The sequence below is a fragment of the Hymenobacter sp. genome (assembly GCF_036387835.1).
Taxonomy (GTDB): domain Bacteria; phylum Bacteroidota; class Bacteroidia; order Cytophagales; family Hymenobacteraceae; genus Hymenobacter.
The window spans coordinates 1-56,736 of the sequence record NZ_DASVSY010000074.1 but is presented as its reverse complement, the minus strand read 5'-3'; the positions used below and the strand labels follow the sequence as shown (position 1 = coordinate 56,736).

At 54.6% G+C, this 56,736-nt stretch carries 56 protein-coding genes (1 of these 56 only partly in view); 25 read left to right on the top strand and 31 right to left on the bottom strand.

Annotation, left to right across the window (positions count from 1 at the left end):
- Together VF639_RS14505 and VF639_RS14500 are read right to left on the bottom strand one after the other, a co-directional pair.
- A protein-coding gene (locus VF639_RS14505) for a hypothetical protein (RefSeq protein WP_331146637.1) crosses the window boundary here: on the bottom strand, positions 1-176 show its beginning. 289 nt of this gene lie to the left of the window's left edge; only the first 176 of its 465 coding nucleotides appear in the window; its start codon is at positions 174-176; its stop codon lies off the left edge, out of view.
- 70 nt (positions 177-246) lie between these two features.
- Positions 247-1,857, bottom strand: coding sequence for a hypothetical protein (locus VF639_RS14500; protein ID WP_331146636.1), 1,611 nt, complete (start codon positions 1,855-1,857; stop codon positions 247-249).
- A 201-nt stretch (positions 1,858-2,058) separates the two neighbouring features.
- On the opposite strand from VF639_RS14500, the gene VF639_RS14495 reads away from it, so the two are divergent.
- A complete protein-coding gene (locus tag VF639_RS14495; protein WP_331146635.1) occupies positions 2,059-3,657 on the top strand; it encodes a hypothetical protein in 1,599 nt (532 codons plus the stop codon).
- An 83-nt stretch (positions 3,658-3,740) separates the two neighbouring features.
- Here the strand turns inward: VF639_RS14495 and VF639_RS14490 are convergent, their stop codons facing one another.
- A complete protein-coding gene (locus tag VF639_RS14490; protein ID WP_331146634.1) occupies positions 3,741-4,865 on the bottom strand; it encodes a DNA topoisomerase IB in 1,125 nt (374 codons plus the stop codon).
- A gap of 325 nt (positions 4,866-5,190) precedes the next feature.
- Between VF639_RS14490 and VF639_RS14485 the strand changes: the two genes are divergently transcribed.
- On the top strand, positions 5,191-6,003 hold the full coding sequence (locus VF639_RS14485; RefSeq protein ID WP_331146633.1) for a M48 family metalloprotease: 813 nt from the start codon (positions 5,191-5,193) through the stop codon (positions 6,001-6,003).
- Between the two features lie 181 nt (positions 6,004-6,184).
- On the top strand, positions 6,185-7,369 hold the full coding sequence (locus tag VF639_RS14480) for an App1 family protein (protein ID WP_331146632.1): 1,185 nt from the start codon (positions 6,185-6,187) through the stop codon (positions 7,367-7,369).
- Positions 7,370-7,491: 122 nt separating this feature from the next.
- Here VF639_RS14480 and VF639_RS14475 read toward each other — a convergent pair whose 3' ends face one another.
- From VF639_RS14475 to VF639_RS14435, 9 genes are all read right to left on the bottom strand, one after another.
- On the bottom strand, positions 7,492-7,944 hold the full coding sequence (locus VF639_RS14475; protein WP_331146631.1) for a YybH family protein: 453 nt from the start codon (positions 7,942-7,944) through the stop codon (positions 7,492-7,494).
- A 45-nt stretch (positions 7,945-7,989) separates the two neighbouring features.
- The gene (mtgA, locus tag VF639_RS14470) at positions 7,990-8,736 is read right to left on the bottom strand and encodes a monofunctional biosynthetic peptidoglycan transglycosylase (protein WP_331146630.1); all 747 of its coding nucleotides are present in this window, start codon (positions 8,734-8,736) and stop codon (positions 7,990-7,992) included.
- Between the two features lie 175 nt (positions 8,737-8,911).
- Complete coding sequence (locus tag VF639_RS14465) at positions 8,912-10,618, bottom strand: alpha-L-fucosidase (protein WP_331146629.1); 1,707 nt, start codon at positions 10,616-10,618, stop codon at positions 8,912-8,914.
- Positions 10,619-10,908: 290 nt separating this feature from the next.
- Complete coding sequence (locus VF639_RS14460) at positions 10,909-11,916, bottom strand: zinc-binding alcohol dehydrogenase family protein (RefSeq protein ID WP_331146628.1); 1,008 nt, start codon at positions 11,914-11,916, stop codon at positions 10,909-10,911.
- A gap of 199 nt (positions 11,917-12,115) precedes the next feature.
- A complete protein-coding gene (locus VF639_RS14455) occupies positions 12,116-12,973 on the bottom strand; it encodes an amidohydrolase family protein (RefSeq protein WP_331146627.1) in 858 nt (285 codons plus the stop codon).
- Positions 12,974-13,165: 192 nt separating this feature from the next.
- Complete coding sequence (gene fucP, locus VF639_RS14450) at positions 13,166-14,416, bottom strand: L-fucose:H+ symporter permease (RefSeq protein ID WP_331146626.1); 1,251 nt, start codon at positions 14,414-14,416, stop codon at positions 13,166-13,168.
- Between the two features lie 169 nt (positions 14,417-14,585).
- A complete protein-coding gene (locus tag VF639_RS14445) occupies positions 14,586-16,082 on the bottom strand; it encodes an alpha-L-fucosidase (protein ID WP_331146625.1) in 1,497 nt (498 codons plus the stop codon).
- Between the two features lie 37 nt (positions 16,083-16,119).
- Positions 16,120-16,485, bottom strand: a complete 366-nt coding sequence (locus VF639_RS14440; RefSeq protein WP_331146624.1) for an L-rhamnose mutarotase — start codon at positions 16,483-16,485, stop codon at positions 16,120-16,122.
- A 121-nt stretch (positions 16,486-16,606) separates the two neighbouring features.
- Complete coding sequence (locus VF639_RS14435) at positions 16,607-17,539, bottom strand: aldo/keto reductase (protein ID WP_331146623.1); 933 nt, start codon at positions 17,537-17,539, stop codon at positions 16,607-16,609.
- 443 nt (positions 17,540-17,982) lie between these two features.
- Here VF639_RS14435 and VF639_RS14430 point away from each other — a divergent pair, with 443 nt between their 5' ends.
- The 3 genes from VF639_RS14430 to VF639_RS14420 all read left to right on the top strand — a co-directional run bounded on the left by VF639_RS14430 (position 17,983) and on the right by VF639_RS14420 (position 21,353).
- Entirely contained in the window at positions 17,983-19,011 is a 1,029-nt protein-coding gene (locus VF639_RS14430; protein ID WP_331146622.1) for a LacI family DNA-binding transcriptional regulator, read from the top strand.
- Positions 19,012-19,279: 268 nt separating this feature from the next.
- Entirely contained in the window at positions 19,280-19,912 is a 633-nt protein-coding gene (locus tag VF639_RS14425; RefSeq protein ID WP_331146621.1) for an LON peptidase substrate-binding domain-containing protein, read from the top strand.
- A gap of 202 nt (positions 19,913-20,114) precedes the next feature.
- Complete coding sequence (locus VF639_RS14420; protein ID WP_331146620.1) at positions 20,115-21,353, top strand: metallophosphoesterase; 1,239 nt, start codon at positions 20,115-20,117, stop codon at positions 21,351-21,353.
- 82 nt (positions 21,354-21,435) lie between these two features.
- Here VF639_RS14420 and VF639_RS14415 read toward each other — a convergent pair whose 3' ends face one another.
- Positions 21,436-22,350 carry a diacylglycerol/lipid kinase family protein gene (locus VF639_RS14415; RefSeq protein ID WP_331146619.1) on the bottom strand — a complete coding sequence of 305 codons (915 nt, stop codon included), beginning with the start codon at positions 22,348-22,350 and terminating at the stop codon, positions 21,436-21,438.
- 61 nt (positions 22,351-22,411) lie between these two features.
- Complete coding sequence (locus VF639_RS14410; protein ID WP_331146618.1) at positions 22,412-23,221, bottom strand: M48 family metallopeptidase; 810 nt, start codon at positions 23,219-23,221, stop codon at positions 22,412-22,414.
- A gap of 281 nt (positions 23,222-23,502) precedes the next feature.
- Here VF639_RS14410 and VF639_RS14405 point away from each other — a divergent pair, with 281 nt between their 5' ends.
- Positions 23,503-23,697, top strand: coding sequence for a hypothetical protein (locus VF639_RS14405; protein WP_331146617.1), 195 nt, complete (start codon positions 23,503-23,505; stop codon positions 23,695-23,697).
- A gap of 81 nt (positions 23,698-23,778) precedes the next feature.
- On the opposite strand, the gene VF639_RS14400 is transcribed toward VF639_RS14405, so the two are convergent.
- Positions 23,779-24,402, bottom strand: a complete 624-nt coding sequence (locus tag VF639_RS14400; protein ID WP_331146616.1) for a murein L,D-transpeptidase catalytic domain family protein — start codon at positions 24,400-24,402, stop codon at positions 23,779-23,781.
- A gap of 328 nt (positions 24,403-24,730) precedes the next feature.
- Between VF639_RS14400 and VF639_RS14395 the strand changes: the two genes are divergently transcribed.
- Positions 24,731-25,117: a hypothetical protein gene (locus VF639_RS14395; RefSeq protein ID WP_331146615.1), complete on the top strand. Its 387-nt coding sequence runs from the start codon at positions 24,731-24,733 to the stop codon at positions 25,115-25,117.
- A 205-nt stretch (positions 25,118-25,322) separates the two neighbouring features.
- On the opposite strand, the gene VF639_RS14390 is transcribed toward VF639_RS14395, so the two are convergent.
- From VF639_RS14390 to VF639_RS14380, 3 genes are all read right to left on the bottom strand, one after another.
- Positions 25,323-25,523 (bottom strand): hypothetical protein, encoded by a 201-nt coding sequence (locus VF639_RS14390; protein ID WP_331146614.1) that lies wholly within the window; start codon positions 25,521-25,523, stop codon positions 25,323-25,325.
- 451 nt (positions 25,524-25,974) lie between these two features.
- Positions 25,975-26,445 carry a DUF4199 family protein gene (locus VF639_RS14385; protein WP_331146613.1) on the bottom strand — a complete coding sequence of 157 codons (471 nt, stop codon included), beginning with the start codon at positions 26,443-26,445 and terminating at the stop codon, positions 25,975-25,977.
- A gap of 291 nt (positions 26,446-26,736) precedes the next feature.
- On the bottom strand, positions 26,737-27,216 hold the full coding sequence (locus tag VF639_RS14380) for a DUF4199 domain-containing protein (protein WP_331146612.1): 480 nt from the start codon (positions 27,214-27,216) through the stop codon (positions 26,737-26,739).
- Between the two features lie 351 nt (positions 27,217-27,567).
- Between VF639_RS14380 and VF639_RS14375 the strand changes: the two genes are divergently transcribed.
- The gene (locus VF639_RS14375; RefSeq protein ID WP_331146611.1) at positions 27,568-29,190 is read left to right on the top strand and encodes an ABC-F family ATP-binding cassette domain-containing protein; all 1,623 of its coding nucleotides are present in this window, start codon (positions 27,568-27,570) and stop codon (positions 29,188-29,190) included.
- Positions 29,191-29,207: 17 nt separating this feature from the next.
- Positions 29,208-30,026, top strand: a complete 819-nt coding sequence (locus tag VF639_RS14370) for a hypothetical protein (protein WP_331146610.1) — start codon at positions 29,208-29,210, stop codon at positions 30,024-30,026.
- Between the two features lie 100 nt (positions 30,027-30,126).
- Here the strand turns inward: VF639_RS14370 and VF639_RS14365 are convergent, their stop codons facing one another.
- On the bottom strand, positions 30,127-30,297 hold the full coding sequence (locus tag VF639_RS14365; RefSeq protein ID WP_022823051.1) for a lmo0937 family membrane protein: 171 nt from the start codon (positions 30,295-30,297) through the stop codon (positions 30,127-30,129).
- A 346-nt stretch (positions 30,298-30,643) separates the two neighbouring features.
- Between VF639_RS14365 and VF639_RS14360 the strand changes: the two genes are divergently transcribed.
- Both VF639_RS14360 and msrA read left to right on the top strand, forming a co-directional pair.
- A complete protein-coding gene (locus VF639_RS14360; RefSeq protein ID WP_331146609.1) occupies positions 30,644-31,534 on the top strand; it encodes a 3-hydroxyacyl-CoA dehydrogenase family protein in 891 nt (296 codons plus the stop codon).
- A gap of 309 nt (positions 31,535-31,843) precedes the next feature.
- On the top strand, positions 31,844-32,383 hold the full coding sequence (msrA, locus tag VF639_RS14355; protein WP_331146608.1) for a peptide-methionine (S)-S-oxide reductase MsrA: 540 nt from the start codon (positions 31,844-31,846) through the stop codon (positions 32,381-32,383).
- Positions 32,384-32,439: 56 nt separating this feature from the next.
- Here the strand turns inward: msrA and VF639_RS14350 are convergent, their stop codons facing one another.
- From VF639_RS14350 to VF639_RS14340, 3 genes are all read right to left on the bottom strand, one after another.
- Positions 32,440-32,808, bottom strand: a complete 369-nt coding sequence (locus VF639_RS14350; RefSeq protein WP_331146607.1) for a hypothetical protein — start codon at positions 32,806-32,808, stop codon at positions 32,440-32,442.
- Between the two features lie 77 nt (positions 32,809-32,885).
- Positions 32,886-33,680, bottom strand: coding sequence for a hypothetical protein (locus tag VF639_RS14345; protein ID WP_331146606.1), 795 nt, complete (start codon positions 33,678-33,680; stop codon positions 32,886-32,888).
- A 104-nt stretch (positions 33,681-33,784) separates the two neighbouring features.
- A complete protein-coding gene (locus tag VF639_RS14340; protein ID WP_331146605.1) occupies positions 33,785-34,609 on the bottom strand; it encodes a 2,3,4,5-tetrahydropyridine-2,6-dicarboxylate N-succinyltransferase in 825 nt (274 codons plus the stop codon).
- 137 nt (positions 34,610-34,746) lie between these two features.
- Here VF639_RS14340 and VF639_RS14335 point away from each other — a divergent pair, with 137 nt between their 5' ends.
- The 4 genes from VF639_RS14335 (at position 34,747) to mnmE (ending at position 39,596) form a co-directional block, all read left to right on the top strand.
- Positions 34,747-35,946, top strand: coding sequence for a glycosyltransferase (locus VF639_RS14335; RefSeq protein WP_331146604.1), 1,200 nt, complete (start codon positions 34,747-34,749; stop codon positions 35,944-35,946).
- Positions 35,947-36,044: 98 nt separating this feature from the next.
- Entirely contained in the window at positions 36,045-37,055 is a 1,011-nt protein-coding gene (locus VF639_RS14330; RefSeq protein ID WP_331146603.1) for a 3-oxoacyl-ACP synthase III family protein, read from the top strand.
- A gap of 137 nt (positions 37,056-37,192) precedes the next feature.
- Positions 37,193-37,858: a metal-dependent transcriptional regulator gene (locus VF639_RS14325; RefSeq protein WP_331146602.1), complete on the top strand. Its 666-nt coding sequence runs from the start codon at positions 37,193-37,195 to the stop codon at positions 37,856-37,858.
- 349 nt (positions 37,859-38,207) lie between these two features.
- Entirely contained in the window at positions 38,208-39,596 is a 1,389-nt protein-coding gene (gene mnmE / locus VF639_RS14320) for a tRNA uridine-5-carboxymethylaminomethyl(34) synthesis GTPase MnmE (RefSeq protein ID WP_331146601.1), read from the top strand.
- Between the two features lie 123 nt (positions 39,597-39,719).
- On the opposite strand, the gene VF639_RS14315 is transcribed toward mnmE, so the two are convergent.
- On the bottom strand, positions 39,720-40,619 hold the full coding sequence (locus VF639_RS14315; RefSeq protein WP_331146600.1) for an aldo/keto reductase: 900 nt from the start codon (positions 40,617-40,619) through the stop codon (positions 39,720-39,722).
- Between the two features lie 506 nt (positions 40,620-41,125).
- Between VF639_RS14315 and VF639_RS14310 the strand changes: the two genes are divergently transcribed.
- Positions 41,126-42,412, top strand: a complete 1,287-nt coding sequence (locus tag VF639_RS14310; protein WP_331146599.1) for a citrate synthase — start codon at positions 41,126-41,128, stop codon at positions 42,410-42,412.
- A gap of 76 nt (positions 42,413-42,488) precedes the next feature.
- Here the strand turns inward: VF639_RS14310 and VF639_RS14305 are convergent, their stop codons facing one another.
- From VF639_RS14305 to lepA, 7 genes are all read right to left on the bottom strand, one after another.
- Positions 42,489-42,851 (bottom strand): hypothetical protein, encoded by a 363-nt coding sequence (locus VF639_RS14305; protein WP_331146598.1) that lies wholly within the window; start codon positions 42,849-42,851, stop codon positions 42,489-42,491.
- 349 nt (positions 42,852-43,200) lie between these two features.
- Positions 43,201-43,560, bottom strand: coding sequence for a hypothetical protein (locus tag VF639_RS14300; RefSeq protein ID WP_331146597.1), 360 nt, complete (start codon positions 43,558-43,560; stop codon positions 43,201-43,203).
- A gap of 298 nt (positions 43,561-43,858) precedes the next feature.
- Positions 43,859-45,802: an OmpA family protein gene (locus VF639_RS14295; RefSeq protein ID WP_331146596.1), complete on the bottom strand. Its 1,944-nt coding sequence runs from the start codon at positions 45,800-45,802 to the stop codon at positions 43,859-43,861.
- An 11-nt stretch (positions 45,803-45,813) separates the two neighbouring features.
- Positions 45,814-46,395, bottom strand: a complete 582-nt coding sequence (locus VF639_RS14290) for a 7-carboxy-7-deazaguanine synthase QueE (protein WP_331146655.1) — start codon at positions 46,393-46,395, stop codon at positions 45,814-45,816.
- Positions 46,396-46,611: 216 nt separating this feature from the next.
- On the bottom strand, positions 46,612-47,523 hold the full coding sequence (locus VF639_RS14285; RefSeq protein WP_331146595.1) for a bifunctional 5,10-methylenetetrahydrofolate dehydrogenase/5,10-methenyltetrahydrofolate cyclohydrolase: 912 nt from the start codon (positions 47,521-47,523) through the stop codon (positions 46,612-46,614).
- A 12-nt stretch (positions 47,524-47,535) separates the two neighbouring features.
- On the bottom strand, positions 47,536-47,724 hold the full coding sequence (locus tag VF639_RS14280; protein ID WP_331146594.1) for a hypothetical protein: 189 nt from the start codon (positions 47,722-47,724) through the stop codon (positions 47,536-47,538).
- Between the two features lie 111 nt (positions 47,725-47,835).
- Positions 47,836-49,623 carry a translation elongation factor 4 gene (gene lepA, locus VF639_RS14275; protein WP_331146593.1) on the bottom strand — a complete coding sequence of 596 codons (1,788 nt, stop codon included), beginning with the start codon at positions 49,621-49,623 and terminating at the stop codon, positions 47,836-47,838.
- Between the two features lie 384 nt (positions 49,624-50,007).
- Between lepA and VF639_RS14270 the strand changes: the two genes are divergently transcribed.
- The 7 genes from VF639_RS14270 (at position 50,008) to VF639_RS14240 (ending at position 55,445) form a co-directional block, all read left to right on the top strand.
- Positions 50,008-50,415, top strand: coding sequence for a GlcG/HbpS family heme-binding protein (locus VF639_RS14270; RefSeq protein WP_331146654.1), 408 nt, complete (start codon positions 50,008-50,010; stop codon positions 50,413-50,415).
- Between the two features lie 382 nt (positions 50,416-50,797).
- Positions 50,798-51,649 carry a hypothetical protein gene (locus VF639_RS14265; protein ID WP_331146592.1) on the top strand — a complete coding sequence of 284 codons (852 nt, stop codon included), beginning with the start codon at positions 50,798-50,800 and terminating at the stop codon, positions 51,647-51,649.
- Between the two features lie 112 nt (positions 51,650-51,761).
- Entirely contained in the window at positions 51,762-52,115 is a 354-nt protein-coding gene (locus VF639_RS14260; protein WP_331146591.1) for a hypothetical protein, read from the top strand.
- Positions 52,116-52,296: 181 nt separating this feature from the next.
- Positions 52,297-53,154 (top strand): carboxypeptidase-like regulatory domain-containing protein, encoded by an 858-nt coding sequence (locus tag VF639_RS14255; RefSeq protein WP_331146590.1) that lies wholly within the window; start codon positions 52,297-52,299, stop codon positions 53,152-53,154.
- 365 nt (positions 53,155-53,519) lie between these two features.
- On the top strand, positions 53,520-54,233 hold the full coding sequence (locus tag VF639_RS14250) for a ScyD/ScyE family protein (RefSeq protein ID WP_331146589.1): 714 nt from the start codon (positions 53,520-53,522) through the stop codon (positions 54,231-54,233).
- Positions 54,234-54,637: 404 nt separating this feature from the next.
- On the top strand, positions 54,638-54,817 hold the full coding sequence (locus VF639_RS14245) for a PDDEXK family nuclease (protein WP_331146588.1): 180 nt from the start codon (positions 54,638-54,640) through the stop codon (positions 54,815-54,817).
- A 22-nt stretch (positions 54,818-54,839) separates the two neighbouring features.
- Positions 54,840-55,445, top strand: coding sequence for a Uma2 family endonuclease (locus VF639_RS14240; RefSeq protein WP_331146587.1), 606 nt, complete (start codon positions 54,840-54,842; stop codon positions 55,443-55,445).
- Between the two features lie 55 nt (positions 55,446-55,500).
- Here the strand turns inward: VF639_RS14240 and VF639_RS14235 are convergent, their stop codons facing one another.
- A complete protein-coding gene (locus VF639_RS14235; protein WP_331146586.1) occupies positions 55,501-55,962 on the bottom strand; it encodes a DUF6188 family protein in 462 nt (153 codons plus the stop codon).
- Positions 55,963-56,079: 117 nt separating this feature from the next.
- Between VF639_RS14235 and VF639_RS14230 the strand changes: the two genes are divergently transcribed.
- A partial coding sequence (locus VF639_RS14230) for a cobalamin B12-binding domain-containing protein (protein WP_331146585.1) occupies positions 56,080-56,736 on the top strand: 657 nt, incomplete at its 3' end.

The window sequence follows — 56,736 nt, the reverse complement described above, 5'->3', positions numbered from 1 at the left end:
CGGCGCCCGTCGAGCAGCCAAAACGGACACTTGAAATTTAGGCCGGCCCTTAAGATGAAATGGTATCCTTCCCGCGTTTCGGCCGGTGTAGCAGGCCGTAACCAGCGGGCCACCAACATCTGAAGGTCGTCGCGGTAGGTAATAGTAATGTATTCAGGGGTAGAAAATTTCTGCATAGGTCAAAAGAGGAATGCAAAGATAAGAGAATCAGTCAATTTGTATTGCTACTTAGCTATCGGTACGTTCTTAGTAGAGCCGGTGTCGGAGCAACCAACCCGCCGCGTCGAACTCGGTGGCAGCAGGCAAGTATCGTTCCACCTTCACGGCCCCAGGAACTAACAGGTTGTTTCCGTCGCCACTATCAAATACGGTGATGCGCGTGCGGGTGGGTGCTTGCTTAACGGGGGCCAGCACGGCATCCTGACCGGCGCCATCGTAGATGCCAAGCGTGACACCGGTAGATGGCAGTGCTTTCAACTCGAAAACATCAGAACCGCCCAAACCATACAGTTTGAGCGTACTGGTTTCGCCCACCCGAAATATTCGACGGCCTATCAGGCTATCGGGGCGGGCCGAGCCAATCTGGTATACGCTTACCTGCACCTGTTGCGGACCCGGCACCTCTACCACAAACCGCTCGGGGGCGTCGGTACCGGGTATTTCTACATTGCGGGCCAGCAATTCGTAGAACTTATCGGCCACCAAAGGCAACTGGTTGCGACGGCTCCGCAGCTTCTCGTCGAACTCCTGGCCGGCTAGTGCGTACACCTCTTTGGGCCACACAGCCAAGGCCTCCTTGATAACCGGATCGGAGAGCTGCTGCCGCATAGAATCGGCGATTTGCTGGAAGTCCTGCCGGGTCAAGTACACCAGCAACGACTTGTCCATGGGCTCGGCGGCCCGGTTGAGGCCGGCCACGTTGCTCAGGCCAATATCATTCTCGAAGGTTTGGTAGTTGGACTTCACCCACCCGATGATATGGGTTAGGAGGCCGTCGTTGAATTTGAAAAAAGCGTGGTCCCGGTCGCGCGGAATAGGCCGGTATTGCACCCCGCCCCCGGCAGTCGGGAAGCTGGCCCACCGCCATTGGTCTTCGCGCCGGCTCCAGTCGCCGAGCCACATATCGAAGAGCCGGGCCCGTAGGTAATGCCGCGCTTCTACCCGGTACTGCGGGTTGGCAAGCAGGTTGTTGAACACATGGCGCGAGCTTACCACCCGGCTGGAGTTGCCGAAGCTGGCCACCGGACGTTGGTCGCCTTCAGGGCGCTCCTCGAAGAGGTAAAGCGCATTGGCAAACTCTTTTTGGAAGGCCCCTAGCCCCGGGTCGTTGGCCACGTACACCAGGCGCGGATTAGTATGGTACACGCCCACTGCTTCCGCCAGCCGGGGTACAATGTAGGCGCCGTAGGGGTTGATTACGCTGGTCTGATCTTTCATCAGCCGAGCAACAAGACCGTTTTGCAGGCTTTCGGGCAAGGCCTTGGTGGCATCTTTATCAACGGAGCGCAGCACATACTGGCGACCGTCGCGCGCAATCAGGCGCAGGTTTTTGGTTTGAAACGAGCCGCCCTCCTGCACTGGTACCAGCCCGCCCGGCACTGCCGTCCGCAAATTGAATACCGGCGCTTCCACAGGCAGCGCCCACAGCTCCCGGTAGTGTTTGCCCCAAAAAAACTGGTGTAGCTTGGAACGCAGGTATTGCGTGCCAGCCGCCACGCGCACCGTTGAATCGGGGCGGATGTGGGCGGGAATGGGCGGCCCCGAAGGCGCCGCGGGTGCCGAGCAAGCTTGGCACAAAGCGACGGCGCACAAACCAGCAGTTAATTGGACCCGGCGCGAAATAACTAGACGTAACACGGAGTGGGATAGTAGATGCCTATGAGGCCGGCTGCTCCCTTATACTGTAAACCCGACACCAGAGGTTGAACCGCAAGTCATTTAGATTGAAAACAGGCTTGTCGGGTAGTTCAGTTAAATAAAAAGTGGTTGAAACACAACCATAGCTAACAACTCATCTTTATTGCCGTTCAAGGAATCCAGCCGCGCTTTTCGCCCCGCATGATACCTCGCTACCCGTTTGTTTTCTTGTTGCTGCTTTCCGCCGGCTGCGCCCGCCAGAAGTTTTTCCAACCCGATGCCCGGCCCGACACCGCTCCGCTTGCCGCTACCGCCGATAGCGCCCGCGTAACGGCCGGCCGCCATTACCAGCGCGGACCCATCGGGCGGGTGCTGCTAGGTCCGCATCACCGCCAGGTCTGGACGCAACCCGTGACGCTACCCGTTCTGAAAGTAGCTTCCACTGTACCGGGCGGCTTGCGGCCCGGCAAAATAGGCGGCGGCTTTCAAACTACTAGCATGACCGTGCTGACCTCTACTGGCCAGGGCTATGCGCTACGAACTATCGATAAAAACCCGTACCGAACTTTGCCCAAAGTGCTGCGGCACAGCTTTGTCTTGAATCTGGTGCGCGATGCTACGTCGGCGGGGCATCCGTACGGGGCCTTTGTGGTACCCCCGCTGGCCGAGGCTGCGGGCATACCGCATACCAACCCACGGGCTTTCTATGTGCGGGCCGATGAAACCAACTTGGGGCCCGCGTCGGCGCTGTATCAGGGGCGGGTGGTGCTGCTGGAAGAAAAGCTGGAAGGCGAAACGAACATTGCCGGGCGCCTGCCGGGGGCTACTGCCTTGGAAGAAACCGACTACATGCTGGCCAAACGCTACCAAACCGGGCAGCACACCATCGACGAAGCCACTTTCCTGCGGGCCCGCCTGCTCGACTTGTGGCTTGGCGATTGGGACCGACACGAAGGCCAGTGGACCTGGGCTGCGTATGTCCAAGCCCAAGGCGGTACCCGCTGGACCCCTGTCCCGCAGGACCGCGACCAAGTATTTTTTCGCTTCGACGATGGGTTTATTCCCTGGCTGGCCAGTAAAGTCGTGCGCAAGTTCCGCACGTTTGGCCCGCACTACGAAAGCATAGAAGGTTACACGCGCAACGCCCGCTACCTCGACGAGCAAGTGCTGACCCGGCAAACCCGCCCCGCTTACCTCGCCGCGGCCCGCGACCTGCAAAAGCGCCTCACCGACGCCGTTATCGAATCAGCCGTTCGGCAAGGCTTGCCCCGCGAGGTTTACCAGCGCGAAGGAGCCAGCATGGTGGCGGCCCTGCGCGCCCGCCGCGATGCGCTACCCGAAGTAGCCAACGAATTCTATCAGCAACGGGCGCGCCACGTGCTGGTAGCTGGCACCGACGAAGACGAACGGTTTGTAGTGGACCGCCTCAACGACACAGCCACGGTGGTTTCGGTGTATCGGCACTTCAAGGCGAGCAACAAGCCTCCGCGCCCCGATTCGCTGCTTTACCGGCGCCACTTCAATCCTACCGAAACGCACAGCATCAACCTTCATGGCCTGCAAGGCAAAGACGTGTTCGAGCTACGCGGTAAGGTGCGGCGCAGCCCGTTCGTGAACATCTACGGCGGCCCGCAGGAAGACCTGGTTATCGACAAATCGCGCGTAGCTGGTATGCGTCGCAAAACTCGCTTCTACGACACGGCCCGCAATAATACTTTCGAACCCGCCCCCGAGCTAAAAGACAAGACCACCCACGGCGTCACCTCCCACGCCTTCGACCGGGACGGTTCGGGAAGGTGAAATTGTGAAGGGTGAAGTTGTGAGTTTGATGTTCTATTCGCACTATATGCGCGGCCAGAACATCAAACTCACAACTTCACCCTTCACAATTTCACCACTTCCAGCTCCGCCAGCATGTCGAGCACCATGTGTTCGGTAGGGGTTAGGAGGTCGTTTTCGTTGGGGTCGGCGTCGTGGCGGCGGAGGTAGTCGATGAGCTTGTCGGTGTTGAAGAGTTCGACTACTTGGGGGTGGATGTAGTATTTCGAGCAGACAGTGGGCGTGTTGCCAAGCTCATGGGCTACATCTTGCAGGGCACGTTTCAAGCTTTTGGGCTTCGGAAATTCGGGCTCTTCGTTGAGGACGGTTTCCAGACATTCCACCATTTTGACGGTGCCGCCCCAGGTGCGGAAGTCTTTGGCCGATAGCGCCAGGCCGGTTACCTGCTGCAGGTACTCGTTTACGTCGCCAGATTCCAGCTCGGCGCGGTGGCCGTCGGGGGTGTAGTACTGGAACAGGTGCTGGCCGGGTATTTCCTTGCACTTCTGCACCAGTCGGGCCAGCTTCCGGTCGTGGATGGTGAGGTCGTGGGCCACGCCTTTTTTCCCTACGAAGGCAAAGCGAGTATCGGCGCCGCTTACTTGCACGTGTTTGTCGCGGAGGGTGGTGAGGCCGTAGGTTTTGTTTTCCTTGGCGTATTCCTTGTTGCCAATGCGGATGTAGGAGCGGTCCATGAGCGTGAGCACCAAGGCTACCACTTTGGTTTTGTCGAGCTCGGGGCGAGCCAGATCTTTTTGCATCTGCCGGCGCAGGTCAGCTAGCTTTTCGCCGAAAGCGCGCAAGCGGCTGAACTTGGTGAGGCTGCGGGCTTGGTCCCAAGCGGGATGGTAGCGGTACTGCTTACGACCCTTGGCGTCGCGGCCGGTTACTTGCAGGTGGCTGTCGGGGGAATCGGAAATCCACACGTTGGTCCAGGCCGGCGGAATCACGAAGCTTTTAATACGCTCCAGGATTTTGCCGTCGGTGATTAGCTCGCCGTTGGCCTTGTGGTAGGTGAACGTACCGTCGGGGCCGGCCTGCCGGGTGAGGGCGGGCTTGGTGTCGGTGCGGTAGCGTAAGCCGGCCAGTTCGGCTTGCCGGGCGGGGTCCTTGTAAAGCTCGTGCGAATCTTCGAGAGGCGCCAGGCGCTTCTTCTTGGTTTTGGGCCGCGGTAGGGTGACAGTAGACATAAAGCAAAGTAAAACGGAGGCGGAGCGCCAAGGTGGCGGGTGGACATTCGTGTACGGCATATCATCCAGAAAGGTATTTCCACTGGTCAGCCAATTTCTGTTTGCCATCGTATGCCGCCAGCGCTGCCCCTTGCGGTGGGTGCAAGTGAGGGCTCAGGATTCAGCTACCAACTATTTTTTCTCTCTGATTCTCCGGCCGCTAGCTGCCACAAACCCACCGCAACAACCCGAAAATGCTACTGCCCGTACGGATTACAATTTCTGGCATCGTTTTTTCTTTCCAGCCGAAAATCAGCACTTTTTTCTCCTACCAATTCGCTTTTTAATGCGCCTCTTTTCTCTTAAACCACTGCTCCTACTCTCTTTAGCTGCTACTCTTGGTGGCACTGCCGCCTGCACCGACGAAAACGGGAATCCCATCTTGTTTTCTATTGAAGACGATAAAGCTCTTGGCGAGCAAGTAGCCGCCCAAACCGATTCCACGTACCGCGCCAAAGGCCAACTGCTGGAACGCTCAAACTCGGCCAACAAACGTGCCTACGAACTGCTCGATGGGGTGGTAAACAAGGTTTTGAACTCGGGGGAGCTACAATACCGCAACGATTTTCCTTGGGATGTAAAGATCATCAAGGACGACGCTACTCAAAACGCCTTTGCCACCCCCGGCGGCCACATTTACGTGTATTCGGGGTTGATCAAGTTTCTGGAAGACGAAAGCCAGCTGGCCGGGGTGCTTGGGCACGAAATTGCCCACGCCGACCGGCGGCACACGTCGCGGCAGCTCCAGCAACAGTACGGCATAGAAACACTACTTGGCCTCGTACTCGGTGAAAACCCTGGCCAACTAGTGCAAATTGCAGCCGGCTTAGGCCAATTGAGCTTCAGCCGCGACTTTGAACGGGAGGCAGATCAATACTCGGTTATCTACCTCAACAAGACCACTTACGCTTGCGATGGCGCTGCTGGTTTCTTTATTAAGTCGGAGGCGCAGGGGGGCGCCAACACACCAGAGTTTCTAAGCACACACCCCAACCCCGGCTCGCGCGTTCAGGACATTCAGGCCAAAGCCGCCGAGCTGAAGTGCCAGGGCCGCAGCGTTTCAAACAGCAACTTCGAGGAACTGAAGCGCATCATTTAAGCGCAAGTTAAGCGCAAGGCTGCTCTGGTGCTGAAGCGCAAGCCAAAGCGTACTTTCCAGCTAGCAGGTTCTATTTTCTTACACAGAAGGCCAGCCGCAGAAGTAGCTGGCCTTCAGTTTTTGTTGTTGGGGCAAATTAAACTCAAGCATCAAATTCAGCTTTACCCGCGTACTTGCGGGTATGTCTCTACTCAACAAGATTGGCAGCCTGGCCGACCGCGCCGACGACCTCATCACCCGTACCCGCGCCCGGTTGGGGCTGCTGCACCCGCTCCAGATAGTACCTTACCGCAGCTATGGCACGCCCACCCGCCTCTACGTAAAGGGCCGCCTGCTCACCGACAAAGGCATTGGCGAGCCCGGCGAGGGCGATTCGCGCTGGCATAATCTGCTCAATATGTACCGCCGTTTCGAGAGCAACGAAATCAGTGGCGCGCAGCTGCTGGTGCACTCCTCCGACGGCACCGAGCACCCGGTAGTAACCGATGAGGAGGGCTACTTCACGCTGAACCTAACGCCCCAAAGTCTGCCCGAGCCCATCGACTTTATGTGGTATCCGGTGGAGGTGCTGCTGCAGCAGGCGCCTGCTCCCTTCCCCACGCCAGAGGGCCTGCGAGCATCGGCGCCCGTACTCATCCCGCCCGCCGACGCCGAGTATGGCATCATCTCCGACCTCGATGATACCGTTATCCAAACGGCTTCCACTGATTTGCTGCGCATGGCCCGTACGGTGCTCGTGCGCAATGCCCACTCCCGCCTGCCCTTCAAAGGCGTGGCTGAGTTTTATAGGGCCTTACAGCTAGGCCGCAACGGCAAGCGCAACAACCCGTTCTTTTACGTCAGCAGCTCGCCCTGGAACCTCTACGATTTGCTGGAGGACTTTCTGGCCTTAAACGAAATACCACCCGGCCCACTTCTGTTGCGCGATTTTGCCATTGGCGGCAAGAAAGATGGCGACGCCACGGCGCACCACGGCCACAAGCTCAAGGAAATCGACAACCTGCTCCTCACCTACCCCAAGCTACAGTTCGTGCTCATTGGCGACTCGGGGCAGGAAGACGCCAACATCTACCGTGAAGTAGTGCGCCGTCACCCCGGCCGCATCCTCGCCATCTACATCCGCGACATTCTCAAGCGCCCCGACCGCGCCGCCATGGTGGAGCGTGTCAGCGAAGAGCTGCGCAACGACAAAGTGGAAATGTTACTGGTGCAAGACACCGTGCAAGCCGCCGAACACGCCGCCAAAGTTGGTCTCATCTTCCAGGAAGCTATTCCAGCCGTGCAACAAGAAAAGACCAAAGACGAAACGCCCGGCACTTCTGACGAGCTGGACGGTGAGGGTACCGGCAAGCCCGTGATGCAATAGGTGAATTTGCGAAATTGTGAAGTAGTGAGTTTGACGTTCTGGCTGCGCCGCTTGCACCTACTAGGCAGAAACACGCCACTAGAACGTCAGATTCACCACTTCACAAATTTACAAATTCACCTCTAGCTGGAATGGTCGGCGACGATGACCCACTGGCCGTTGAGGTGGCGCAGGACGAGTAGGTAGTGCCCTTGCAGGTCGCCGAGGCCGGGGCGGGTTAGGTGCCAGCGGCCTACTACGTGGGCGGCATCGGGGCCGTCGGGGGTGACGCGGAGATTGTCGAAGCCAAGCTGGCCCATGGCGGCGGCATTGGGGTAGTTGCGGCGGTAGTTGTCGAGGGTAGGCTGCCAGCCGTAGGTCAGGCCTTTTTTACCAATAAACACCAGCGAATCTGAGCGCCAGTAGCCTTGCATGAAGCCGGCCACGTCGCCGCGGTTCCAGGCGGCGGTTTGGGTGGCGAGCAGCTGGGTGATGGCGCGGCGCGTTTCGGCAGGGGTCTCGGTGATTTTGGCGGCCGGAGAAGAAGTACAGGCGGCCAGTGCAGCCAGGCTGAGTGTGGTGAGGAAGGGCTTCATACGCCCAAGATAACAGAATAGCAAGCCTACGCTTTCGGCGAACAGCTATTCTTCAACCAACTCCTGCACGTAAGCCGTCCCGCCAAGGCGGCGCATATTGCGCAATACCCGCTGCTGCTTGGCGCGGGCCTGCGGGCCGGGGTTGCTGGCCCGGAAACGCAGGGGATTGGGCAGTACGCCCGCCAGCAGCGCGGCTTCGCTGGCCGTGATTTTGTCGGCTGACTTACGAAAGTAGCGTTGCGAGGCGGCTTCCACGCCAAAGGTGCAGTCGCCCATTTCGGCCACACTCAAGTACATTTCCATGATGCGCCGCTTGTCCCACAGCAGCTCGATGAGGACGGTGAAATAGGCTTCGGCCGCTTTGCGGATATAGCTGCGGCCCTGCCACAGAAACACGTTTTTGGCGACTTGCTGCGAGATGGTGCTGCCGCCGCGCAGACGCTTGCCGCCGCTGAAGTTGTACTTGGCTGCATTCCAAAGAGCATTGCCATCGAAGCCGTGGTGCAGCAAAAAGCGCTGGTCTTCGGCCGCAATGAGGGCCAATGGCACCTGCGGCGACACTTCATCAAGGCTCTTGAAGTAGTACCGAATGCGCCGGTCGTCTTCCTGAATGCCATAGTAGCCTTTGCCAACGGGTGCATACGCCCGACGGTCGAGCATAAGCCAAGTGGCGGGCGGCGAAACCCACCGGTACATTAGCACCCACGCCACCGACGTCAGAAACAAGGCCACCACCACTTGCAGCAGCACTTGCCGGGTCTGCCGCCACACTTTCTTGTAATCCGTTGCCAAACCCTGGTACGCTTAATAGCCGCCCGCAGCCACAGCGGCCACAGCAGCGGCAAAAGTAGCGGAATCCATCCTCTGCACGGCAAATTTCCGCCGGCAATCGACATCAAAAGTAAACCGCTACCGTCGTGGCATCACGACGGTAGCGGTTTACGCTATAAACTCAATTAGCGCCCGCCTACTCGGCCCCGTAGAGCTGCCACTCCAGCAGAGAAGGTTCGTTGGTTTTGTTGGCCACCACCAATCGAAACTCTTGGGCCGTAACCGCACTGAATTTAGCAATGTGGCCGGCACCACCAGTTTTTACGTCGGCGGCGGTTTTCCACTCGCTGCCTTGCTTGTATTGCAACTGAATCTGCTGCTGCTTTCGCTCCCAGGGCTGCCAGGGCTCGTCTACGATCAGGCAGGAAATGCTGGTAGGTTTGCCTAAATTTACGCCTACAGTGGCATTGTGCTCTCCCTTGGCGGCAGTCCAGCGGGTTTGCCGGTCGCCATCAAGCAAGCTGCTGGCACCCTCCTTCGCCGACAGCTGCGACGAAGCGGTGGCCTGCTTGCCGGTTATCGGCGGGGGCGCTATGGCGGGCTCGCCCTCAAACTCGACCACCACTACCGTATTAATTGGGTCGGGGGCCTGAGTTGGCAGCTTCACGACGGAAAGCTGCTTTTGGGGTTGGACAAGCAAGTTCTTAGCGGGCGACGCCAGCAAGTAAGCCCGGCTGATTTTGTTGCTCATCGGCACGCGCAACTCGCCGTTAGCCGGGTAGTCGAAAACGTGCAGAAACAGCTGCTGCCCCTTGCGCGTGCACCGCCCCCACGACAGATAGGAAAACGGACTTGGGGTGGTGCCGTAGATAGAAGCCTGGTTGACTTTCACCCACTTGCCAATAGCTGCCAGCCGCTCCACGCTGGCCGCTGGAATCTCGCCTTGCGCCGTGGGTCCCACGTTCAGCAGGAAGTTGCCGCCCTTACTTACCGCATCGGCCAGGCTGCGGATTAGTGTCTCCGAGCTTTTCCAGTCGGTGTCGTACGACTTGTAGCCCCAGGTGTCGTTCATGGTCATGCAGGTTTCCCAGTTGCGGCCGGGGAAGCCAGTAGGGGGCACAAATTGCTCGGGCGTGTCGGTGTCGCCGGGCTGGTTGCCGCCGAGGCGGTTGTTGGTTATCAGCTTGGGGTGCGCGTCTAGCAGAGGCTTGAACTTAGCGGCCCGGGCCGGTGTCATTTCCTGCGGCGTATCCCACCACAGAATGTCTACGTCGCCGTAATTGGAGAGAATTTCGCGCACTTGTGGCACGGCAATCTGGTCGAGGTAGGTGTCGAAGTCGCCGTCTTGGGCTTTGTCCCAGTGCCCTTTCGAGGCCTGGCCGCCGGGGTGGTTCCAGTCTTGTGCCTGCGAGTAATAGAACCCGAGTTTTATTCCTTGTTTGTGGCAGGCCTCGGCTAGTGGTTTGATGAGGTCCTTGCCGTAGGGCGTAGCATCTACCACGTCCCAGGTGGTTACTTTCGAGTCGAAGAGAGCAAAGCCGTCGTGGTGCTTGGACGTGATGACAATGTACTTCATGCCCGCCTCCTTGGCCATGCGCACCCAGGCCTCGGGGTCGTATTTCACGGGGTTAAATTCCTTGGCGTAAGCGCGGTACCGGGCCACCGGAATCTTGCCGTTGTTCATAATCCACTCCCCAATGTCGGGAATGCGCTTGCCGTCGTAGGTGCCAGCGGGCACGGCGTACAGCCCCCAGTGAATGAACATTCCAAACTTAGCATCCTTCCACCACGCCATCTTCGCAGCATCCACCGGCGGTTTAGCAGGTGAGGTTTGCGCACTGGTTGGTGAACCAGCCAGCAGTCCGGATAAGCTTAACAACGCGAAAGGCAGGATTTTTTTCATGGCTGGAGCGGAAGGAAAATGTTTGGTGAATAAATGCTAAAGTTGGTTTCCAAGGTTGTTACAGAGACAGAGGCTGTAGCGCGAAACCTGCGCCTCGCGCTACAGCCTCTGTCTCTGCACACTACTTAAACATCAGGTATCGAAATGCTTTACTTCGGCGTCAGCCACGAAACAGGCGAAATGCTTCCTCTCGTCAGCATGACAGCTAGTACCACAACCTCAGCACGCAATATGCTTCAATCCCTGGCTTGATGCGCCACATACCTCGACACAACATTCTCGTGCAACTACTACAGTTCCACCATGGCTTTAATGACGCCCGTAGCAGGGTCGAGCCAGCTGGCGAATTCTGCCTGCACTTGGTTGAAGGGTACTCGGTGGGTGATGTAGGTGGTCGGCTGCACCAAGCCCGCTTTCATAGAGGCAATAACGTGCTCGAAATCTTCGCGAGTGGCATTGCGGCTGCTCATGAGCGTGGCTTCACGCTTGTGAAACTCGGGGTGCGAGAAGCTAATGTCACCCTTCTGCAAACCCACCAGCACGTACCGGCCGCCGTGGGCCAAGTAGCTGAAGGCGTTGTTGATGGCCTTCAGACTGCCGGTAGCATCAATTACCACCGTGGGCATGTCGCCGTGGGTGATGGCGCGGAGCTGCTCGGCAACGTCGGGCGCCAGGGCATTGATGGTGTGAGTTACCTGCAACTTGTCTTTACAGAAGGCGAGTCGCTGCTCGTTGATGTCGAGGGCAATGACGTGGGCGCCGGCAATCCGGGCAAACTCCATGATGCCGAGGCCAATGGGCCCTGCTCCTACCACCAACACAAACTCGCCGGGCCGTACGCCGGCGCGGCGCACCCCGTGGGCGCCAATGGCTAGCGGTTCTATCAGGGCCAGCTCATCGTAGCTTAAGCCCTGGCCGTGCACCAATGAGTACGCCGGCACCGATAGGTATTCGCCCATACCGCCATCAGAATGCACGCCGCACACATTGATGTGGGTGCAGCAGTTAGGCAAGCCCAAGCGGCAGGCAATACAGATGCCGCAGTTGAAATACGGAATAAATGTGACGGCCTCGCCTGCTTCAAACCCCGGCACATCCGTTACCAGCTCACCCGCCAACTCGTGTCCAAGCACCCGCGGATACGCAAAAAAAGGCTGCGTGCCTTCATAGGCGTGCAAATCGGTGCCGCAGATACCGACGCGCCGGATGCGCAGCAGCGCCTGCCCTTCCGGCACGGCGGGCAAGGGCCGGTCTTCGTAGCCGAACTGGCCGGGTTCTATACAAACTAAGGTGTTCATAGTGCTTGGTGCTTAGTTGGTCGTGCTTAGGGCGTTTTAGGTAGGACGTCATGCAGAGCCGGAGGCGAAGTATCTCGCGTGCTGACGTTGTGGTAGTAACTGGCGTGCTTGATCTGGCGTCCGCTTGCCGAAGCGTCTCTACGCCGTTCAACAGCTACAACCTCAGCACGCAAGATGCTTCGTGGCCTCAGCATGAGAGCTACTTCAACAACGGCGGCACAGTGGCTGCTTCGAGCCGATAGAATTTAAGGGCATTTTCACCCCAGAACAATGCCTTTTCCCGCGCGGAAAAGGCCGCCAGATAATTCTGCACCAAGCTCACCACGGCATCATAGCCCCCGGCTACTTCGCACACCGGCCAGTCAGAGCCAAACAGCACCCGCTCCGGCCCGAAGGCTTCGAAAACAATATCCAGGTACGGCCGGAAATCGTGGGGCTGCCACTGCTTCCAGCGCGCCTCCGTCACCATACCCGATACCTTGCAGCATACGTTTTCGTGCGCTGCCAAGGCCCGCAGTTCTTGCTCCCAGTCGTCTAGCTGCTGCGCCTTGATATTGGGTTTGGCAATGTGGTCGAGCACGAAGGGCTGGTTGGGAAAGGCAGCCACCAATTCCCGTGAGTAAGCTAGCTGATCAGGGAAAATAAGCAGGTCGTACGTGAAGTTGTGCAACTCAAGTGCGGCTATGCCCCGGCGAAAGTTGGGCGTCAGCATCAGGGCGCGGTTCGGCTCACCCTGCAATACATGCCGAAACCCTTTCAGCTTGTCGAATTGGCTGTAGTAAGCCAGCCGCTCCCCGATATTGTCGGCTTGCAAATCAACCCAGCCCACTACGCCCTTGATGAAGCTGTGCTGTGCGGCATTGGCCAGTTGAAACTCGTTTTCCGCCTCCGATTGGTCGGACTGCACCACCACGCACCCATCGATGCCATTTCTGCTGAGCAGGGGCTTTAAATCAGTCGGGTTAAAACTGCGCTGGATAACGGCCATCTGGTTGTTGATCCAAGCGTCGCGGACGGGGTCGTACTGCCAGAAATGCTGGTGGGCGTCAATTTTCATAGGCTTTACTGCATTGGGAGAAGTTGCAATGTGGGACCTCACCCCCTAGCCCCCTCTCCTCGGGGAGAGGGGGAACTAGAGCTAGTTTCTAAAAAACTAGCTACTGGACATTTCTAGATCTAGAGCCTAGGGAAGACTAGCAGCTAGTTCCCCCTCTCCCCGAGGAGAGGGGACTAGGGGGTGAGGTTCTATTTAGTGTGCGGTCGTAAGCTGAAGCTTCTTGACGCGGATGTTTTTCAGGGCAAAGTAAAAGACCACCAGGAAGCACAGCGCGGGCACGATGTAAGCCACTTGGATCGAGCTGGCGTCGGAAACGCGGCCCATGATAACGGGGAAAATGGCGCCGCCCACGATGGACATAATCACCAGCGAAGAACCTACTTTGGTTTTGGCGCCTAGGCCCCGAATGCTAAGCGAGAAGATAGTTGGGAACATAATCGACATAAAGAACTCCACTCCAATCAGGGCATAGATCGAGAAGGAGCCTTTCAGCAGCACGGCCAGCAGCACCAGAAAGAAATTGACAATACTGTAGATAGCCAGCAGCCGCGACGCGGGAATGAAGCGCATCAGGAAGGTGCCTATGAAGCGGCCTATCATGAAGCCGAGCAAGGCCCCGGCCAGGTATTGTGAAGCTGACTTCTCGCCGATGCCCGCTACTTGGCTTGCAAACCGGATGAAAAAGCTGCTGACGCAAACCTGAGCCCCCACGTAGAAAAACTGCGCCAGCACGCCCAGCAACAAGTTTTTTTCCTGCAAAATAGACCGCGACTCACCTTCCACACTTTCTTCTTCCACTATGTCGGGCAGGCGGGTGAAGTACAGCAGCACGGCCACCAGCAACACGAGCCCGCCAATGAGCAGAAACGGCACCTGCACCGAAGCGGCCTCGTTGTTGAGATACGCATCAAGCTGCGCGCCCGACATACCCGCTTCCTCCGTTGCCGTCAGCGTCTTGCCCGACAAAATGAACATACCGCCCAGAAACGGCGCCAACGTAGCCGCCAACCCATTGAAAGACTGCGCGAAGTTGAGCCGCTGCGTGGCCCCGTCCGGGTCGCCGAGCACGGTGATGTACGGGTTGGCCGCCGTTTCCAGGAAGGTCAGGCCACAGGCAATGATAAAAAGCGCCGTCAGGAAAAAGGCGTAGGAACGAGCTGCCGCAGCCGGGTAAAACAGAAAGGCGCCCACCGCAAACAGCAGCAGCCCCAGCAGAATACCACCCTTATAACCAAACCGCTTCATGAACTGTCCCGCCGGCAGGGCCAGCAGAAAATACGCTATGTACGACGCCGAATCGATGAAAGCCGACTGCGCATCCGTCAGTTGGCACGCCTTTTTAAGGTGCGGAATCAGGATGGGGTTCAGGTTGAGCGCGAAGCCCCACAAAAAAAACAGCGACGTAATCAGGAAAACGGCAAACGTACTTTTTCGAGCAGTCATGGGGCGGGGTTTAGTGCTTGGTGCCTAGTACTTATTGCCTGGTGGAGAGTAGCGCGGAAATCCGTTCCGCGACGAGCACAGCGAGTTCCTGCGCGTTGGCGTAGTACCTGATACTCGCTCCGCTCGTCGCGGAACGGATTTCCGCGCTACTCTTCACATATGCCACGCATTATTTAAAGGTAATTTTATAACCTACCGCATTTTGCACGGCGTAGCTTTTGGCAGGCTGAATTACTAGGCCGGTTACTTGCTGCGCCCACTGCACTTTTTCCTTACTGCCCAGCAGCGTTACGCTGGCCACCGTGCCGTTGCCTGCTTTGGTTGCCAAGGCTTTGATGGTGGTGGCGCTCTTCGGAATGTCGAGGCCGAAGGCGTACACGGTTTTGCCTTTCTGCGTGAAGCGAATGTCTTGGGAGGTATAACCTTTGTGGGCGTATTCGTTGAAGCGCACGTTCTCGTCGAGGCCTTCAGTGGGGCCCTCGGCGGCTACCGTCCAGGGGCGGGTGCCGTAGATACCTTCCCCGTTCACGGCCAGCCACTTACCCATGCCCAGCAGCACGGCCGTTTGCTCGGGCGTAATGGTGCCGTCGGCCTTGGGTCCGATGTTGAGCAGCAGGTTGCCGTTCTTGCTCACAATATCCACCAGCTCGTCGATCAGCTCGTTAGGCGTTTTGTTTTCCTCGCCCTCAATGTAGCCCCAACTCTTTTTACCTACCGACGTATCGGTTTGCCAAGGAAATTTCTTGGTGGCCTTGCTGCTGCTCCGCTCGATGTCGTAGACGGCCGTGCCTTCCGGGAAGGCGTTGTTCTTGTAGTTTATCACCACGCCTTTGTTCCACTCCTGCCCTTTGTTGTAGTAGTAGGAAGCAAACTTTTGCTTGTAGGGCTCCATCTCCGGCTGCTCTATCCACCAGTCGAACCACACCAGTTGGGGCTTGTAGTTGTCGACCAGCTCGGTAGTACGTGCCTGCCAATCCTGCATGAATTCGGTGGTCATGGTGGGCGCTTTATCGCCCTTCTTGAACGGGTCGTAGAAGTGGGCGGGGCCGTACAAATCGGCGTACTTCGGGTCTTTCACATCCGAATCCACTTCCTGCGCAAAGCCATAGAACCACCAATGTTCAATGCGGTGCGAGGAGAGGCCGAAGATCAGCCCCTGCTTGCGCGTGGCGGCGGCCAGCTCCCCAATCACGTCGCGCTTGGGGCCCATGTCCACCGAATTCCACTTGGTGAGTTTGGTTTTGTACATGGCAAAGCCGTCGTGGTGCTCGGCCACTGGCACAATGTACTTGGCACCCGACTTCTTGAACACGTCCAGCCACTGGTCGGCGTTGAACTTGTCGGCCGTGAACATGGGAATGAAATCCTTGTAGCCGAATTTGGTTTGCGGCCCGTACTTAGCCATGTGGTATTTGTAGGTCGGGCTGTCTTTGTGGTACATCTCGCGCGGGTACCACTCGCTGAAGTTAGCCGGCACCGCGTACAGTCCCCAGTGAATGAAAATACCGAATTTGGCGTCACGAAACCACTCCGGCGTCTGGTAGTTTTTCAAGGACTCCCAAGTAGCCTCAAATTTCTTAGGCGCAGTGGTCGACTGTGCCTGAGCTGATGAGACCAGCCCCGTAAGCAGCGCGGCGGCTAGTAAGCAGGTGAAATTTCTGTTCATTGGGGTGTGGGATTTGTAGGTGGAAAGGAAAGCAAACTCACTCTCCTAGCTTGTAAATTCTTTCCATGAGCTGCCACTTTTCATCGGCCGTGGCCTCAGCAGAAGTTTGCTGGAACCGGGCTACATAGGCTTCCCACTCCGCCTGCCGGGGTTTGGTAGCCAAGACTTGCATAGCCTGATCGTGGTCGAAGTCGGGTACGGTATCCATAATCATGAAAAGCTGCTCGCCAAGCAGGTATATCTCCATGTCGAGAATACCCACCTCGCGCATGCCCTGCGTGATTTCCGGCCAAGCTGCTCCGGCCGCGTGCACTTTCTTGTACTCGCTGATCAAGTGCGCATCATTCTGGAGGCGCAGGGTCTTGCAATAGCGCTTGAAATCAGTGGTCTGCGGCTCTTCCATAAGTGATTGTCGGTTTTTACTTGTTGATAGCCAGTGAAGCTGTTGAAATTCACTTTAAAACGTCACACTCAACCTAAAGCATTTCAGCAATCAGCAGCCAACAAGCACCAATCCTCTAAACTCAGGAATTTTCCCAGGTTTCGCTTTGCACAGGTTCCAGAATCTGCCGCACCTGCTGCAGCATGTCCTGGTCGAGGGGTTCTTCCGCCCAACTGATGTTTTGCAGAATAGTGTTGGGGCGGGCAGTACTTACCAGCGTAGTAGCAATCTGCGGATTGCTTACTGAAAACTGGATGGCCAGCTTTTCAATGGGGTATCCTTTCTTCTTGCAGAAAGCAGCCGCCACTTCGGCATGGTATTTCAGTTGCTCGGAAGCCGGATGCCAGTCCGGGGCGCCTCGCTCGGAAAGCATGCCCATGGCCAAGGGCGAGGCATTGATTACGCCTACTCCGTGCTGCTCGAAGTAAGGCACGTAGTCGAGTAAGGTCTGGTCGTTGAGGCAGTAGTGGCAGAAAGACAAGACAGTTTCTACCGTGCCGGCTGGTACCCGCTCAATCACTTGCCGGAGTTTTTCGAGCGGGAGTCCCGTGATACCCACGTGGCCCACCACGCCCAAGGCTTTCAGGGAGTGCAGCGCCGGCAGCGTTTCCCCGATAACCTGATCTAAGTCGCTGAACTCGATGTCGTGCACATTAATCAGGTCGATGTAGTCGACGTGCAGGCGGGCCAAACTTTCCTCTACGCTCCTGATGGCGCGGATGGCGCTGTAGTCCCAGCTTTTAACCCCGTCTTGCCCATAGCGGCCGACTTTCGTGGATAAGTAGTATTTGTCGCGGGGCAGTTGCTGCAAAGCTTTCCCTAGCACGTTCTCGGCCTTGAGAAACCCATAGTAAGGCGACACATCAATGAAATTCATGCCTTTCTCAACCGCCGTGCAGACAGTGTTTATGCCCTGCGTTTCGTTGATGTCGTGGAAAACGCCTCCTAACGAAGACGCACCCAAGCTCAAGCAGGAAACTTCCATTCCGGTGTTGCCTAATTTTCGGTAATGCATGGCGGCCTCGGGGAATTAATTGAGAAGTGGAAATCCGAATTTTTCAGCCGCTAAAGCTGCAGCCTATTCAGGCAAAATTAGGAGCCTGAGGCACCTGCACAATCGATTGTTTATAAATACTTCCGCAAGGCTTTGCGCAAACCTTTGCGGAGCTTACATTACTGTCCTTACCTTGATTTTTTCAAATTTATCTTGTTATAAATTCTGTTTTCAGGGCTTATTCCTTGGATTAGGAAATGCGTTGCCAGGTAGAAAAACAGAGTCGGAAACCTACTACTTGTGCATCTTTTGAAGGCACAAAAAGGTCTTTTCCAAAGCAGTATCAGTAACTGACTGTCCGCTAGCGGGTGCCTACTTCGCTCCCGCAACTAGTAAGGCAAATAGCGGGCTACTACGATGAATGCCAAATCTCGCTAAGTTTGATTCCCTAAAATAACTCCTGCATGAGCAAACGACACGTTTCATTGAAAACCATAGCCCAGGCTCTGAACGTGTCGATATCCACGGTTTCCCGGGCCTTGCGCAACCACCCCGATATTGGGGCCGAAGTCACGCGAAAAGTGCAGGAGCTGGCCCGTGAGCTGCAATACACGCCTAATCCGCTGGCCATTGGCTTACTGAAAGACAAGACCAACACCATCGGCGTAATTGTGCCCGACTTGGTTACCTACTTCTTCTCTTCCATCATCAGCGGCATCGAAAGTCTGGCCAACGAGCACGGCTACTACATCGTGATTCGGTGCAGCTACGAGAGCTACGAGAAAGAGAAAGAGTGTCTGGAAAACCTCCTCAAGCTGCGGGTCGACGGTATCATCATGTGTTTGGCCCAGGAAACCCAGGACTACACGCACTTCAACCATTTGCTGGAAGCCGAAATACCGCTGGTGTTCTTCGACCGGGTTTGCCGCGCCGACGAAGTTGCCACCGTGGTGGTCGACAACAAAGAAGCGGCTCGCCGTATAACGCGCCACTTTTTCGAGAGCGGCTACCGCCGGATAGCCCATATTGCCGGCCCGGCCCAGCTCAACATCACCCGCGAACGAATAGCAGGCTACAAGCAAGGCCTCGCCGATTGCAACTTGTCCTTCGACAATTCCCTGCTGGCCCACTGCGACTTGAGCATCCCCAGCGCCACGGCCGCTACCCAGCGCCTGCTGGCTCTCCTCTCCCGCCCCGACGCTATTTTCGGAGTGAACGATACTACCGCCTTCGCCGCCATGAAGGAAATCAAGCGTCAGCACCTCCGCATTCCTGACGATGTGGGCCTAGTTGGTTTTACCGACGAGTTTCACGCCACCGTAGTAAATCCGAATTTAACCTCCGTTATGCATCCGACCTTTGAAATGGGTCGGGAAGCGGCCTTGCTCTTTCTGGCACAAGTGAATACCAAGATTGCCCTACCGCCCCGCCAAACGGTACTTACCACGCAGCTAGTGGTCCGCGAGTCTTCCACCAAAGCGCTGGTTGAATAGGCGCAATAGCATGAAACGAGTTTCCATACCCCGCAATATCTGTTTGGTATAACCTCCTCTGTTACCAACACCGGCAAACAAACGAGCCTTAGAAGCATTAGTTCATATAGTGCCTCTTTGAGAACCGCCTCGTTGTGGTCTTTTTGTTTGTAGCTTGTCTCGCTAGTGAGTGGTGCTTCTTGTGCTGTTGTGCAAGTGCCCGTTCCCGTAGTGTGCCCGCCTGGTGTACTCTCCAAGGGCAGCCTTCCAAAATGCGTTAATTGCTTGTATGCGCCAGATTGCCTTATTTCCTTTAAACCTCGTCGTTTTTCCCGGCGAGAAGTTGAATCTGCACATCTTCGAACCCCGCTACCGCCAACTGGTGCGCGACTGTTTGAGTGAGGGCATCACCTTTGGTATTCCGCCGTTCCTCAACGAAGCTGTAAGCCCATTAGGCACAGAAATGCAGCTCGTCGACGTAGAGAAGAACTACGCTAGCGGCGAAATGGATATTCGCACCAAGGCAGTAGGCTTGTTTCGGGTCGAAGAATTTTACCGGCAGGCACCTGGCAAGCTCTATGCGGGCGGGTTGGTGGAAGACTTGATTGATGACGACCATATAGATGTTGTTCTGCAAACGCGCATTTCTGCTCAGCTACAACAACTCTACGATGTACTGGGGCTACGCAAGCTGATGCAGGAGCTTCCCGCTAATTATCGGATCTATGACGTGGCACATCATTTGGGTTTGAGCACCGAGCAGGAATACCAACTGCTGGAGGCGCAAACCGAGGCCGAGCGGCAAGAAATTGTGCTAGAGCATCTGGAGCACATTTTGCCGGTACTGCTGGAAACCGAGCGCCTGAAAGAGCGAGTTCGCCTGAACGGCCACTTCAAAAACCTCACCCCGCCCAATTTCTGAGTTTCAGGCAGCAGCTTCATTTAGGGCTTAACAGAAAGCGGAATGACCAGGAAAAAAAGGTTATTCCGACCTTCTCCTTTATCCATAGGCTTCAGGCATCTGAGAAGTCCTCTAATCAACGGAAACATAAACTCCGCTGTACAAACCAAACGTAAGTCCCTGGGTTTCACGTATAGAAGTACGTACCGTTTCCCCCAATGCGTTGGCTGTCTTTCCTTCCCTCCTTCTCTATGCAACGTTAGCAGCCGTTCTTCTGTCGGCTTTGTGGCTGCTGCTGCGCTACTGGCAGGAGCGGCAATACCGGCGCCGGCCCTACGTAGCCCCCATCCGCAACGACTGGCCCTTGCATCTACCTGATGCCCATAAGGCCCCACAACACCGCGTAGCTCTACTCGGCGACCCTGGCGCCGTCGCCACCGACGGTACCGACCCCATTCTACAGCTGCTAGCCAATTGGCAAGATGAGACAGGCCCGGCGGGCACCGTCGTCATTCTCGGCGACAACGTGTACCCTACCGGCCTACCCGCCGCCGATAGCCCTGCTCGGCCCGCCGCCGAAAGACGCCTTAACACCCTGCTCGACGTGCTCCGTACCTTTCCGGGCCGCGTGGTGTTCTTGAGCGGCAACCACGACTGGAACAAAGGCCGTCCCGACGGCTACGACTATCTGCTGCGTCAGGAAGCTTACATTGCCGAGCATCTGCCGGAAGCACTCTACTTGCCTTCGGGCGGCACTCCAGGTCCAACTACGGTGCAACTCGCTGAAAACGTACTGCTAGTCGTGCTTAACACGCAGTGGTGGGTGCAAAATGGCAAGCGCCCGGCTTCCGACCCCAAAGAGCCGTTTCGGCAATTGCAGCAACTCCTCGATGCCAACCGGCACCAGCGCGTAGTGGTGGCCGGGCACCATCCGCTGTACTCGAATGCGCTGCACGGCGGGAAGTTCACGGCCAAGCAGCACGTTTTCCCTTTGACCACGGTGCACAAGCGGGCCTATGTGCCGCTGCCGCTTATTGGCTCGCTGCTGCCGCTCTACCGCAAGGTAGTAGGGGCCGCCGAAGACATGGCGCACCCACGCTACCGCAAAATGCGCCGCCGCCTGCTGCGGGTGCTGCATCAGTTCCCCAACATCATCTACGCCGCTGGCCACGACCACAACCTGCAATACTTTCACCGGTATGGGGGGCATTACCTGGTGAGTGGCGCCGGCAGCAAAACGGCTTTCGTGCAGAAAGGCGGCAACGCCACCTTCGTGCACGAGCACAAAGGTTTTTTTAGCCTCGACTTCTACGACAATGGTGAAGCCTGGCTGCGCACTTTGGAGCCAAGCACCGACCTAAATACACTGGAGGTATTCCGCCAACGCCTGCTGCCCGGCCCGGTGGTGGCCCCGCCCGTAGTAGCCACGGGTCTTATCAACGAGTCGGTGGCCGGAGCTTAGCGCAGACAGGAAAGGCCGAAGCTGATGCTTCGCCCTCGGCCTTCTGCAACCCAAGGCATTACCTTGGCAAAGCAAGTACGGTTTATTCGCTTGGTACTGGTACCAGCACTTGCAAGCTGTGGTGGTTGATTTCTACCTCCACCGGATTAGGCAATGTTTTTGGCTCTCCATCAATCTGCACCAGTACTTCCTGCACTTCCGGCACCTCAATACTGGCACGCCGGCAGCACAGGCGGCGCGTATAAATCGAGGTATCGAAGCCGCTCGTATACAAGTCGTAGAGGATGCCGGGGGCGGCAGCGTTGGGAAATGGTTCTATCACACAGATTTCGAACTGCCCGTCGTCTAAGTCACTATCGGGGTTTATAACCACGTTGCTGCCGAAGGTATTGGCATTGGCAATGGTTACCATGAATGCCGCTCCATCCCAGGTTTCCTGGTCGGTTTCGATGTGGTAAGTGGCGGGTTCGTACCCTAGAAACTCCTGCGTGGCAATACGCACGTAGGCGCCCGGCCCACGCGTTTCGCCTTGGTCGAAGCGTTCCACTACGAGCGCATTGAAACCAAGGTCAGCCAAATGCGCCGAAAAATGGCCACCGATCAACAAAGTGTCAATAACGCGTAGCTGATGGCGCCAAATAAGGTGTAAGGCCTCGCCGGTGTCCTGCGGAATCTGAAGATCTTTCGACAAGCCATTGCCCGAGCCGAGTGGCAAAATTCCTAGCGGAATGCCGCGCTCCAATAAGGCTTCGGCTACCAAACTCACCGTACCATCGCCACCGGCCGCAAACACAGCATCGAAGGAATGCAGGTCAAGATAGCGGCGTAGTTTGGTGAGGTCGTCGGTTCCGGTTGTATGATAGAAGGTGGCCTGCCGGCCCCGCTCGGTGCAGTAGTTGGTTATGGTTTGCTCTAGTTCAGCTTTGTCTAAGTCACCCGAAATTGGGTTTAGCACAAACAACAAGTAACGGAGCAAGGCAGGAGCGGCGGCAGTCATCGAAATAATAAGTCCGTGAGTTGCCCGAAATATACCTTTATACTATGTCTTTTGTGGCTTTCTATGGCTTCAGATTGCCAGGCATGCCTTGTGGGAACTCAGCGGCAATTTCTTCTTCTAAATGGCCAATCCGGTTACCCGGATTAGGGTGCGTGCTCAGAAACTCGGGCTGCCGACCGCTGCCGCCATTTTGCTCTAGAATCTGCATTACCTGAATCATAGCTCGCGGGTTGTAGCCAGCTTGCGGGGTGTAATCAACGGCCAGTTTATCAGCTTCCAATTCGTCGTTGCGGCCGAAACGCAGCGTTAACAGCTTGCCGACCATGGCAGCGGCGGCCGATGCCGCCATCGTGCCGGGCCGGTCGGGGTCGTACATGCCAATAGCAGCGGCTCCGGTCAGGCCCTGAGTCAGCTTCGACTTTGCAATCTGTTCGGCCGAATGGCGCCCTACTACGTGGCCAATTTCGTGGGCCAGCACACCGGCCACCTGACCTTCAGTCTTTAAATTCTTCAGCAAGCCCGCCGTAATAAAAACCTGCCCACCTGGTAAGGCAAAGGCGTTGATGGTGTTCTCGTCGGCCAGCAGATGAAACTGAAACTTGTAAGGGCTTTGGCCCGCTTTGGTAGTGCGCACAATCTGTTGGCCAATCTGCTCGATGCGGGCCGACGCTTCCTTGTTGGGATGCAGTCCACCGTATTGCTGGGCCATCTGGGGGGCCGCTTGCAAGCCTAAAGCAATTTCCTGGTCGGCGGTCATGTCTACGTGCTGTACTTCGCCCGTTACTTCGTTTACGGAGCGTTTGCAGTAGTACGTGACCAGGGTAAACCCTGCCATTAGCAGGGCAATGATATAGCGGAGGTTTCCTCTCATGGCAGTAGGTGGAAAAGGCGGGAAGATCAACTTTTTGGCAGGGAGAGCCAGTTGGGCTTGTAACGCGTCTTTCCTGGAAGAGTTACCGGGAGCCTAACAAGAGAAGGACAACAAACTGTCGTTTAGAGCTCAACTAATCAACTGACCGGCAAACTGTTGGGCTTTGGCACAGATTCCTATCTAAAATTATACATTCCTACTTATATACCCAAATGCAAGTAGATACCGTATCAGGCTCATTCTCCCTTTTCCTGTTTACCATCTATTTAACATTTCGTTTTATGAATCAGAAACGCACTTTCGGTTCCTTGCTCACTATCCTGGGCATTATTGGCATTGTTTACGGCGCGCTAGGCTTCTTGCATGTGGCAGGCGTGAACCTGAGCAAAATCAACTCCCTCGTTCCATTTGGCGTTGGCCTGATTTTCTTTTTTGCCGGCATCAACCTGGTAAAGGCTACCGGCGACCGAGCTTAAACCAAACACCCCGGCCCGGCGTCTAACCCATCATGTAGGGTAGGCACCGGGCCGGGGTGTTTGGTTTACTTCCAAGGATGCTTAGCTGCGATACAACCCTTGCTGATGCGCAAAAGCCATCAGCGCCGGATCGAGTTGCAGCCAGGTAGATGCGTACCGCACTTGGCTGGGCCCATGTGCATAGATAACCGTGCCCCCCTGAATAGCCCGAATGATGGCCGAGCTTTGCTGAACGGGCAGCGCTGGGCAGCCTTGGCTGCGACCTAGCCGCCCGTGTTGCCGTACAAATTGCTCGCTCACATAGTCGGCGCCGTGCACCACTACTGCGCGGCTGGCGGCATTGGTATTGTAGCCAGGGTCATGGCCGTGCAACTTCAACGACAAGCCGTGCTTACCCTGGTACGTGCTGCCCGTGGTGTAGAAACCTAGGCTGCTCATTTCGGAACCCTCCCGGTTGGAGAATGTACGGGCCATGTCCTCGCCGGTGTTTCGGCCGTGGGCTACCAGTGAGTGAAACAACACAGTTTGCTTCTTCAAGTCGATTACCCAAAGGCGCTTCTGGCTGCTGGAACGTTCGAAATCAATGATGGTTAGCACTTGGCGGCTTGGCGCAATCTGGCCGCGCTGACTGAGACTATAGTAGCCCATTAGCGCCTCGCGGTAGACATTGGCGGGTACTCCGTAGTTAATCAGTTTTGCCTTCATGTAGCTGCTAAGCACATACTGCTCGAAAGCGACCATATACTGTGCCCGCCGCAGTTCAATCGGTAGCTTAGGCGTACCCGCAGGCCGTGGGCTTGAAGCGACGGAAGAGCGGAAGAAAGCAGATGAAAAAACAAAACACGCAGTTAGTAGTAGCGTGGTAAAGGCGGTTATTATCTTGGTCATCGGCTAAGCTGTCGGACAAGAGCAAACAAGATGGCAATTGCCACGAAATGACAACGCTCGTATTACAATAATAGTACTTTAGCGCAACTTCTTCTATTGGCAGCAACCGTTTTCTTTGGCCTGCCAGTTCCCATTCTTACCATTTATGTTGCTTTTTCGCCTCTCTCTGCTGAGTGTTAACCTGCTTTTATTTGCATCGTGCAGCCGTTCCCGCCCCGTCTTACCGGGTCTTGATTCTGCTGTTTGGCGACAGGATGCGTATGGCTGTCGTAACCTCCGTGCCCCACAAGCCAAATCTTTTCTAAAGGCTAAGGAGCAACTTTATGGCAAAACTACCGCTACGGTAGAGGAGCTTTTGGGCCGCCCCGACGAAGAAGAATTAGCCGAACAAACAGAGAAAACCTACTACTACTATCTCGTGCCGGGGCCACAGTGCGAGCCAGGTCATCAACGCTCCGCAGCCAACAAATTAAGCATTCATTTCGGCGCTCTTGGTACCGTTACGGAGGTGCTAACGGGTAGCCCGTTGTAAATAAAATAGCACTTATATAATAATACTGCATACCTCCAGCGAGTCTCCTGCTCTTAGCGCATACCGCACACTTATCTAACTCTTTAGGTTTAATAAAGGGCTAAACAAACAAGAGGCGCCTCCAGTACAGGAAGCGCCTCTTGCTTATCGTGAAAATCTAGATAACCAAAACTTACTCGGATGTATTTAATTAACTCTTAGCAGGTTAGCCTACGCCACCCTCATTCACATCAATCGTGCTCCGAATGTCGTCGTGTTGCTGCTCACTACGCAGAACGCTTATTTGACTAGGTGTGAGAATGCGGCTGCATTCGGCTTCGTATTGTGACTCCATTTCGCTGATACGGGCGCGTTGCTCTACAATATCATCTTTGTACTGCCAGCTTATTTCGTCCAGACGAGTCATTCTAATTAGGTTGACTGCCCGCAGACGTATGTACTGCGCCTCATTGAGGTGCAGTCGGTTACATGTTTGCCGCGTAACGTCCCGCAGTTGTGCCATCGAAAGGCCACTAGTTCCAGATAGCTCACCGTGGCGGTCTTGCTTTTGCGCGCTTGCCGCTCCAGTTAAACCAACAAGTAGCAGGAGGATAACGAATACTGATTTCATGACTGAAAGAAAAACGAGGGGGAGTTGGTGCTGGCGCTGATAACGGAAAAGCTTGAACCTAAGCATATCCATACGCGCTAGCATTAATACAAATATATGTTAACAAAGTTACAGCAACAACAAAAAAAACAATTTTTTTATTTTAATATTTATAGTGTGCCTTTAAGAGGGCCGACAATCCTTTCGAGCAAAGAAAAAGCCTGATCCTTAAGTAGTGAATCAGGCTTTCTAAGATTGCTGCAAATGATTATTCGATGCCTTCTATTGGCTTATGGTCGGGGCTTTTGAAGTACTGCATAGCCACAAGCGTTATGATAGCTCCTACCATGGCTCCCTGCAATAGAATGGCCAGGAAGGCAATTGTAATCGACAGGTCGAATCCAAACAGGTCGCGGGCGTGAATCTGGTCCATGATGTTGGGCCAAATCAGCGTGCACACAATGAAAGCGAAGCCGAAAGCAACCGAGGAAATTGCGGCCGTCATTACACCAGTAGCAAAGCCTTGCAAATAAGGCATTCGGTCACGCTTAGCGCGCTTGAAATTGGCAATGGCCAAGCATACGCCGATAGCCATAATCGCAAAATTCAAAAAACTGAATTCGATACGGTCTGCTAGGCCTGCCAGAATAGCCACTGAAAAGTAGACTACCATCGCAGCCGCGGTAAGCAAGCCATAACGGATTCCGTTGGTTTCAGGGGTAATCTGGGCATTATTCATAGCGGGTACAGATTGAGGTTGGAAGGGAGGATAAAAAGCAGCCCATCAAGTCGTGTCTGCGCTTGAACAGAATCTTGCGTTGAAAGGCTACTTTCCCTCTTAATACCGGATTTGCGGCGGTATAGTTGGGGTAAATGCTATTTTTTTCGCTGGTTTCTACTTCATTAAATAATTCTTCGCCTTTTATCCAGGCAGGACTACCTACTGTGGAGCTGGCATTTCACGAAAAGCTCACCTGGCTACCGGTACTTGCTGTTGCAGCGTAAGCTGAGAAGTTCCTTGTTCAGGTCACTAAGCGTCCTTTTCTACAGCAACACCTTTATGGTCAGGGCTTTTGAAATACATCATAGCCACGTAGCCAATAAAGGCTCCTATCACCACGCCTTGCACGATGATGGCTAGGAACACAATGGCCGTGACAGATAAATCGACGCCAAACAAATTGCGAGTTCGTATGGCCTCTATAAACGTCTTGTCTAAGGTTGAGTAAAGAACAACAAACAACCCAAATAGCACCGACGCTATTAGGGAGGTGATGAAGCCCACTCCGATGCCGCTCAAATAGGTAATACGGTTATTGTTGAGCTTTTTGAACTGCGCCAGAGCCAGGCAAATGCCTACCACCAGAATAGCACCTACTAGAAAAACGTATGCCACCTGATCGAGTAGGCCTAGCGCTTTCAGAAGCAGAAAGTATAAGCTGCAGCCAACAGCCGTGAAAATGCCCTGACGGATAGAAGTTCTTAGGATAGAATTGCGGGAAAGGTCCATGCGCCTAAGCGGAAAGGTGAAATAAAAATGGGAACATGTATTCGTCTTGGCGTGTTGCAATAAACCGGCCTGAATGTGCTGCGAAACCAGTTCTACTATACTTCAAACTAATTACTGGTGTTGTGGCGGCGGTAACTAGCTGCGTCTTGCTTAGGCGGGTTACACTAGCGGTTATCCTTCTTTCGCTTTGGAATGCACCGTCAACTCAACGTTTCTTGTAAAGCCCTTAGGGATAAAACCTTGCACGTACGCCGGCAAGCCTACATTTTGCGTATTTTTGCGCCCGGTTACTTTTTTTGTTGTTGAAGTCCTACTTGCTTTTCCCCTCGTTTCTCCGTCTTTCTCCTATATATGATTAGCACCTCCAACGTCAGCCTGCGCTACGGCAAGCGTATCTTGTTTGAAGACGTTACGATCAAGTTCATGCCCGGCAACGTGTACGGCCTTATTGGGGCCAACGGCGCGGGCAAATCAACCTTTCTGAAAATTCTGTCCGGCGAAATCGAGCCCAACACGGGTTCGGTAACGATGCCACCGAATGCGCGCCTTTCGGTGCTGCGCCAGGACCAGTTTGCTTACGATGCTTTACCCGTGTTGCAAACCGTTATTCAGGGGCACCAGCGGCTGTGGAAGGTGATGGAGGAGAAAGACGCCTTGTACGCCAAGCCCGATTTTTCGGACGCGGATGGCGAGCGGGCGGCCGAGCTGGAAGGTGAGTTTGCCGACCTCGAAGGCTGGAATGCTGAATATGAAGCTGCTGAACTGCTCTCGGGCCTCGGCATAGCCGAAGACAAGCACTACACCCTGATGGGCGACCTAGGCAGCTCTGATAAAGTGCGGGTGCTGCTGGCCCAGGCACTGTTCGGCAACCCCGACGTGCTGCTGCTCGACGAGCCCACCAACGGCCTCGACGCCGAAACCGTGCTCTGGCTAGAGAATTTCCTGGACTCGTTCCAGAACACCGTAATTGTAGTGAGCCACGACCGGCACTTCCTCGATGCCGTCTGCAACTACATGGCCGACCTCGACTTCTCGAAAATCACGATGTATCCCGGCAACTACTCGTTCTGGTACGAGTCGTCGCAGTTGGCTATGCGCCAGCGGCAGGATGTGAACAAGAAAACCGAAGACAAGCGCAAAGAGCTAGAAGAGTTTGTGCGCCGTTTCTCGGCCAACGCCTCCAAAAGCAAGCAGGCTACCTCGCGCCAGAAGCTGCTCCAGAAGCTTACGCTCGAAGAAATCAAACCTAGCTCGCGCAAGTACCCTTACATTGCCTTCAAGCCCGAGCGCGAAGCCGGCAACCAACTGCTGTCAATTGAAAACCTCAGCAAGAAGGTAGACGGCCAGAAGGTGTTCGGCAACGTGAGCTTCTCGCTCGATAAGAAAGACAAGGTGGCCATCATCGGGCGTGACGACCGGGCGGCTTCCCTTCTCTTCGACATCCTGTTCGAACAGATCCGGCCTGATACTGGCGACTTCAAGTGGGGCACCACCATCACGCCTTCCTATTTCCCCAAAGAAAACTCCGAGTTCTTCGACACCGACCTGAACCTGGTGGATTGGCTGCGGCAATATTCCACCGAAAAGGACGAGTCGTTTATCCGGGGCTTCCTGGGCCGGATGCTGTTTTCGGGCGAGGAGTCGCAGAAGAAGTCGAACGTGCTAAGCGGGGGCGAGAAAGTACGCTGCATGCTCAGCAAGATGATGATGGAGTCGGGCAATGTGCTGGTTCTTGATGACCCAACCAACCATTTGGACCTGGAAAGCATCACTGCTTTAAACAACAGCTTAGGTGAATTCGGCGGCACGCTGCTATTTGCCTCCCACGACTTACAGTTCATTGAAACAGTAGCCAACCGCATCATAGAACTCACGCCCGATGGCATTATTGATCGGCGCATGACTTATGAGGAATATCTGGCTGACGAAACCATCAAAGCGCTCCGCCAGCGCAAATACCAATTAGTCTCCTAACCGCGTTACCTTCCGGTATGAACGCTCTGCAACGTCCCCTGTTCGCAATTTTCCTGGTTGGTGCCGGGTTACTGGCTGCTCCGGCTGCCTTTGCCCAGCGCACCGACAGCACCTCCACGGTGAAGCCTCAGCTGAACACGGCGCCTCCTGGCACGGCGCCGCGTCCAGTTCCCGCCCCCAACACGCCGGCCCCGCGCCAAGAAGTTCCCGTACCCGTGCCGCCGCCCGTCAACGAGCCGGTTCCGGCCCGTCCATCCACTGACAGTCCCTCGGGGCTGGAGTTGCCCAGCCGGCCTGGTGTAGCCGCGCCGCCGCCACCGCTACGCAAGTATTTCCTGTACACCAACTTCGGCTTAGGCTATACCAGCTACTACGGCGACGGCCAATTTAATGCGAGCATTGCACCAGCTCTTGGTATTCGGGTTTCAGAGAAATTCTCTATTGGTCCGGGTATTAGCTACTCGTACACCAACATCAGCTACTCCGACTACAATCAGCAGGTGAATCGCTATCCGCCAAACGTGGTGTCCAACAACCTCGGTCTGAAAGCATTTGCTCAATACATGGTGTATAAGCAATTCTTTCTGCATGCTGAATACGAAGTAACCCGCACTAGTGCAAAATATACCTACCAAGGTCAGGCGTACGATATTAATCGCACGCTCAAAACGCCCTTGGGAGGAGCTGGCTACCGCAATTCGTTTAGCGACCGAGTCGCTGCTGATATTGTTGTTCTTTACAATTTCAATGATGGAGTGAACACCGATGGCTCCAGTACTTCTCCTTATGGTCAGCCAGAGATACGCCTTAACCTGTTAATCAACTTAGGTAAGTAGCGTAGGCTCTTTTCCAAACGCAAAAAAGCCTCCTGAGCTAGCAGGAGGCTTTTTTTGTTTCAAACAAAACGCTGAGAGGCCTTCGACCTCAGGGCGTAAACTATACTACCCGTCCGCCGCGGATAACACGCAGCAAAATGGCGATAATGGCAATAACCAGCAGAATGTGGATTAGGTTGTTGCCGGCCATGCCAGCACCTAACACGCCGAAGAAGCCCAATGCCCAAATGAGAATGAGAACGACGGCGATGATATACAACAGATTGCCCATGGTGGTGGAATTGATTAAGAGTGGTGGAAAGGAAGGCCTCGGCTTCGCAAGGAGAGTTTGCATGTGAAAGCTGAGCTGCGGATTTGTACGCGGGGGGGTCTAAAAGGATATATCGGCTTTAAAAAATCTTGGCATTTCTCCTCTCGTTTCCTAGAAATCATTGCCTATGAATGCGCCAAGGCACTTATGGGCAATAAAAAATTTTCCAGGGTTTCCACAAACAATCTGAATAGGCGTTCATCTGCTAGGCCTTTGACGTGGTGGCCAGGGTTTTCAGATTAGCTTTGCCGCGGCTGATTTACAAGCGGCCGTTTGTTGCCTCCCACCCACCTTTTCGTTTCACAGCATGATGCAAGTCGCCGTTATTGGCTCGGGTACTATGGGCAATGGCATTGCCCACGTTTTTGCTTTGCACGGATTTGCCGTTGCGCTTATCGACATCAACCAGCCGTCCCTCGACAGAGCCCTTGAAACTATCAGCAAAAACCTGGACCGGCAGGTAGCAAAGGGCAGCCTTTCAGAAACCGACAAGTCGGCTACGCTCGGGCGCATTCAAACGCATACCAGCCTTGCCGATGGCGTGCGCGACGTGCAGCTGGTAGTAGAAGCGGCCACCGAGAACGTGGACCTGAAGCTGCAAATCTTCCGCGACCTAGATCAGCATGCGCCCCAAGAGGCCATTCTGGCGTCTAATACGTCTTCCATTTCCATCACTAAAATAGCCGCCGCTACCAAGCGCCCAACGCAGGTCATTGGCATGCACTTCATGAACCCAGTGCCGGTAATGAAGCTGGTGGAAGTGATTCGGGGCTACGCCACGTCCGATGCGGTTACCGAGCAGGTGATGGACCTTTCGCGCCAACTCAACAAAACCCCCACCGAAGTCAACGATTATCCGGGCTTCGTGGCCAACCGCATTCTGATGCCCATGATCAACGAGGCCATCATCAGCTTGTTTGAGGGTGTGGCCGGCGTCGAGGAAATTGATACGGTGATGAAGCTCGGCATGGCCCACCCCATGGGGCCCCTGCAGCTCGCCGATTTTATTGGCTTGGACGTGTGCCTGGCCATTCTGCGCGTGCTGCACGATGGGCTTGGCAACCCAAAATACGCGCCCTGCCCGCTGCTGGTCAATATGGTGATGGCCGGCCGCCTAGGCGTGAAATCCGGCGAAGGCTTCTACAAGTACACTGCGGGCTCTAAAGACCTGATAGTGGCCGACCGATTCGGGAAGTAAGCGCTTAAGCCGCACTTTAAGTCGAGGCCAATGCACCAAGCTTCAGGAATATAACAAGCCCTTGACGATACCCGAGCGTCAAGGGCTTATCTGTTTGTGGGAGGTACGTATCGGAGGCGACGGATTGCGTTGACACTTGCTTAGTGCGCCACCTACTTGCCACAACAGTGCCTTACTAGTTTCCATTAAACTTTTCCGCTTACTATTCTCTTTTACTCGTATAGGCTACTCTTGCAAGCTGAACCTGACGCAAGCACGTTTCAATTTCTCTTCAAGAAGTGTTTGCCACTAAACAAGACCTTTCATCCTATGAATCTCGCAACTTTTGGAGCCGGCTGCTTTTGGTGCGTCGAGGCTGTTTTTCAAGATCTACAGGGCGTGCAGAAAGTAGTTTCGGGCTATTCCAACGGCCGCATTGCCAACCCAACTTACCGGGAAGTGTGCAGCGGCCTTACGGGTCACGCCGAAGTCATCCAAATCACCTATGACCCCAAGGTGATTAGCTACCCCGAGTTGCTGGAGGTGTTCTGGAAAACCCACGACCCCACTACTCTCAACCGCCAAGGCAACGATACCGGCACGCAATACCGCTCCGGGGTGTATTACCACAACGACGAGCAGCGCCGCCTAGCCGAAGAGTACAAACAAAAGCTCAACGAAGCCAAAGCCTTCGACCAGCCCATTGTTACGGAAATCGAGCCGCTAAAGAGCTTCTACCCAGCCGAGGATTATCACCAGAACTATTTCAAGCAGAATGGTCACGAGCCCTACTGCCAATTTGTGGTACGCCCCAAAGTACAGAAAGTGCAAGCCGTATTCGGCGACAAGCTGAAGAAAGCTACCGCGTAACGCCAACCTTCTGCCAATAAAGAAGACCCGCCCCAATTAGTTGGAGCGGGTCTTCTTTATTGGCAGAAGGTTAAAATGTTATCATTTTGGCTTATCGTAGGAGGAGCATTTGGAGAAATGCCGCTGTTGATATAACGGGGCACTTCTATACGAAGGCAACGCTCTGAAGTCGGGTCATGGGGCAAGAACTTAATGTCTTTTATGGTTAATCCTACTACTTCAGAATCGCCTGTCCACAATTGGATGCGTGAAGGATTTTTAAACCATCCATTTGATTGGTACAGGTACAAAATCAATGATTGATGAGGATCTAGAAATCCCTCTGACCATGTCTCTTCCTCGAATTGCAGGAATAAGTCGCCTTCGGGGTCGAGGGACAAACCGCCTTCTTCAGCATGACGGGGAGCACCTATGACATAGAGCATGAGTACTAGCAGACCAACCGCCCCTAAACACCACCACTTCATCACTATCCGCTTTGAGAGTGTAAGGAAAGCTCCTTCTAATTAAGCGTAATAGCAAAAGGACCGTTCTCCTTGCCTAAGAAGTAGAACATCGCCACCTTATCGACTACCCCGCGGGCCAGAGCCGAGCAGGAGGCATCTATTACTTGGCCATTCTTAACCATGATGAAGCTTACGGCTTCGCCCGGCAGCGCGCCATCGGCGCCTACAGGTGGCACCGGCGTCAGGAACTTGTGCGGCACGATGCGGATGTCTTCCTCCGCGGGGAGATGCAAGGTAGGGTCGTTTTTGCGGGGCTTGAAACCGAAGGTGGGCGAGTACGAAAAATTAGGGTTGTGCACCCAGTCGCCGTTGAAGATGTAGTACTCGTCGGTGCCAATACGGACGAATTCGCGCACCGAGCAACGAACAGCGATGCGCGGAGCGGCCGGGTTTTGCAGGGCTTCGAGCAACTGACGGGTGCGGGTGGGGTCAGATACATCGACGAGGGGCTGCTTGAGGCGGGCGTGCGCCACTATTTCGCAGCCGGCGTACAGGTTGAGCAACTGCTGGCGCCACTCGTGCAAAGTACCCAGGCGCTTGGCTTCAGCCACTGAAATATCGGGCAGCGTGTACGTATACGGACCCGCTAGCGCCACCCCATCGGGGCCATTGGCTACCGACCACTCCACTAAGTAGCAGGTTTGCTTGCGCCCATCTACCCACGGCAGCTCCGTGTTGTAAATCACCTTGGTTTGAATAGCGGACGGCGCGTATTCCAGCTCGTTCGCCAGGTACAACCGAATTTCCTCACGAGCTTCCGCGGCGGAAGCAGGATTGACTTTGAAGTTCATTGGAATAATGCTTGTACTTAGTACTAGTGCTTAGTGTCCAGATTGTTCTAAGTTAAGTAACTAATAGAACGACCTAAGTACAACGCACTAGGCACTAGATAAAGTTAAACGGCTACGTTGTGCTCGCGCAGCGCGTCGTTGAGACTGGTTTTCAGATCGGTACTAGGTTTGCGCTGCCCGATAATGAGGGCGCAGGGCACGTGGTACTCGCCGGCCGGAAACTGCTTAGGCAACGAGCCCGGAATAACTACCGAGCGAGCCGGCACGTGGCCGCGATACTCTTTGGGCTCGGCGCCCGTCACGTCGATGATGCGGGTGCTGCCCGTGATGGTTACGCCCGCGCCAATTACGGCTTCCTTGCCCACGAAGCAGCCTTCTACCAAGATGCTGCGCGAGCCCACAAAGGCTCCGTCCTCTACAATCACGGGGGCAGCCTGCACGGGCTCCAGCACTCCGCCAATGCCTACGCCACCGCTCAGGTGCACTCCCGCCCCAATTTGCGCGCACGAGCCCACTGTGGCCCAAGTGTCTACCATAGTCCCCTCGCCTACCCAAGCACCAATATTAACGTAGCTGGGCATCAGAATCACGCCCGACGCCAAATAGGCTCCGTAGCGCGCCGTAGCCGGTGGCACCACCCGTACACCCTGGCCGGCGTAGTCGGTTTTCAAACGCATTTTGTCGCGGTACTCAAAGGGCGGCAATTCCAGCGTTTCTATTTGCTGAATAGGAAAGTACAGAATGACGGCCTTTTTCACCCAGTCGTTTACCACCCAGCCACCTTCCCGGTCGGCGGCGGGCTGTGCCACGCGCAGACGACCCTTATCAAGCTCTTCAATAACGTGGTGAATGGCGTCGGTAGTGGCGGCTTGGGAAAGCAGGCTACGGTCGGCCCAGGCCGCCTCAATAATTTGTTGCAAATCGGTCATGTAGGTTGAATGGTTGGTTGTTGATTGCTGAGTGTTAGTTGTTGGAGTTGATTGCTGATCAATCAGCCCTAACAATCAACCACCAAATAATCGACGATCAGCAATTCCATCCCAAACTTACCATCTTCGCGGGCAAGATGCCGCCTCCAACTTCCAGTTCTGGTCCGCCAATTCGTATTATTCTGCTGGCCTCCGTCCTTAAACCCCTGGACGACACCCGGATGTACGGCAAATTTGCGCGCACTTTGCTTGCTCGGCCCGATACGACCGTGCACGTAGCCGGCCGCTACGCCCCCCCACCCCCGACGCCGGCCAACCTGCACCTACACAGCTTGCTGCAAGGGACGCGCCTAAGCTGGGCCCGCCTAGGTGCTCAGCATCGCTACTGGCAGCTACTACAACGCCTGCGCCCCGACCTAGTGGTGGTACACGCACCCGAACTACTGCCGCTTACCATATTGTGGCAACGGCTGGGCGGCAACCGTCGGTTTCTCTACGACATCCGCGAAAACTACGCCCTCAATGTGGCTACTCAGCGTGTGTACGGCGGCTTCACGCGTCGTTGGCTGGCCGCTGGGCTGCGGTGGGTGGAAACCCGTGCTGCCCGCTGCAGCACCGGTTTGCTCTTGGCCGAAGAAAGTTACGCCCAGGAGCTGCCTTTTCTGGACGCTGTACCAGCAGACCGCGTCGTGCTACTGGAAAACAAGTATCAGCCAGCACTTAACGAAGCTCCCGCTGCCCAGCCACGACCTTTGCCAGCGGCCCATGAACCGCTGCGCCTGCTGTACTCGGGCACCGTTTCCGAACTGAACGGCATTCAGCTAGCCTTACAACTTGCCGAAGAGCTGCACCGGCGGCGGCCAGGTGGTGTCTTGCTTACCGTCATTGGGTTTTGCCAGCAGCCCGTCTTGCTGCAGACGTTACGCCGGTTAGAGCAAACCAACCCTGCCTGGCTTCGATTAGTGGTGCACGGTGCCACGCCCGTCGCGCACAGCGCCATCGTAGCCGAGATCCAGCGGAGCCATGTGGGGCTTTTGCTTTACCAGCCCCACCCTAGCTCGGAGCGTTGCCGACCCACCAAGCTGTTTGAGTACCTGGCCCACGGCCTGCCCATGCTAATTCCTGCTAATCCGCTTTGGGAAACCTGTATTCGGCGTCACGAGGCCGGCATCGTCGTTGATCTGCACGCCATACCGGAGGCGGCTACGGCCCTATTAAAAGCAACAGAGTTGCCTGCGAGCAGTCAGCCAGTTTTTTACCTGAACGGCATTCCCGAGGAGGCTTTTTGGGCTTCGGAAAGCACAAAATTACGGCGCTTGGTTGATTCCATAGAGTAACTGCCGACCTTTGCCGGCCGTTACAGAACAGGACTGCGGGGTTTTAGTACCTTCGGCTCCCTTTTCCGTCTCTTCTCTCTCCCAAAATCTCCCTCTCTATGTCCACTCTTCGTTTTTCCGAAATTGCCGGTGTCGGCCACTATGTGCCTAGTCGCGTAGTCACCAACGCCGACCTCACCCAACTCATGGATACGACCGAAGAGTGGATCCAGGAACGCACGGGCATCCAGGAGCGGCGCTGGTTCGAGGAAGGCAAGGACACCACCGCCAACATGGGTGCCGCTGCGGCCCGCAAGGCCCTGGAAATGGCCGGCCTCACTCCTGATGATGTGCAGATGATCGTCTTTGCCACGCTTTCCCCCGATTATTTCTTTCCGGGCTCGGGCGTGCTTCTGCAACGCGAGTTAGGCATTCAGGCGCCGATTCCGGCATTCGACGTCCGCAACCAGTGCTCGGGCTTTGTATATTCCTTGAGTATGGCCGACCAGTTCATACGCACCGGCATGTACGATACGGTGCTGGTAGTCGGCTCGGAAATCCACTCGTCAGGCCTCGACAAAACCACTCGCGGCCGGGGGGTATCCGTGATTTTCGGCGACGGGGCGGGCGCCGTAATACTGCGGCCAAGTACGCGCGAAGGGCATGGCATTCTGAGTACCCATTTGCATTCCCAAGGCGAGTTTGCCGAGGAATTGATAGTACGCGAGCCCGGCTCTAACCGGGAAGACCGGGTGGAATACGTGGTGGCTCACGAGTTAGATATGTATCCCTACATGAACGGCCAAAACGTGTTCAAGCACGCCGTGGTGCGTTTTCCCCAGGTTATCAAGGAAGCCCTCGATCAGAACGGCTACCAACCCCAGGACATCGATTTGCTGATCCCGCACCAAGCCAACCTGCGCATCACCCAGTTTGTGCAGCAGAAAATGGGCCTCTCCGACGACAAGATTTACAGCAACATCCAGCGTTACGGCAATACCACGGCTGCCAGCGTACCAATTGCGCTCAGCGAAGCCCTGCAAGAAGGCCGCATCCAGCGCGGCGACCTGGTTTGCCTGGCCGCCTTTGGTTCCGGCTTCACCTGGGCCTCGGCCCTGATTAAATGGTAGTTTTCATTTAACAATTAACATTTATCATTTAACAGTTAATAGTTAACAGCTTGTCATTTGATTTTCATGCGCCCAATCAACTGCTTGAAGGGCATGAGAAATTGTTAAATGATAAATGTTAATTGTCGAATGTGCCCATGCCCAGCTTCACTGAGGAAAACTATCTGAAAGCCATTTACAAGCTAGCCGAGGCCTCTCCGGGCTCCGAGGTGAGCACTAATGGTATTGCGGAGGTGCTGCAAACGCGGGCCGCCTCGGTGACGGATATGTTGCGCCGGCTTGGAGAAAAGGGACTATTGCATTACCAGCGGTACCGGGGCGTATCGCTCACGCCCGAAGGCCGGCAATTGGCCCTGCTTACTATTCGCAAGCATCGGCTGTGGGAAGTGTTCTTGGTGCAGAAGCTAGGCTTCAATTGGGACGAGGTTCACGAAGTAGCCGAGCAGATGGAACACATTCACTCCCCGCTGCTCGTCCGCCGCCTCGACGAGTTCCTAGGCTTCCCACGCCTCGACCCCCACGGGGACCCTATCCCTACCGAAGACGGGGCCGTGCTACGCCCTCAAAATCGTCTCGTTGCCGACCTCGCTCCCGGTGATAACGGTTGTCTGATGGCCGTTAAAAATACGTCGCCGGCCTTCCTTCAATACCTTGACAAGGTTGGCTTAAAGCTAGGCTCGCATATTGAAGTACTGGATAAGATAGAGTTCGACAACTCGTTAGAAATCAAGATAAACAGGAAATCAGTGGTTATGCTTTCGCCTGAGGTCGGGCGTAATTTATTCGTAGCCGGTCAGGCATAGGTTCTTAGCCAACAGAGTGTGAAGCGCAACAGGCTAGCTGGCCTTAGAGCCTAGCCAAACAGGCAAAGAAGAACGTCATGCAGAGGCGCAGCGGAAGCATCTCGCGCTGAGGTTGCAATGGTAGTGTTCTGCTTCATCTAGCGTCCGCATAGGCGTAGTTGGAGTCGAAGCATCTCGCGTGCTGGCACTAAGTTAGTAATCTAACGAAGCGAGCGAGATGCTACGCCTATGCGGACGCTAGATGAAGCAGAACGTTCTCTCTTGCTAGGCTCCTAGTCTTACAAAACTCTAACGCTGCCGCACACGCGTCCCTTGCGTACCTTTGCGGCCCGCATTACCCATTCTGTCTGTGGCTGCTCTTCCTCCCGCACTTTCCGATACAATTGTTGCCCTTTCCACGCCTCCCGGCGCGGGAGCTATTGCGCTGGTCCGGCTTTCGGGCGCCGAGGCCATTAGCTTGGTGGCTGCTGCCTTCACAGGTAAGCCCTTGCTCGAACAACCCAGCCACACCCTGCACTTCGGTACCATTCGCGACGAAGGCCGGATCCTGGACGAAGTAGTGGTTTCCCTGTTCCGGGCGCCCAACTCCTACACCCGCGAGGACGTGGTGGAAATCAGCTGCCACGGCTCCGATTATATTGTGCAGCAGTTGCTGCTACTTTTCACGCGGCGCGGTGCCCGGCTAGCCGAAGCCGGCGAGTTCACCAAGCGCGCCTTCCTCAACGGCGCCTTCGACCTGGCCCAGGCCGAAGCCGTAGCCGACCTCATTGCCGCTGACTCGCAGTTGTCGCACCAAGTAGCCATGCAGCAAATGCGCGGCGGCTTCTCGCGCGAATTGAAAGATCTGCGGGCGCGGCTGGTTCAGTTTGCGGCCCTGCTAGAACTGGAGCTTGACTTCGGCGAGGAAGACGTGGAATTTGCCGACCGTAGCGGATTATTGAAGCTGCTTGAAGAAGTCCGGGGGCTGGTGCGCCGCTTGTTGCGCTCCTTTGAGTTGGGCAACGTCATCAAGAACGGCGTCACGACCGTTATTGCCGGCCGTCCTAATGCCGGCAAAAGCACCCTGCTCAACGCCCTGCTCAACGAGGAACGCGCCATTGTTTCCAGCGTGGCCGGCACCACCCGCGACATGATTGAAGACGAAGTGAGCATCGAGGGAATTCGCTTCCGCTTCGTAGATACGGCGGGCCTGCGCGACACCACCGACGTGGTAGAATCCATTGGCGTAGAGCGCACCTTGCAGCGAGTTAAGCAGGCTGCTTTAATTATTTATCTGTTTGATTTGACGGAGACTACGTCCACTCAACTTCAAGCAGAGATTGAAGCTCTTAACTTACCCTCAGCCACTCCGGTACTAGCTATTGGCAACAAGCTCGACGTAGCTTCCGAAGAAGAGTTAGCCGCCTTTCAAACCCGATCGAACACCGCCCTAATTGCCGCCAGCCGCGGCGACGGCCTCGATGAGTTACGCCAGCTTCTACTAACCCAGGTGCGCGCTGATGGCCTCGACCGCACCGGCAGCAGCACCATCGTTACTAACCTGCGCCATGCCCGCAGCCTCGACGCCGCTGCCCTCGCGCTTGATGCTGTATTAGCTGGATTAAATGCTAGCACCGGCACCGAGTTGCTGGCCGCTGACTTACGCCACGCCTTAGCCGCGCTAGGTGAAATCACCGGCGAAATATCTTCCGACGATTTGCTAACCAGCATCTTCACCCAGTTCTGCATCGGCAAGTAGAGCTTGAGACGAAAGGTGAGAAGGTGACAGGCAAACGTTGAAACCTTCTTTATCCCCATCGACAGCCTCTAGTTTGTCAATTCGTTGGTCCTGTCACTTGTTGCCTCCTCACCTATCCCCTGCTTACCGGTGCTGTTCGTAAGTAGTAGCAGGTAGTGCCAACTGAAGTGCTTGCACTTCAGCACTGGCTAATGGAGTTGCCGCAGCTATAGACAATGCATCCGCTAATTGCTGCCCGGTGCGAATTCCTAACACAGCCGACGTTAGCGCCGGATGATGCAATACAAAGCGTGCTGCAACTTCCGCCATGGAACGTTGACTGGATTCGCTCAACTTCTGGACTGCCGAAGCGGCTTGGGCCACTTCCTCCGCCGAGTAATTCAGGTAAGCTTTGGACGGTTTATTAACTAGCAGACCCTGCGCCAGACTTCCCCGCGCCAGCACGGCTATGTTATGCTCCTGCAGCAAGCTGAGGCTGCTTTCCTCTGGCCGCCGGTCGAGCAGGCTGTACTGCATCATTACGCTGGCTATATGGGAGCGTTGCACGTACTCGCGGATAACGTTGGGGCGGATAGACGAAATGCCGTATGCTCGGATTTTGCCCTGCTGCTTCAGCAACTCAAAGGCCTCTATAATAGCATCTATGGGGTCATCGAGGGTGCCGCCGTGTAACTGGTAGAGGTCAATATAGTCGGTATCGAGGCGGCGGAGGCTGTGCTCTACTGCTTCAAGCAGATACTCCTTGGAAGGCACCCAATCCCAACCGCTGCCATCGGGCCGCCAAGCGTTGCCTACTTTGGTGGCAATAACCACTTCCCCACGCCGGCTCTTGAGAGCCTTGCCGACCATAACTTCATTTTCACCTTTCTGATACAAATCAGCAGTATCAAACAAAGTAATGCCTTGGTCGAGGGCTTGGTGCAGCAGGGTGCGGTTGGCGGCATGGTCGGAGCCGAGCGACATGCAGCCGAAACCGACTTCACTGACTTGCAAGTTGGATCTTCCGAGCGTGTTGTACTTCATGCAATTCGGTGAAAGACGAGAGGTAGCTTCTTACTCCTTACAAAGCCCCTAAGTTTTCTTTCACTTAACGCCAGTAGGTAGCTACTCGCTCCCCCTTGCTAAAATCCTGCTGATGGTTTGTAAACCGACTGCGGTAGTTGCTGGTTGTTTTGCCTTATAAGGATTGCACTGTCCTGGTTTCCATGGCTTACACATCTTACCCGTTCAACTCACCCAACCAGATTACCTGCTGAGGCTTCAATGCTGTTGAATGAGCTGTACAATCAACAAAGTGTTAAGACCAGATTACTACATGGAATTGAAGCGCGAATTTTCGCCGTTTTATCACTGAAAATACGGTTCAGACACTGCGTATTTTACCGGACTGTGTTTCTTTGCAGGTACTTTCTTTTCTCTCACAACATACCAGGGCGCATAGCAGTATAGAACTCGACTGGTTTTCCGGCTTTCCGGCTTACTCGTTATTCTTTAGCTTCGCCCCTGAACCACCCTTCTACCCCTCTCCTATGGCAGAGTCTGCTGAGATTATCCTCGACGGGAAATCGTATACCTTACCCGTCATCGAAGGCACCGAGCACGAAAAAGCATTCGACATCGGTAAGCTGCGCGACCAGACGGGCTACGTAACCCTTGATTCGGGTTACAAAAATACCGGCGCCACCAAAAGCGCCATCACCTTCCTCGACGGCGAAGAAGGTATTCTACGCTACCGGGGTTACCCCATTGAGCAGCTCGCTGAAAAGTCGACTTTTTTGGAAGTAGCGTACTTGCTCATTTATGGCAAGCTGCCCAACAAGGCTGAGCTCGACGAGTTCAGCCTCCAAATCACTAAGCACACGCTGGTACACGAGGACGTTCGCAAGATATTCGATGGCTTCCCGTCGGCGGCGCATCCTATGGCTATCCTGAGCAGCCTCATTTGTGCCCTTACGGCGTTCTATCCCAAGAGCATCGACCCCGACCAGAGCGCCGAGGAAATGAACTTGAACATCCTGCGCTTGATGGCCAAAATATCGACCATCGCCGCCTGGACCTACAAAAACTCGCAGGGCCACCCGCTCAACTACCCCCGCAACGACCTCGACTACACATCGAACTTCCTGTACATGATGTTCAGCTTCCCTACCGAGAAGTATGACATCAACCCGGTGGTAGTAAGCGCCCTCAACAAGCTGCTCATTCTGCACGCCGACCACGAGCAAAACTGTTCGACTTCTACGGTCCGTCTGGTAGGCTCGGCCAACGCCAGCCTCTACGGCTCGGTTTCGGCCGGTATTAACGCGCTGTGGGGTCCGCTGCACGGCGGCGCCAACCAGGAAGTGGTGGAAATGCTGGAAGCCATTCAGGCCGACGGTGGCAACACTAGCAAGTTCATTGCGAAAGCCAAAGACAAGAACGATTCGTTCCGTCTGATGGGCTTTGGACACCGCGTGTACAAGAACTTCGACCCACGGGCCAAAATCATCAAGAAAGCAGCCGATGAGGTGCTAACGGCCCTCGGTATCAACGACCCGCTACTAAAGATTGCGCAGGAACTCGAGCAAGCGGCTCTCACCGATCCGTATTTCGTGGAGCGCAAGCTTTACCCGAACGTAGACTTCTACTCCGGCATCATCTACAAGGCTATTGGCATCCCAACCGAAATGTTCACGGTGCTCTTCGCTATGGGCCGCCTCCCCGGCTGGATTGCACAGTGGAAGGAGCTGCGCGAAAACAAAGAGCCTATTGGCCGCCCGCGTCAGATCTACACCGGTGAACTTGAGCGCGACTATGTAAGCATCGAAAACCGTTAGATCTTATTTCAAGATCAGGCAACAAAAAAAGCCTGCTCCTTTCGGGGCAGGCTTTTTTTGTTATTTAGTTAATTGCTTAGCGGCTGCTCATTGCCATGAAGCTGGCCTTGTTCTGGTTGTAAGCAAGCATTTGGCGCGGCCCGATGATGGCGGTCAGATCCCACTCGTAGTGAGCCTGCAGCTCAGCTATCTGTTGATCAAGGGCGGCGGGGTCGCTAGCAAGACGGGTTTTTGCATCCTGCATATTGTTGAGTAAGCGCAAATTCAGCTGACGCACTTTCACGTACTGGCCCTCGCTAAGCTGGGCTTTCTGAGCTAGTTGTCTTGCCATTTGAGTAGCGCGAGCATTTGGGTTGTTTTGGTCACCGGAACCGGCTTCCACTACATGGCTGGTACCAGCCACTGCCAACAGCACTAAGAAAGTAAACAGGTTTTTCATAACGGGGATTTTTTAAGTGAAAGGGAATGGACTACTGGCGAGCTTCTTCAAGCAGGGTAGTTGCCTGCTGAAGCGTTGTACTAAATATACAACATTATTAAATTAAGTCAATATAATTTGTTGAATTTTTTGATTGTATTTCTAGGCAACCTCGGAATACTTCTATAGCGTATAAAAGAGATTTTGCAGTGCTGATGCTATCTACTCGCTTTAGGCGTAAAGTGCAAAGTAAAGGTTGAGGTACGGAGTGCTGTTTCTTAACTCTACACATGCTGCTTCTACCCTACAAGTCCTGTTTTTTGGCATCCGGTAAGACGATGTAAAGCAAACTTACCGGATGCTGTTCTTCTTAATGGGGGGCGCTTAGGGCCGTCATGTTGTTGCGGGCCTGATTGAACATTGCCAATTGTGCGGGGCGCATAATAGAAGTTAACTCTAATTCATAGCGAGCTTGGGCTACGGCGAGCCGCTCATCAAGAATAGCTGGGTCCGACGCGAAACGATTTTTGATGTCCTCCATCTCCGTAAGCATGCGAATGTTGAGGGTCTTCACCTTCAGGTACTGCCCCTCATCTAGCTTCGCTTTCTCCACTTGGATGCGAGTAAGCGAAGTAGCGCGAGTTTTAATAGAAGATTCTTTGTCGCCGCTGGCGTAAACAGTAGCACCTAAGGCTAGAATGATACCCGTCAGAAGAAAAGCTTTTTTCATGTGATAATAAGTTGGGATGGAGAAATGAAGTCAATGGGCTTGCTGATGCTGTGCTTCGTGATACTTCGCTACTGTAAGGGAAGTACAATTTTAAGTGGCCCAAATATACGGTAATATTTAAACAAGCACAGAAAATTTATAATTATTCTAATCTAATACTTACGCTAAATTGCATTGTTGCCTTCAGTATCAATAGGTTAATATTCTTATCACAAAGGAATACTACAAACGGAAAAAGTCCGACAACGTTGGTTGTCGGACTCGGTAATTTGTATTTGCCTTACTGCTACTCTCTTTTCTAGAGAATTCGCAACTCAATCCGCCGGTTTTGCTGACGATGGCTGTCAGAATCATTTGCTACGAGCGGCTTACTTTCCCCGTATCCTTTGAAGCGCAACCGTTCGGCCTTTACTCCTTGGCTAATCAGATAGGTGTAAACTGACTTTGCTCGGTTTTGCGATAAGCCTAGGTTATCGTCATCCGACCCAACATCATCGGTATGACCGCTTACCTCTACTTGCACCTCCGGATACTGCTTCATAAACCCAACCAACCGGTTCAATTCGGTCCGGGACTTAGGCTTTAGCTCGTACTGCTTGGTGTCGAAAAACAAGTTGTTCAATACGATGCTCCGGCCAGACCGCACGGGCTCTAAATAGATATCGAGCGTGAGTGGGTCGAAGTTCTTTTTATCGGTGTAGTCGAAGCTTAAACTCTTCATCAAGTACTTGTCGGCAGCGGCGTACATAGCATATTGGCGGCCTTCATTGAGAACCACGGTATAGTCGCCGCTTTCGAGGTCGGAGCTCACGTATTGAGTTAGCTCATCGGTATTCAGGTCGTAGAGCTGCACATCGGCTTTGATGGGCTTCTTGGTGAAAGCATCAAAAACCCGACCTTGGGTGTAAGTGCTGGTTTCGCGCGGCCGGATCTGCTCAGGCACCTCGAAACTGAACAGCTCCACCGGCCGTTCCCGCTCCGTACGCACCCCCGATTCAGCAGCTCGGGAGCGGGAACAAAAGCCCCGGCGGTTGTCGGACGAGATAAAAAGCGACGCTTCATTCTCGTGTGTGTTAAGCGGATAACCCAAGTTCACTGGCTCGCTCCAGCGCCCGGCAGCTTGCAACTCACACCGAAACACATCGAGTCCGCCCATGCCCACTAGCCCATCCGTGACGTAGTAGAGCGTGGTACTACTGGCGTGAATAAACGGGGCCATGTCTTTTCCCGGCGTGTTGACGGGCTGCCCAACGTTGCGGGCAGGGCTCCAATTACCATCGGCGCCGAGGGTGGTCACGTAAATGTCTTCCTGGCCTTGTCCGCCACGCCTCGTCGAAGTGAAGTAGAGCGTACGGCCATCAGCAGAGAGTGTAGGCTGCGAGTCCCACTCGACCGAATTCACTGTGCGCCCTAAATTTTGGGGCTTGCTCCAGTTGTTGCCGGTGCGGCGCGAAATATACAAGTCGCAGTTGCCCACCGAATTGGGCCGGTCGCAGGAAGCAAAAACCAGGGTTTTACCGTCGCCGGAAATGGCGCCCGCGCCTTCGTTGTAGGGTGTATTGATGAAGGGAGAGATAGATGCGGGTGCACCAATGCTACCGTCCTTGTTCATCCGGGAGATAAACAGGTCCTCCCCACTATCAGCGGCCGGCCGGCCCGTGAAGAGCAGGAAGCGGTTGTCAGCAGTTAGGGCCGGGAAGTATTGAAAGCGAAAGGTGTTAAGAGGAGCCGCTAATCGTTCGGGTTGCACGCCTATGGGCGTGGCCATGGCTTTTGCGGCAAATTCGCAATTCAGCAATTGGCGCTGGGCGCGAGCGGCATTGCGCTGTCCCTTAGGGCCACTTTTGATTACTCTTTTATAGCTCTCAGCAGCAATGGGATATTCCCCAAAACTCATGGCTAATTCCCCAAGCGTGAAATAATCGGCTGCCCGATTGGGGTCCATGGGTAGCTTAGCCAGCCCGTCGCGGTAAGCCTCGAAGGCCGGGCGGTTTTCGCCCATGGTCTTCAGCAGCGAACCACGCAACAAGTGTGGCTCGCCTAAAGAAGGAAACTTCTGATTGAGCACCGTTAGCGTCTCGATAGCCTTGTCGAAGTCTCGGTCTTTCATTTGGGACTGAGCTTTGTCCCACAGGCTACGAGCCTTGGTGTTGGCAGTAGCTAACGTGGCCTGGGCAGCCGCCCCTAGCGGCAGCAGCAGTACGCAGGCTAGTAGCAACGGCACGGATAACAATCGGCGCATAAAGCAGAAGCCTAAGGAATATCGAGGAACTTATGAGTCTGTAGCGATACCTGCCAACGCGGATTTGCCTTCACGTAGTCTACTATGAGAGGCATCATTTGCGCTGATTTACTCCATTCCGGCTGCAGGTACAGCCGACACTCTGCTCCCACCAACGCCGCATGCTCCTCGGCCCAACGGAAATCCGACTTATTGAACACGATAATTTTCAACTCATGCGCCTGCGCCAACACGGACGGCAACGGAGCCTTGAACTTCTTAGGCGACACACAAATCCAATCCCACTCGCCACTCAACGGATAAGCGCCGCTGGTTTCAATCCAATTCTGACAACCCGCTGCGTGCAAAGCATGCGTCAGGGGCCCAAGGTTATGCATAAGGGGCTCGCCGCCCGTAATCACTACGTTACGGCCAGCGTGCGCCGTAGCCGCCGCCACAATATCCGGGATGGCTACGCGCGGGTGGGCATCAGCGTCCCACGACTCTTTCACGTCGCACCACACACACCCTACATCGCAGCCACCAAGGCGCACGAAATAGGCGGCGCGACCAGTGTTATAGCCCTCACCCTGAATGGTATAAAACTGCTCCATAAGGGGCAGTGCGGGTGCCAGGGCTTCGGGGGGAGTTGAGGCCACCAACACAAGAGGAAGTTCGTGCAGCAAAATCGGGGTATTCAATACAAGTAAAGCCAGGCTGTTGGCCGTTACTCCGAACGTGAAACTGCCCGATGTTCGTTCCCCCAACCCGACTCTAAAAGTAGTACAACGCCCTGAAATTCAAAAGCTCTGCTCCATAATTATTGGATTCTAGCGCGGATAGATCTCTCCTTTGCAGGCTTTTAGGGTATTAAGTAGTAACATGGCAATAGTCATGGGCCCAACTCCGCCCGGCACCGGTGTAATGTAGGAAGTAAGCGGCGCCACGGCGGCAAAGTTTACGTCTCCCTTCAAAGCCCACCCCGATTTGCGTGTTGCATCCTCCACCCGCGTAGTGCCCACGTCTATCACCACGGCACCAGGCTTCACCATATCGGCCGTTACGAACTCGGGCCGGCCCAAAGCGGCTACTATAATGTCGGCCGTTTGGGTGATACTAGCTAAATTTTTGGTGCGTGAATGGCATAAAGTAACGGTACAGTTACCGGGCTCTAAGTTCTTAGCAAGCAGAATACTAACTGGAGTACCTACTATATTACTACGCCCGATTACCACGCAGTGTTTGCCATCGGTCGGCAGCTCGTAGCGGCGCAGCAACTCCACAATACCCGAGGGTGTAGCAGGCAGCAGCGCCGGTAGCCCGGCCACCATCCGGCCGATGTTCATCGGGTGAAAGCCATCCACGTCTTTCTCGGGCCGAATGGATTCAATCACCTTCTCCGAAGAGATATGGCGGGGCAGCGGCAGCTGCACAATAAAGCCATCGATATCGTTGTCTTGATTCAGTTCCTCCACCTTAGCTAGCAGCTCGGCTTCGGTGATGTCGTCTTCGTAGCGCAGCAAGGTGCTTTCGAACCCGACCCGCTCGCAGGCCAGTACTTTGTTGCGCACGTAGGTTTCGGAACCCCCATCGTGGCCGACGAGGATGGCGGCCAAGTGGGGCACTTTGCGGCCAGCCGCTTTTAGAGTTGCTACTTCGGCAGCAATTTCAACTTTGATATCCTCGGCAGTTTGCTTGCCGTTGATGAGGCGGTAAGTGGTGGCGTCGGGGGCAGTGGTCATAAGTGGTATGTTTTATTCAAGGAAAATACCATCGATTTTTTTGGATCGATTGTGTTTTAGAATAGAGGCGGTGCCAGTCTCCATCAGTGCTTTTTCCAGGGCAGGCCAATCATCCCGCCACCGGAACTTTCGCTCCTGACCTTTGATAATCTTCTCTAGTTGAGCTTCGCTCGTACAGTTCTCGGTAAGGCTTGCAGGCATTGGAGTGAGGGTAAATCATAGCACACCATGTTAAGAAGTGTATGAGGTAAAAGAAAAAAGAAATCTATCGGGCACAAAAAACGCGGCTTTTTCCAAGCCGCGTTCCAAGTATCAATCAATTTTCAACACCGCCAAGAAGGCTTCCTGAGGTATTTCTACGGAGCCTACCTGGCGCATTCGCTTCTTACCTTCTTTCTGCTTTTCGAGCAGTTTGCGCTTCCGGCTGATGTCACCACCGTAGCACTTGGCAATTACGTTTTTGCGCAGGGCCTTCACAGTTTCGCGGGCGATGATCTTCTGCCCGATACTGGCCTGAATGGCAATTTCGAACATCTGGCGGGGCAGCAGTTCGCGAAGCTTTTCGCAGAGGCGGCGGCCCCAATCGTAGCTCTTGGAGCGGTGCACGATAGCGGACAGAGCGTCTACCTTCTCGCCATTGAGCATGATATCAAGCTTCACCATGTCGGACTCACGGAAACCGATCAGCTCGTAGTCAAGGGAAGCGTAACCGCGGCTGATGGTCTTGAGCTTGTCGAAAAAGTCGAACACGATTTCCGACAGTGGCAGCTCAAAGCTCATTTCCACCCGCTCAGAGGTCAGGTACGACTGGCCTTTGATGATGCCGCGCTTCTCCATGCACAGCGTGATGATCGGGCCCACGTAGTCGGCGGCCGTGATGATCTGGGCTTTGATGTAAGGCTCCTCAATCAGCTTGATCATGTTCGGCTCCGGCATTTCCGACGGGGCGTTGATGGTCAGTTGCTGGTCTTTGGTGCCAATAGCGTGAAACTGCACCGATGGTACGGTGGTAATGACCGTCATGTCGAACTCACGTTCCAGGCGCTCCTGCACGATTTCCATGTGCAGCATGCCGAGGAAGCCGCAACGGAAGCCAAAGCCGAGGGCCGCCGAGGTTTCGGGCTCCCACACCAACGAGGCATCGTTGAGTTGCAGCTTTTCCATGGCGGTGCGCAGTTCCTCATACTCGCTGGTTTCGACGGGGTAGATACCGGCGAATACCATGGGTTTCACATCCTCGAAGCCGTGAATTGCTTCCTGCGTTGGGTTGTGTGTGTGAGTAATGGTGTCACCAACCTTTACCTCACGCGCCTCTTTGATACCCGAAATCAGGTAGCCCACGTTGCCGGCCGCCATTTCGGGGCGGGGCTCCTGGTTGAGGCCGAGAATACCGATTTCGTCGGCGCCGTATTCTTTGCCGGTGGCCATGAAGCGCAGCTTGTCGCCTTTGCGCATGGTGCCGTTCTTGATGCGAAACAGTACCTCAATGCCGCGGTAGGAATTGAATACCGAGTCGAAGATCAGTGCTTGCAACGGAGCCTGCGGGTCACCCTTGGGGGCCGGAATCCGCTCCACAATGGCACTCAGAATATTTTCGATGCCGATACCGGTTTTACCGGAAGCATGAATGATATCTTCGATATCACAGCCGATGAGGTCCACAATTTCGTCGGACACTTCTTCGGGCATGGCGTGGGGCAAGTCAATCTTGTTGAGGACAGGAATGATTTCCAAATCGGCACCGATAGCCAGATACAGGTTGGAAATCGTCTGGGCCTCGATGCCTTGGGAAGCGTCTACAATGAGCAGGGCGCCTTCGCAGGCGGCAATGCTACGCGATACTTCGTAGCTAAAGTCAACGTGACCAGGCGTATCAATCAGGTTCAGCGTGTAGATTTCGCCTTTGTAGGGAAACTGCATCTGAATAGCGTGGCTTTTGATGGTAATGCCACGCTCCCGCTCCAGGTCCATGTTGTCGAGCAGTTGGGCCTGCATGTCGCGCTTGGCCACGGTAGAGGTAAACTCCAACAGACGGTCAGCCAAGGTACTCTTGCCGTGGTCGATATGGGCAATGATGCAGAAATTGCGGATGTTCTTCACTAGAGGCAGTTTTTTCCAACTGCGAAGGTAATCAAAACGGGCTGCAAATGCTAGCCAGACCATGCTATTAGCACTTGCTAAACTAGGTTCGGCCGCTATTTTCCAGTTGATGCACGGAGTTGTAGGCTGTAGCACGAAGGTTGTGCTTCGCGCATCGTGGCACGACTAGCACTACATCCTACCCATGATAAGTGGCAACTGCAAAGCTTAAGCTTGGCGCTAAGCCTATATGCGGGCCGGCATTCCGCCTGAAAATTGCTCTTGGCTTCACTATCGCGCCAAACACAGTTATATACTGCCTCCATTCTGGGAGTATATCTAAACAAGCTTGATGAAAATACCGTTGTTGACGAGGTAATTTCTCTCATCAACAACACAACCAGTATGGGCATCACCCTCAAACAGGCGCAAACGGCCGTGCAGGCCGCACACGAAAAAGCTATTGAAATGGGCGTCAAGATGAATATCGCCGTAGTCGACTCCGGCGCTAACTTGGTGGCTTTCATTCGCATGGATGATGCCTGGCTAGGCTCTCTCGACATAGCCATTAAGAAAGCCAAAACGGCCCGCTTCTTCGACATGCCCACGGGTGCCATTGGTGGCCTCTCGCAACCGGGCGGCCCGCTCTACAACATCGAGCACTCCAACGGTGGCCTCATCACCTTTCCTGGTGGCATTCCTTTAAAGAACAGCGAAAGCCAGATTTTCGGCGCTATTGGCGTGTCGGGTAGCACTGTAGAGGACGACCACGCCGTGGCCGAAGCCGGTGTGCAGGCCCTGCAAGGAGAGTAGCCTTTAGTAAAGCAGCACACTTACTGTAAACCTGATTACTGCCTTCGGCTTCAGCACCTAAGTGCTCTGGCTTGTTGGCATCTGGTTTGGTGAGTGATGTACTTCAGGTGACTTATTGTTTGATTTTGGGCTTTTAAGTGGCCTTCAAGAATCGTACAACAACAGCCGAGTTGCCCGTGAGGCAGCTCGGCTGTTTCATTTTAGTTTTACCTGACTAAGTAAAGCCCAACCTTATCAGTAAATAATTATATATTTATTCTCTTGTGAAGCGTATTATCAGTACATGACTTAACAGCATCAGAGGGGCGTAAAATCAACTAAGATGGTTTTATGGCAAGCTGATCTTGTAACTTATCCATATTTTTGACGCTTACCTGCTGCTATGGATTCTTCGTTTACTACTACTGCGTCTCTTTCGGAAAGCGATTCTAGGAAAGCCACTATTGCGGCTATCAATGCTACGGCATTGTATGTGCTGACGTATTTACTGGTTCAAGGCCTGTTTCAACTAGCTACTATCGGCATGGCCACCCGTATGGGCATCAGTAGCATTTGGCATCTAAGCCGGCTTGAGTTTCCTATTGCCGACTCGGCTTGGTGGCCTTCCGCCGTCATTGCAGTGTATGGCATTGGTCCAGCATTAAGCTTGAGCATAGGTTTGGCTGCTGCATTCTGGTTCTGGAAACGGGCCCGGCTGCAACGCGGCTTGTTTAAGCTTTTTCTGTTTTGGGTGATGCTGCACGGCTGCAACCTGGCCCTAGGAGCGCTAGCCGTTGATACCCTTACGCAGTCGGGAGTGTGGTACGTGCCGAGTTGGCTATTCATGGCCGGCAATGCGGTAAATGTGGTGCTGGCACTGCTTGCCGCGCTACTGCAAATCTGTTTGGGATACGTAGCGGCTATAGCGTTTCTGCACAGCCACGACTCCATCACGCTGATGAAGCACTCGAACCGCCGCCGCTTGCTGTTGGGTACGCTGGTAGGACCGTGGCTGGTAGGCAGTTTGGTGCTGGCGGCTTTGCAGTGGCCCGAGCAGACCCTGAACGAGCAATTGCGGGTGCTTTCCATGCTTTTGCTGATAGGTCCCGTTTACATAGCCGCCACCAATGAGGCGTTCGAAGCAACAGTACCCCTTCCAGGCAAAACGCGCGTTATTAAAAGTTTGCTGGTACTCCTGGTCTTGGCGTTACTCACGTGGCGCCTGGGGCTGCACAGTGGCTTGCATTTCAACTAAGCTTGCTTTTGTTCACCAAAGCAAGCTGAGCCTTAACTCCTCGGGGAGCAGCGCGTACATAACTCGACAAGCCAAATGGCCTGTTCGCAGTACGTACTTAACCTCCCGAGCCATGAGCATAGAACTGAATCCCGCCGCCGTAAAATTTGCCCAACGGCTTATTGAAGAAGGCAAACTGAAAAACGATCAAGGCCAGTGGGATGAGCACAACCCCGATACTAGCGCCGAAAACAAGTTTCTGGATCAGCACGAAATAGCCGAGTATGGCCAGTGGCACTTGGGCCTAGACATGAGCAAAGGCGAAGACACCAAAGGCCGCTACCACTTCCCCTACGGCGACTTCGCAACCGTACACCGCGACGGCTTGATTGCCGCCAAAGAGCGGGCTGCTCAGCAAGGCTATACCAACATTGAAAAGGCCGCCGACGAGCTGTTGCAGGAGCTTGAAAAACAGGCCGCAAAGTAATACGCACAAAAACGCCGGGCTTTGGTCCGGCGTTTTGCTTTATTTATAAACTGAATTTTCCCACCTTGTCTTATACTTCTTTTTTATATCTTTCCAAGCCACTATGCTGTAATCAGCTTACCAAGGCTTATATTACTATACTTATTTACTGTTGAACACTCTATTTCTTTCGCTTCGCCTTGTGTCAGCCTACCGGTTGCTTCTGGTCTTTCTGTTAAGCATCAGCGTTCATCTGGCACAGGCTCAAACCAAAATACTTGAAGGGCAAGTGCTGAATGCTCGCACAGCAGAACCGGTGCCCTTTGCTACGCTAGGCGTACCGGGCCGGGGCCTTGGCACCGTGGCCGACGAGCAGGGTAAGTACCTGCTGCGCCTCCCTCCTAGTCTGAGCGACACGCTTATTGTTACCTGCGTGGGCTTTACCCGCGAGGTAGTTCTGCCTACTGCGTTGGCTACCGGCCAGCGGATATTCCGACTAGTTCCGCAAGAGCAGGCCCTCCGTGAAATAAAGGTGGAGCACCGCCGCCTGCACCCAGCCCTGCTAGGCAACACCAAGCCGAAAGGCGACATTTTCTGGACTGGAGGTTCTAGCGGCAAAAGAACCGTTGATACGGAATGGGGCTGGGAATTTGGTGTCCTGCTAAAGCCTACCCGACGGACCTACTTGGAAGAGTTTCACATCTTTTTGTCGGCCAACAACTACGAACTGCTCCGTTTCCGGCTGAACCTATACGCCGTGGAGCAAGGTCGGCCGGGACGGGCGCTGCTGGCGCAGGATATTCAGTTGGTGTGCACCAAGCAGCAACGGGGCTGGATAACCGTGGATCTGCGACCGTATGAGGTGCTGCTGGAAGGACAGCCGGTAATGGCTACCGTGCAGTGGCTGCAAAGCGAAAAGATTGATCCGGAGGATAAGTACTTCTCAATTCCTGTAACCCGTCAGGCGCGGCAAGTCATGGTGGAACGTGAGAACAGCCAAGCCGCCTGGACCATCCACGACATGCAGCCGAGCCTGTACTTCACCGTTATGACGGAGTAAGAAACAACCTCTGAAATGACGCTAACCGAGAAGCTGTTAGGCCTGTAATTGCCGCCCGACCTGCTATTTATATAAGAGTACGCTCGGTTGTAGAAAATCAAACCTCTGAGACGCTGCTAAAGCCACGTTCAACCGGCGTTGACTGACGGCACTAGCTAACGAAACAGGCAAGGTTCTTTGGAGTAGTTAAACTGATAGAGAACTAAGGTGCCGCGTAGTCATCTGAGAGTTTGCAGCATCGCATCTACGCATTTAGAGGAGCAGCGCCGCGTAGCGGCAGCGAAGTAAAGCTGCTTGAATTCCGGCTGTCACTGTTTAAGCTGGTAACCTAACGACTTGGCCCTTAGGCATAGAGGCAGACCTTGGTGATACAAATTAATAGACACCTGCTCTACGATGATGGCACGCTCTACATCCTGGAAGGGGGCACCGGCAGGCTCTACAGTGTCGACGTATCTTCGTTTAGACCGGGCGACCCGCCACGGGCGGCGCAAAACCTGGTGAGTGAAGACATTGGCACTTTTGTCCGCGCGCAGCGGCTCACCAACCCTGTCAACACCAACCTCTACAACCTGACTTTTGGTCCGGATGGCAGCCTGTATATTGTGGATTCGGGAGCTAATGCCATTATCAAACGCAACAGCAACACGAAGGCCCTGAGCGTATTTGCTCGCCTGCCCAATGTTACACCCACGGCGGAGGCTGTCCCTACAAGCATCGTGTATAATGGGCAAAAATTCCTGGTGAGTACCCTGAGCGGGGCGCCGTTTATTGCGGGCACCGCCAAAATATATCAGGTTGATTTGGCTGGCAACGTCAGCGACTTTAGAAGCGGCTTTACCACCCTGACGGACATTACCTTATCGGACAATAACAATCCCATCGTCACGGAGTATGGGCGCTTTGCTCTCTCGCCTCCCCCACCTGGCTTCGTAGCCCGCACCGGCCGCATAGCCAACGGCGCCGGAACTGCCCTGTTAGACCTGCTGGACAGACCCACCGATATCGAGCGCGCCAGTCCCCGGACGTACTACGTGCTCAACAATGGCGACGGCACCATACAGAAACTAACGTACTAACTACCAGCGCCACTATAAAATGTAGCTTCTACGAGCAAGCAAATGCCCAACCGGCTCCGGTTGGGCATTTGCTTGCTCGTAACAGTTTGGATTACCGGGCACCAGAACTGTAACTTTAGATCTACCTGGCAGCTGACTGTATAAGAACACGTACTTCGACTGATGAAGCATTGCCACCAGAGCTTAGGCTGCGGCTGCTAGAATTGGCGCAAATCTTATGCAAATTTATGCTTCCGATAAAGTGCCCTAGTTCCTGAGCGGCCCGCGTCTAGTCACGATGTCCAACAAGCAATTCCTTGAATTTTGTTGGCAGCACGCTGACTTACCCACCATACGTACTGCCAACCACAGTTTGTGGTAAAACTGAAATCATCTTTTGACTCTACAAAACCCCACAAGCCAAAATGCCCAACTGGCTCCGCAACGGCGCCCGACTGGCCTGGCTGCTGGTGCCTGAGACAGAAACCTCTTATATCTACCGCCCCGACCAATTGGACCCGGAAGTTGTGCAAGGTTTTGACAACGAGCTTTCCGACGAAGAAGTACTACCAGAGTTTCAACTGCGGCTGGAGGAACTGCGGTAATCTTACCTACTACATTTAACTCATGCATATCACTCTCCTTCCCAACGAAGCACCGCTGGTATTAAGCGGACCAGGTTTGGCGCAAATGACAGACGACGAATTTTTCGATTTCTGTCAGCACCATCCTGATTTACGTATCGAGCGCACGAATCTTCACGAAATCCGAATTATGTCTCCTACGGGCAGCCTTTCCAGCCAGCGTAATGCTGAGATTACCTTTCAGCTAAGCCTGTGGAACCGGGAGTATCGTCTGGGGCGAGTATTTGATTCTAATGGAGGTTTTCGACTTCCCGATGGTTCTATGCGGGCTCCCGATGCCGCTTGGCTGGCAAATACTCGCTGGGACGCACTGACGCTGGAGCAGCAAAAGAAGTTTGCGCCGGTATGCCCGGAATTCGTGCTGGAGCTGGCATCCGAAACCGACAACACAACCGACCTGCAAGTGAAAATGCTCGACTGGCTTCGCAATGGTGCGCAACTGGCCTGGCTCATCGTGCCCGAAACGGAAACCGCCTACCTCTACCGCGCCGGGCAGCCAGAGCCGGAAGTAGTGCAAGGCTTCGACAACGAGCTTTCCGGCGAAGCGGTGTTGCCGGGATTCCGGCTGCGGCTGGCAGAGCTACGGTAGAAGCTCCTCACTGTTGTAGCTGCCTCTTTTCTATTTGCTGTATTTCCAACGCAGTTTATCTACCGCTTGCTTCATACATAAATCCATTATTTGGTTCCACCCAATAATATCCGGCTCCTTGATAACCAATAGACCAGCTTTCAGAATCCGAAAACGGCGCGTCGTTCCAAATTTGCAAAGCACGACCTGTGTCGAAACGGATGGCTAAATCTCCCCATTCTGAAAGTGTGGCTTTGGTGACCTGAGTGCCTTCCAATGCTTTTAGTGCGGGTTCCAGAATCAATTCAGAGTCGTTGTGCCATGTGCAAATGATGGCGTCTCCTTCAATAATCCGCCAAGCGCAGCATACCATTAGAGAAAATTCCCCCTGCGTTTCGTCGGTGGGTAATGCTGGCCCGAATTGCAGGGTAAAAATTGAGCCCGTACCACTTCCAGCTCGGCTTCGCCATACAAGCTGGCCCTGTATAAGTTGTATGATCTGCTCAACCTCGTTGAATTCTACATTGCGTTGCTTCATAGAGCGCTAAAGGAATTGATGATTCGGCAGTTGCTACGGTTAAACTTACGCAAATCCCCCTGCCGGGGCTTTTTTCGTACCTTTGCTGCCCCAAATTCCACCCAATTCCCACCTGCGATGCAAGTAGCTCCCGTAGCTCCGTATAAGCCTTTGAACCACGTTCGTATCGTGACGGCGGCAGCCCTGTTTGATGGGCACGACGCCGCCATTAATATCATGCGCCGCATTATCCAGAGCAGCGGCGCCGAAGTTATTCACCTGGGCCACAACCGCTCGGTGCAGGAAATCGTGGATTGCGCCATTCAGGAAGACGCGCAGGCCATTGCCATTACCTCCTACCAAGGCGGCCACAACGAGTATTTCAAGTACATGCACGACCTGCTTCAGGAGCGCGGCGCGGGCCACGTCAAGATCTTCGGCGGCGGCGGCGGCGTGATTCTGCCCACCGAAATCGAGGACCTGGAGGCGTACGGCATCACCCGCATCTACTCCCCCGACCACGGCAGGGCCATGGGCCTCCAGGGCATGATCAACGATTTGCTGGAAAAGTCTGACTTCCCGACCGGCCAGAACCTGAACGGCGAAGCCAGCCACGTCAAGGAGAAAGACGCCCGCAGCATCGGCCGCTTGATTTCGGCCGCCGAAAACTTCCCGCAGGAGTTCGAGCGGGTGAAGGGCCAGCTAATTGCAGATTTCCAGACTGCTGAAGGTGGCAACGATCAGCGCCTCGACCCCCCTTCTACGGAAAGCAAGAAAGCGCCCATCTTGGGTATC

Coding starts and splice junctions, on each gene's coding strand:
- VF639_RS14445 (WP_331146625.1), bottom strand. CDS start 16,082: ATGAACAGAAATTTCACCTGCTTACTAGCCGCCGCGCTGCTTACGGGG.
- VF639_RS14300 (WP_331146597.1), bottom strand. CDS start 43,560: ATGAAAAAAGCTTTTCTTCTGACGGGTATCATTCTAGCCTTAGGTGCT.
- VF639_RS14235 (WP_331146586.1), bottom strand. CDS start 55,962: ATGAAGCAACGCAATGTAGAATTCAACGAGGTTGAGCAGATCATACAA.
- VF639_RS14285 (WP_331146595.1), bottom strand. CDS start 47,523: ATGACCACTGCCCCCGACGCCACCACTTACCGCCTCATCAACGGCAAG.
- VF639_RS14400 (WP_331146616.1), bottom strand. CDS start 24,402: ATGAAGGCAAAACTGATTAACTACGGAGTACCCGCCAATGTCTACCGC.
- VF639_RS14295 (WP_331146596.1), bottom strand. CDS start 45,802: ATGCGCCGATTGTTATCCGTGCCGTTGCTACTAGCCTGCGTACTGCTG.
- VF639_RS14305 (WP_331146598.1), bottom strand. CDS start 42,851: ATGAAAAACCTGTTTACTTTCTTAGTGCTGTTGGCAGTGGCTGGTACC.
- VF639_RS14440 (WP_331146624.1), bottom strand. CDS start 16,485: ATGGAAGAGCCGCAGACCACTGATTTCAAGCGCTATTGCAAGACCCTG.
- VF639_RS14410 (WP_331146618.1), bottom strand. CDS start 23,221: ATGAGAGGAAACCTCCGCTATATCATTGCCCTGCTAATGGCAGGGTTT.
- VF639_RS14460 (WP_331146628.1), bottom strand. CDS start 11,916: ATGAACACCTTAGTTTGTATAGAACCCGGCCAGTTCGGCTACGAAGAC.
- VF639_RS14405 (WP_331146617.1), top strand. CDS start 23,503: ATGAATCAGAAACGCACTTTCGGTTCCTTGCTCACTATCCTGGGCATT.
- VF639_RS14385 (WP_331146613.1), bottom strand. CDS start 26,445: ATGAATAATGCCCAGATTACCCCTGAAACCAACGGAATCCGTTATGGC.
- VF639_RS14350 (WP_331146607.1), bottom strand. CDS start 32,808: ATGCTCTATGTCATAGGTGCTCCCCGTCATGCTGAAGAAGGCGGTTTG.
- VF639_RS14455 (WP_331146627.1), bottom strand. CDS start 12,973: ATGAAAATTGACGCCCACCAGCATTTCTGGCAGTACGACCCCGTCCGC.
- VF639_RS14375 (WP_331146611.1), top strand. CDS start 27,568: ATGATTAGCACCTCCAACGTCAGCCTGCGCTACGGCAAGCGTATCTTG.
- VF639_RS14415 (WP_331146619.1), bottom strand. CDS start 22,350: ATGACTGCCGCCGCTCCTGCCTTGCTCCGTTACTTGTTGTTTGTGCTA.
- VF639_RS14380 (WP_331146612.1), bottom strand. CDS start 27,216: ATGGACCTTTCCCGCAATTCTATCCTAAGAACTTCTATCCGTCAGGGC.
- VF639_RS14245 (WP_331146588.1), top strand. CDS start 54,638: ATGCCCAACTGGCTCCGCAACGGCGCCCGACTGGCCTGGCTGCTGGTG.
- VF639_RS14395 (WP_331146615.1), top strand. CDS start 24,731: ATGTTGCTTTTTCGCCTCTCTCTGCTGAGTGTTAACCTGCTTTTATTT.
- VF639_RS14330 (WP_331146603.1), top strand. CDS start 36,045: ATGTCCACTCTTCGTTTTTCCGAAATTGCCGGTGTCGGCCACTATGTG.
- VF639_RS14290 (WP_331146655.1), bottom strand. CDS start 46,395: ATGGAGCAGTTTTATACCATTCAGGGTGAGGGCTATAACACTGGTCGC.
- VF639_RS14325 (WP_331146602.1), top strand. CDS start 37,193: ATGCCCAGCTTCACTGAGGAAAACTATCTGAAAGCCATTTACAAGCTA.
- VF639_RS14480 (WP_331146632.1), top strand. CDS start 6,185: ATGTCTCTACTCAACAAGATTGGCAGCCTGGCCGACCGCGCCGACGAC.
- VF639_RS14280 (WP_331146594.1), bottom strand. CDS start 47,724: ATGCCTGCAAGCCTTACCGAGAACTGTACGAGCGAAGCTCAACTAGAG.
- VF639_RS14365 (WP_022823051.1), bottom strand. CDS start 30,297: ATGGGCAATCTGTTGTATATCATCGCCGTCGTTCTCATTCTCATTTGG.
- VF639_RS14270 (WP_331146654.1), top strand. CDS start 50,008: ATGGGCATCACCCTCAAACAGGCGCAAACGGCCGTGCAGGCCGCACAC.
- VF639_RS14310 (WP_331146599.1), top strand. CDS start 41,126: ATGGCAGAGTCTGCTGAGATTATCCTCGACGGGAAATCGTATACCTTA.
- VF639_RS14485 (WP_331146633.1), top strand. CDS start 5,191: ATGCGCCTCTTTTCTCTTAAACCACTGCTCCTACTCTCTTTAGCTGCT.
- VF639_RS14345 (WP_331146606.1), bottom strand. CDS start 33,680: ATGAACTTCAAAGTCAATCCTGCTTCCGCCGCGGAAGCTCGTGAGGAA.
- VF639_RS14425 (WP_331146621.1), top strand. CDS start 19,280: ATGCGCCAGATTGCCTTATTTCCTTTAAACCTCGTCGTTTTTCCCGGC.
- VF639_RS14240 (WP_331146587.1), top strand. CDS start 54,840: ATGCATATCACTCTCCTTCCCAACGAAGCACCGCTGGTATTAAGCGGA.
- VF639_RS14475 (WP_331146631.1), bottom strand. CDS start 7,944: ATGAAGCCCTTCCTCACCACACTCAGCCTGGCTGCACTGGCCGCCTGT.
- VF639_RS14495 (WP_331146635.1), top strand. CDS start 2,059: ATGATACCTCGCTACCCGTTTGTTTTCTTGTTGCTGCTTTCCGCCGGC.
- VF639_RS14370 (WP_331146610.1), top strand. CDS start 29,208: ATGAACGCTCTGCAACGTCCCCTGTTCGCAATTTTCCTGGTTGGTGCC.
- msrA (WP_331146608.1), top strand. CDS start 31,844: ATGAATCTCGCAACTTTTGGAGCCGGCTGCTTTTGGTGCGTCGAGGCT.
- VF639_RS14465 (WP_331146629.1), bottom strand. CDS start 10,618: ATGAAAAAAATCCTGCCTTTCGCGTTGTTAAGCTTATCCGGACTGCTG.
- VF639_RS14435 (WP_331146623.1), bottom strand. CDS start 17,539: ATGCATTACCGAAAATTAGGCAACACCGGAATGGAAGTTTCCTGCTTG.
- VF639_RS14335 (WP_331146604.1), top strand. CDS start 34,747: ATGCCGCCTCCAACTTCCAGTTCTGGTCCGCCAATTCGTATTATTCTG.
- VF639_RS14265 (WP_331146592.1), top strand. CDS start 50,798: ATGGATTCTTCGTTTACTACTACTGCGTCTCTTTCGGAAAGCGATTCT.
- VF639_RS14430 (WP_331146622.1), top strand. CDS start 17,983: ATGAGCAAACGACACGTTTCATTGAAAACCATAGCCCAGGCTCTGAAC.
- VF639_RS14390 (WP_331146614.1), bottom strand. CDS start 25,523: ATGACTCGTCTGGACGAAATAAGCTGGCAGTACAAAGATGATATTGTA.
- VF639_RS14315 (WP_331146600.1), bottom strand. CDS start 40,619: ATGAAGTACAACACGCTCGGAAGATCCAACTTGCAAGTCAGTGAAGTC.
- VF639_RS14490 (WP_331146634.1), bottom strand. CDS start 4,865: ATGTCTACTGTCACCCTACCGCGGCCCAAAACCAAGAAGAAGCGCCTG.
- VF639_RS14260 (WP_331146591.1), top strand. CDS start 51,762: ATGAGCATAGAACTGAATCCCGCCGCCGTAAAATTTGCCCAACGGCTT.
- fucP (WP_331146626.1), bottom strand. CDS start 14,416: ATGACTGCTCGAAAAAGTACGTTTGCCGTTTTCCTGATTACGTCGCTG.
- VF639_RS14360 (WP_331146609.1), top strand. CDS start 30,644: ATGATGCAAGTCGCCGTTATTGGCTCGGGTACTATGGGCAATGGCATT.
- VF639_RS14340 (WP_331146605.1), bottom strand. CDS start 34,609: ATGACCGATTTGCAACAAATTATTGAGGCGGCCTGGGCCGACCGTAGC.